This is a genomic window from Lysinibacillus sp. JNUCC-52, from assembly GCF_015999545.1.
Lineage (GTDB): Bacteria > Bacillota > Bacilli > Bacillales_A > Planococcaceae > Lysinibacillus.
Window position 1 is genome coordinate 401,389 of the sequence record NZ_CP065546.1, and the last position, 57,671, is coordinate 459,059.

Here is a 57,671-nt window from a genome sequence, read left to right on the forward strand (position 1 = left end):
GTCATATGCAGCTTATTGCACTTGGCGGATCCATTGGAGTCGGTTTATTTTATGGCTCAAGTTCAACAATTCAAATGGCAGGGCCATCTATTTTACTAGCTTATTTAATTGGTGGATTAGTTATTTTCACAATTATGCGGGCATTAGGTGAAATGGCAGTAGAAGAACCTGTATCAGGTTCGTTCAGTACGTATGCGAATAAATATTTAGGACACTTTGCTGGGTTCTTATCTGGTTGGACGTATTGGTTCATGTGGATTGTCGTGGGCATGGCAGAATTAACAGTAGTCGGTGTATACATTAACTATTGGTTCCCTGATATTCCACAATGGTTAACTGCCCTTGTAATACTTATCATTATGACACTTGTAAACTTAGCAAATGTAAAAGCTTATGGCGAATTCGAATTCTGGTTTGCGATGATTAAAGTTGTTGCGATTATCGGTATGATCGTGCTAGGATTAGCCATTATTTTCTTCGGTGTTGGCAACCAAGGGGAAGCAATTGGTTTCGATAACTTATGGGCACACGGTGGCTTCATGCCAAACGGTTTCCATGGTATTTTAATGTCACTCGTATTAGTTATGTTCTCATTCGGTGGGGTTGAATTAGTAGGTATTTCTGCAGGAGAAGCAAAAAATCCTAGCAAGTCAATTCCTTCAGCTATTAACAACATCATTTGGCGTATTTTAATTTTCTACATAGGGGCATTAGGCGTTATGATGGTGATTTACCCTTGGAACGAAGTTGGTTCAGAAGGTAGCCCGTTCGTTCAAATTTTCGATTATGTCGGCATCCCAGCTGCGGCTCACATTATCAACTTTGTTGTAATTACAGCAGCAATGTCTGCATTTAATAGTGGTTTATACGGTTCAGGACGTATGCTTCACAATTTATCGGTCCAAAAAAATGGTCCGAAATATTTTAAAACAGTAAGCAAAAACGGTAGTCCGCATAGAGGGATTTTATTTTCTTCAGCGATGTTATTAATCGCGGTTGTCTTAAACTATGTTGTACCTGAAAAAGTGTTCATCTATATTTCTGCTGTTGCGACAGTTGCAGTCATAACAAGCTGGATGATTATTTTATTAGCACAATTAAAATTTAGAAAGTCAAAAACGAAAGAAGAAGTAGCTGAACTGAAATTCAAAATTCCGCTTTATCCACTTTCAACGTATATTGCCATAGCATTCTTATTAATGGTTATTGTGTTAATGGCGTTTATTCCAGATATGCGTGTTGCGCTATATGTCGCACCAGTTTGGTTTTTAATCTTATTTATTGGTTACAAAGCAAAAAATGTTAAAAAGTAATTCATACTTTGCAAAATAAGTGACCGATATTAGCTATGAGCGTTATCGAGATGGGCAACAGTAGGTTGTTTTCAATCTCGATAGCGCTCATAGCATTATAATCAATAATATAATCATCCCATTTTCCAAAAGGATAGTTATCATTCATACGAAAATTATTAGGAACTGAAGCAAGAATCACTATAGGTAATCGACGTCCAAGCCCTCCTCCTCGCCGAATAATTTTAGTTTACATAATATAAATATCTTGGACACAGCTTTCCTCATAATTTATCGTTTAAAAGGGGATTATTCGTTTAAATAATGCTAATTATTGTTTAATGAAGATTTATCCATTATTTTTATAAATTATTCAAACGAGTGACAAACTTAGCTGGTTGTTACAGAATCACAACTATTCTAGTTTCTTTCATTTAATGACAAAATTTAAACACTTTTCAGGTGGATTGTTTTTTTATTCAAGCGATCCACACCTTAGGCTCTTTAATCTTGGCATTTGCTGTATATCAATTTAATAAGTACTGATATTTGTTAAATTTAGAATCGAATTTGGTGTATTTGAAGACTAAATCTTTATACATTTTGAAACATCTCTATAAAGTTTTGAGCAGCCTTGGACAAGCTATGATCTTTTAGCCATATTAATCCGACTGATCCAGTCAACTCTGTTGTGCTTGTTATCCGATAAGCATTTATTGGATATCCTTGAAAGCAATGAAGTAAGGTTTCTGGAATAATAGATGCAGCAAAATCTGCTGTAACTAAATCCATCAAAAGACTGATATCAGAACATTCTCCAACAATATTAGGATGGAGTTTAAATCGAGAAAAAGCTTCTAGTATTAAGTAATGCACACCTAGACCCTCTGTACTGGGAATTAGGAGTGGGTAATGTTGAATTTCATCCAGTGTTACTTCCTGATCAAATGATGTCTGCTTTCTAGATGTGATGAAATAAAAAGGTTCGTTACAGAGATGGAGTACAGAAAAATCATCCAAATTTAATGGCATGCGGATAATTGCTAATTCCACAATTCGATCTCTGATTAATTGACAAAGAATAGAAGATTCATTTTGTTGAATTTTATAAGTAATCTTTGGAAATTGTTTTTGATATTGCTCAAGAATATGCGACATTCCATTAACAGAAAAGGTATTTACCCCAATTGTTAATCTTCCATTTATGCCTTTCCCGACTTCCATTACCTCAGTTTTGGTTTCCTCCATCAATTGAGTTATTTCTAAAGCATTTTTGTATAGAGCATTTCCCGCCTCTGTCACTACTAAATATTTCCCACTTCGCTCAACTAATTTTGAACCGAGTTCCGTCTCCATTGCTTTCAATTGCTGGCTTAATGGTGGTTGGGATATATGAAGTCTTTTAGCAGCAGCAGAAATCTTCTTTTCTTCTACAATTGCAATAAAATAGCGTAGTTGCCTAATATCCATCATTAACATCCTTTCCATTAGGTATATGAAAAACATTAGTAAAACAAATATTATTAATATTTTTCATATATGTAACCTCATGATAACATGTTTATTAAGGGGAATCTGGCTATATAAATCTGAAAGGGATTTTTTAAAGTTACCTTGTTGTTATGATTACCACAAGTAACTTGACTCTAAAATACGGGGAAAGTTCACCTGTACAATCAAATAAAAGGAGGAAACTAATTTGGAACTTCGGTTATTTTCCGCGTCTGCAGAAGGAGACATAGAAACCATTATTGATTTATAGGGAAGCTGGAGCAATTACAACATTAACTAATCGTCCGATAGTTGGATGAAGATTGCATTATGGTGTATCAGCGCTGGGGTGAGTTAAATTCTTAGGATATGCTTAATGATTGATAGAAGGGATTGGATGATATGAGTTCTACTTATTGGTTAACAAATACACGTTTGGAGACAAGCTTCCAAATCGAAGATGGCGTGGTAACTGCTACACATACGGATTGTTTCCATTTGCTAATTAAAGACGGAAAGATAGAAAAAATATTATCTTCTATTGAGGAGATAAACGATGATTTGCCAAGGGAAAATGCGCAACATCTACTGGCACTTCCTTCTTTTATTGAAAAACACTGCCACTTGGATAAAACATTGCTTGGTGATCGATGGCGTTCTGTAACACCCGTGCGTAATATCTTTGAACGTCTTGAAATTGAAAAAGAGGTTCTTCCTACGCTGAAAACGACCACACAGGAACGTGCGGAAAGGTTACTTGGAATATATGTGAAATCTGGTATTACGCATGTACGTACACATGTAGATATATATCCAGAAGTCGGATTAAAAAATTTAGAAGAAGTTCAAAAAGCATTGCACTCTTATAAGGGGAAATTAACGCATGAAATTGTTGCCTTTCCTCAACATGGCTTATTACGTACAGATTCAAGAGAGTTAGTAAGAAAAGCATTACAAAATGGAGCGACACATGTAGGCGGTGTTGATCCAGCTACTGTGGATGGAGATATTAATGCCTCATTAAAAGCAATGGTTGAATTAGCTGTAGAAGGAAAAGCAGGAATCGACTTGCATTTGCATGATCCGAATCATTTAGGGATTTTTACAATAAAGAAACTAGCTCAGTTAACAATAGAAGCTGGTTTGCAAGGAAAAGTATCGATTAGTCATGCTTTTGGGCTTGGAGATATCCCTTTATCTCAAGCTGAAGAGATGGCTATATTACTTGCTGATGCGGGAATTACTATTATTTCTAGTGTGCCAATTAATCGAAAATTTCCTCCGATGGGCCTATTACGACAAAATGGCGTGTCTGTTGCAGTTGGATGCGATAATATTTTTGATGTTTGGTCACCGTTTGGTAATGGAGATATTTTAGAAAATGTTGGACGTTTAGCTGAAATTTCTGGTTGGGTGGATGAACGTTCATTGGCACAAGCACTAAGCTATATTACTGACGGTAAGACGCCTCTTAATTATGAAGGTGAGCAAGTTTGGCCAAAAGTTGGCGATGAGGCAAATATTGTGTTGGTCGACGCTTCTTGTTCTGCTGAAGCAGTTGCACGGAGAGCCAAGCGAGTAGCTACAATGTTCAGAGGGCAATTAGTTTCAAGTTCTCTCTAATAAACTCTATAAATAATAACTTGAATCATTCTGTCAGTTTGTAAGACATTCTAAATTTAAATATCGATGGACTAGAATGCTCACAGAATAGTTGCTAGGATTTTAGATTTTGCAATCATTATTCTATGAGCTTATTTATCGGAATTTTACAAACATTAAATAAATCTAATATGGTGAAGTAGTAACTAGGTATTGTTTTTAAACAATTAAGAGTTGAAGAAGGCATATAATGTCTGACATTCAAAGAAGTCCATTGGGAAATGTACCACTAATAATCTCCTTAGTCATTTGTGGATTTATGGGCATGTTTAGTGAAACATCCCTTAATATTGCTTTACATCATTTAATGATAGAATTTCATATTTATCCAGCTACGGTGCAATGGCTTTTTTATCTCACGTTAATATTCCTCATGATGTTGCTGTTCAGGCAGGGGGCTTAATTCATTACATTCAAAATGCATATACCTTTGCTGTCGTCATAGCAATTATTAGTCTGATTTGTTCTCTATTTATTAAGCGAGTGCAAGTCACTTAAGTTTTAAAAGCTCTTAAGTTTATTCTATAAAACAAAGAAATATATAAGGAGAGATTGGTTTGGCATTATTATTAAAGAATGTGCGGTTGGAAACAGGGTATTTGTATGATCAATCGTTTGTCACAGCTACCGAAACGAAAATAGTTGATATTTTGATTGAAAATGGCAAGTTTGTTGAAATATCTACAACAATTGAAACAAATGATGCAGTAGTAGTCGATGCTAAAGAGCAACTACTCGTTCCATCGTTCAAAGAAATGCATACACATATTGATAAAACATACTTCGGTGGCGAGTGGAAAGCACCATCTCCAGCTACAGAAGGGATTTTTACTCGTTTTAAAGAAGAAGCGACTATATTGCCTAAACAACTGGATGTAGCTGCAGAGAGAGCTCATGCTATGGTAAAGCATTATATAAAAAATGGACATACACATATTCGTACACATGTAAATGTTGACCCGCATATTGAGACGAAGCATATGGAAATAGTAAAGCATGTGTTAGAAAGTTACCAAGATCAAGTAACATATGAAATCGTCGCATTCCCACAGCATGGTATATTACGGAATGGTCCAGAGTTTTTAAGAATCCTTGAAAAAGCATTACAAATGGGCGCTACTCATATCGGGGGGGTTGACCCCGCTTTAGTAGATCGTAATAGCATGGAAGTTTTAAAAACAACTTTTCAATTAGCCGAAAAATATGATGTTGCAATTGACATTCATTTACATGAACAAAACACATTAGGGGCATTAGAAATCCAACATATTCTAAATGAAATCCAACAAAGATCATTCAAAATGGAAGTAACCCTTAGTCACGCATATGCATTAGCGGACTTACCACAACAAACATTAGACAATTTGCTAGATCAAATGGCTGCAAATAATGTTAGCGTAACAACAACGGTTCCAATAGGTGTGGGTCCGATTACAATTCCTGTGAAATATATGTATGATCGGGGCGTAAAAGTTTCTTTTGGGCATGATAGCCTGATTGATCACTGGTCCCCATTTGGAAGTGGCGATACGATCCATAAATTAAATCAGTTTGTACAACGTTTTAGCTACATCGATGAGTGGCATATTGGCCAATCCTTGAAATATGCGACAGGAGGATTAACACCATTAAATGAAGATGGTGAACAACAGTGGCCAAAAGTTGGTGATGTAGCCAATGCGTTACTCGTTGATGCAGTTAGCTCTGCGCATCTAATTGCTAGACAGTGTCCGCTTTCGACAGTAATTTCAAAAGGGAACATAATTCATGAAGAAGAGATAGAGCTAAAGGGGGAATTTCGTTGAGTACTTGGCTACGAAACGTTCGATTAGAAGTTGGTGAAACAACGTATGGAGATGGTAGCATTCAAACAAAAACCGATTTGTTTCATATTCAAGTTGCTCAAGAAGGAGTAATTCAGACGATTATTCCCGCAACTGAAAATGTCTTGGACGCAGATGCAGTTGATATGGAAGGGAAATTAGCTCTTCCTGCATTCAAAGACATGCATAATCATTTGGATAAGACCTACCTTTCATTAGGATGGAAAGCTTGTCGTCCTATGAAAAGTTTATCCGAGAGATTGGCTCTTGAAGCAGCTGAATTAGAGGAACTTATTGAAACTGCGGAACAGAGGGCATCTGCCATGATTGAACTGCATTTGAGTAATGGTGTGAATCATATTCGAACACATGTCAATATTGATCCATACATTAAATTAAGAAATTTAGAAGCCGTTAAAAAAGCACTTAAAGCTTATGATCAATATGTAACATATGAAATTGTCGCGTTTCCACAACAAGGCTTACTTGAGCATGAAGAAATGCCTGCCTTATTAAGACAAGCATTGGAATCTGGTGCAACAATCTTAGGGGGACTTGACCCGTCAGGCATCGATAAAGACATCGAAAAATCACTGCAAGTCACAATGGATATAGCTAGAGAGTACAATGTGGATGTCGACATGCATCTGCATGATCAAGGACAAGTAGGTTTCTATACTATGGATAAATGGCTGGATATGGTGAAAGAACAAGATTATAAGGGAGCCACTGCTTTTAGCCATGCATTTGGTTTAAGTAAATTGGCACCTCCTATGCAAAAGCAATTTGCCAAAAAATTAAGCGAGTATAATGCGGGAATAATGTCAACTATTCCTATTTCTATAAACTCTCAACTCATTCCAATTGATATTATGATAGCGCAAGGCGTTAAAGTTGCCTTGGGCTGTGACGGTTTTTTTGATTCTTGGAGTCCATATGTGCCAGGTGATATTTTAGAAAAAGTGTATAATTTTTGCGAATACACAGGGAAATCAAGCGAACGCTCGTTACGTGAAAGTTTAAGTTTAATTACACAAGGCGTAACACCACTGAATGGTGAAGGTGAACAAGTGTGGCCTCTGGTTGGGGATGAGGCCAGTTTTGTATTTATAGATGCCAGCTGCAGTGCAGAGGCGGTTGCAAGGCTACCGAAAAAAAGACAGTTGATGCATAAAGGTAGGTTATACAAATCAAAACATTAGAAGGGTTCGACGAAAATCATCTAATGAAGAAGTGGAATAAAAATAACCTCTGACTCCATCGATAAGGTGGTTGTTTTTATGTCTGCTCACTTTACGAATTCTCACTAACAATTAACGCTCTATAAAAATATTTTTAGTTCGAAAGAATCTTATGATAAGGCAATAATTGCATCAGAGTGATTAACTTAATGTAAGATTAATTTTTTTATTAAATGTTTTATGAAAGAAAGGAAAGTACTAATGTCTAAAGAAACGAAAAAATGGAATTCAATTCTATTAATATTTTCTATTTTTTCAATCGCCATAAATATGCGTCCAGCAATTACATCTATTGGCCCAATGCTGGAAACTATTCGTGAGCAATTATTGTTATCAAATGCACAAGTGAGCCTGTTAACAGCAGTACCAGTCATTTGTATGGGAATTTTCGCCACATTGGCTCCGTTATTGAATCGGAAATTTGGGTTGCTAAGAACGATGGCTGTAATGATAACTCTAATCGGTGTAATGACCGCTTTACGTGGCTTTATTTCAGGATTTATAGTGCTTGTAGTTACAGCATTTATTATCGGAATCGCAATCGCAGTAGTGGGACCGCTTCTTTCAGCAATGATCAAACAGTATTTTCCTGACAAAGCTGCGTCAGTCATCGGAATTTATTCTTTCGGGATGGGAGTAGGATCGGCAGCGAGTGCGGGTTTGACAGCGGTATTCTTTGACACTACTGGGTCTTACTTTTTTGCTTTAAGCATCTGGTCCATACTTGCGCTAATTGGTCTTGTCGCATGGTTCTTAGCGATGAAAGGACAGATGGAAGGTCCGCAAATCAATTCTGTTAAAGCGAAAAGTCAGCGAAACAAGGTGAATTCTCCGTGGAAATCACGGAAGGCATGGTTGTTTTTGCTATTCTTCGGATTGCAATCCTCCGCATTCTTTTCAATCATTACATGGCTTGCACCGATTGCAACATCTTCAGGGTTGACTTTACTACAGGCTGGGACACTTCTGAGTATAATGACGACAGTTCAGATATTTTTTAACATCCTTCTACCGCTGCTAATGGAGCGTTTTCCTGCACGGAAGTTTTGGCTATTGCTGATCCTAATAGCTGGGATGTTAGCAGTCGTACTGTTCTGGACAGGGGTTCATTCACTTATGTGGGTTGGCGCATTCATCATGGGAATTCCCCTTGGTGGTTTATTCCCAATAGCACTGCTTTTACCTCTTGATGAGACAGAGACTGCAGAAGAGGCAAGTTCATGGACAGCGATGATGCAGACAGGTGGTTTCATCATTGGTGGTTTATTGCCACTTCTAATTGCACTTGTCTTTGACTGGACGGCGAATCATCAGTATACGCTTGCGATTATTATGTTGCTGTATGTTATGATGTTTGTCTTGACGTTTTTGATTGGCAATAAAAAATATCGTTAGAATTAACAGGTTTATTGAATGAAATCATTATGATTCATACTGTTTTAGTCAAAATACAAAATGAAAGTTCATAGTATTCAAATTAAAAAAGAGTAGCCGAAGCTACTCTTTTTTCTGTTCTATAATCACGCTCGATCTTAATAAGCATTACTATGTATTCGTATCTTATAAGTATATTAACTTATTAGTAGGTCTCGTTTAATACTAGAATGTGTTCTTTCTTAGAAAAAACCTTCAATAAGTTCAGTTTTAAATATAGGCATAGCACTCTTCAGCTATGCCTATTTCTGAGTAAGCCTTTTAAGGTTAAATAACTTTAATTACTTCAATATATCTATACATTCCCCTTAACATAACTTGGTCATCCTTTAAAATGTTAAGCCTGTGTTTATTCTTACTAAACAATACCTCAAAACTTCGACCAATGTCTGTTCCTAATATGCTTATAAAAGGCCTTAACAGTTTTTTTGTTAGTGTTAATTTTTGATTTTTAGCAGCAAATTTATCAAAGATCAGAATTCTTCCATCCTTCTTTAAAACTCTTATCATCTCTCCAAAGCATTTATTTTCATCAGGAACGACAGAGAGAATTAAACTCGCTACAATATAGTCAAATGATTCATCTTCAAAAGTCATATTTTGAGCATCCATTTCTAAAAATTCAATTGAAGAGTGCTCGAATTTACGTTTAGCTTTAGCTAGCATGTCAGGAGAATAATCAATAGCTGTAATATCAAAATCACCATAGTTAATTAATTCTAAATCAGCTCCAGTACCAATCCCTACATATAAGATTTTTTGGTTACTTTGAAAAGGGGCTTTTTGAAAAATTCTTTTCCTAGTCTTTAAAAAAATACCTGTATTAAAAAATTTATCATAGAAAGAAGAGCCCACTTTGTAAATAATCTTGTTCCACGTATTATTCAATATATCATCCACCTTTCTACAGTAATATCGAAGCATTTGAATTCCTTAAATCCTGTGAAGCCTCCGAAGCTAGGAGTGACCTTACTCCACCAACCTTTTAGCTCGAGACATCACTAACATACTAATAGTAATGAGCGCAAAGGCTGTTAACGCAAGAAAGGGGATTGATACAAACCCAAACCAATTTATATATTGAATATTACAAGGGACACCACTTACACACGGTTTAAATCCACCGAAGCCAGGAATCTTCTGTTCAAGATAGTGTATTAATGATATGCAGCCACCAATAAGTATGATGAGGTTGGGAATCGTCTTGCAAAAAGCGTGAAAAATGCAGGGAAAAATGAATCTATTACCTATAAGTATAATAAAGCGAATCAATATCGTTTGTAAACAATCTGGAATACTTGTACGATCAAGATGGAAACTTACATTTACCTGCTGGACAGTAGTTTACGCACATAGTTATAGACCGAAAAAATGAGGTGAACTTTTTGATATTTTTTAGTATAGGTTTATTAGTTGTGGGGATGATATTCGCAATAATACGTAGAAGTATCTATCCATTCATTGAAATACTTATCTATGCAAGTGTTGCATTACTATATGATCTTTTTCAATTCATCTTCAGCTTATTAGGGAATAATTGGATGTATCATCTAGCTATTCCCGTTATATTAACATGGATAGCATTCTATTTTGCAAATAAAATAATAAAAAAAATAGATTGGCAGTATTAATAAATTCATTTAATAAATCCTCTCTAGATACAATTTATAAGCTTTAAAAAATCATTAAATTACAAACTATTACAATTTTATAACCAAAACTAGAGTTAGATACACGCTTAATCACTTTTAGGCTACTTAATTCCCATTTCTCAATGGGTTAAGTAGCCTGATTTTTCTTGTTTCAGCACTTCATGATGAATATAAAATAAGATTTATTAAGATTGAGGAAGAATAGTTCAAGATTTATTAAGAACTATGCAATTGAAAAGCGAGTAGAGCAAATGGTTTTTTCAGCTTGTCAAAAATCTAACTATTTCACCGTAGAATCATTAAACCTTATTCCCGCAAATTTTTCATCTTGTTCAGGAGCTTTTACTAGAAGATGAATTACTTTACATTGAGAGAACGTTTGAACAGTGCTTTGGTAGACCTCAAATGAAAATAAAATATGTACAAACGACGAAAAGAATATGAAATTGAAGAGAATTTTAGAAACAGCATAAATTTTTATGCAGTTTTTTCTTTACTTTCAAATAATTATTTTGTAAGATAAAGCCAACTTTAAAAGTGGCCAGACCACTTTTGAATTCATTCATTAAGAGACGCCATCATCTGAAGATGGAGGATTTTGTTTCTTTTTAGTAGGTATCCAAACACCAACTGAATGAAGATAAAGCCTTTGGATGCATTGTTTATCTGCGCGAAAGGAAAGCGACAGTAATAATTATTCCAAGGCGAATAGATTGACTAAGAAGTTGATCTTATAGATAAAAAAATCGAACAAAGAAAGTATTTTTAGATATCGTCCAACAATTACGACAACTTATTAAAATAGAAAAAATATAGGCTGGTGAAAAGTCATCTTCCGAAAGAGTCCTTTCAGACATCTAGGTGTCGGGCGTTCCTCTGAGAGAGGCATTGCGAAGTTTAGAGTAATTAGGACTTATCGAAATGAGACGTGGAGCAACGTTTCTAGCTTCTACAAAAGCATCAGCTCGTAGAAATATTGTCGATGTTTATATTAGAAGATGAAAAATCAAAAAGGATGTCCAATTAACGCGACAAATTTATGAAAAGGAAGCCATTCGCGTTATAAGTTGTACAGAGACTCTGCGAACACTACCAGAGTGGGGCAGCTTTTTTGTAAAGCTAGAGATAGAAAGTACGATTAATTGTCGGGATGTTTTACGAGAAATAATCATCACGTCAAGAAATCTTCTTTCACTAAAAGTCTGGTTTCAGTTAGCAGTTATGACGGTGACCGTTTAAGTCGAAACTCAACAGAAGAAGAAAAATTAATCATTCAAACGAAATCGATGCAGCTTGGCTATGAAAAAGAAGCATTAAAAGCTTACCAACAGTGGATGAATGCTGTACAAGGCATTTAGAAATCAAAGGGGGAGTAAAACATGGTAATACGTAACGTATTTAGTAAAAAGAAAGAGGACGGACAGGAAAAGGGATTTCCAGAAGGACTTATGACAAAATGTCCAGAATGCCGTCACATTCAGTTAACAAAGGAATTAGAAAAAAATCATAAAGTGTGTACAAAATGCGACCATCATTTCAAAATGACTGCACAGGAGCGCGTAGCATATCTCTTAGATGAAGGTTCTTTTGTTTCAATGGATGATCATTTACAAACAAGTAATCCACTTAATTTCCCTGATTATGTAGAAAAAATTTCAGTGGCTAAACAACAATCGGGATTAAGCGAAGCTGTACTGACTGGGTTTGGTACTCTTGATGGAGAAGAAATTGTTGTAGCCATTATGGATTCTCATTTCCGTATGGGCTCAATGGGCTCCGTTGTAGGAGAAAAAATCACACGTGCCGTTGAAAAGGCTATTGCATTACGTGTACCGATTATTATTTTTACTGCTAGTGGTGGAGCGCGCATGCAAGAAGGTATTCTATCATTAATGCAAATGGTAAAAACGAGTGTGGCATTAAAACGTCATAGTGAAGAAGGACTATTATTTATTTCGATTATGACGCATCCTACATACGGGGGCGTTTCAGCAAGCTTTGCCTCTGTTGGAGATATTAATATTGCTGAACCACAAGCATTGATTGGCTTTGCTGGTCGCCGTGTCATTGAAGAAACATTAAGAGAAAAATTACCAAATGATTTCCAAAAGTCAGAGTTTTTACTAGAGCATGGTCAGCTTGATGCTGTTTTCCATCGGAAGGATTTACGAAATCAAGTAGTAATGCTTGTAAAAATGCATACAAAAGGCGGTGGGCAACATGTCTAAAAATTTAGCTTTTGAAGAACCAGTAATACAATTACGAGAAAAAATTGATGAATTAAAAATGATTGCTACAAAGACGTCTAACACAGCTGAGCTTTTTTGTATGAATATTGTTTATACAGCTTTTTATGCAAATATATAAACAAGGCTATTATAGTACTTTTAAATTTTATGTAGAGAGTATTATCTGAAAAAAACTTGTATATTTGACGCTTTAAAACAAACTGCATTTTTATCGTTCCCATACTTTAATTATAAAGCCTTTAATTAAAAAACGATATTCAACAAACGTGCGCGATTCTGAAATAAGGATCAGCGCTCTTTTTCATTAAAGGGCCATTTAATGGAGGAAGCGTGCTAATATTAATTGTAGGGGGTGTGGACTTGAAAAAGACTTTTATAATATTAATAGGACTACTTTTCATATGCGTTGGATTCACAGCATTTTTCAATGGTAATCAGAAGCAAGAAGACCCAAAAATACTTTCACAATTAGAGGACAAAGGAAATGCTAATGGCAAAAGAGAATTCCTTTTCAGTCTTACTAATGTTGGGGAAAACAAGGCAGAGTTGGAATTCCCCACTTGGTTAGAATACAATATGTCAATCGGTAATCTAGATAACAAAGAGATACCTTCTGGAGAAATAATAGTGGAACACATAGATTTAAATGAAAACGCCAATGAAGGTAGAATATTGGTATTAAAACCTAATGAGAAAATTGAATATAGATTATTGATAAGTAAAATCCCAAAAGGAAACTATGAAATCGCTATTGACTCGTCATCGGGGTATGGTAGCACTCATCGTCAAGAATTTACAATTGAAAAGTAGTTTTCACTAATTCAGCAATTGGGCGCGTTTCTGTAACAAGGATAAGTTTCTCACTAAAGGGCTAATTTATTTTGTAAACAACTTTTAAGCAATGGTACCAAACGAGGGTTTGGGAATATTAAATTTAACTACAAGATAATTTGTATTAAAATTTAGTAAAAGTACCAACTATTATTTCTAAATTTTAAAAATAATTCTGAGGAGATGAAAATATGTCTTTTAAAGAAACTAAAGACGAAGTCATCATCGAAATGAAATCAACAAAGCCTACAGTAGAAAAACTACTCTTTCTTATAAACCAAGCATTAAAAGATGATAACTGGATTTTAAAAAACCTTATACACCAGAGAGATTCTTCATTTCGTAATTGTTTGTGTGATAACTAACAATATTACATAAGAACCTCTCTTTTTATTGGAAGAAACTAGATAATCAACACGCGTGGCTTTTTATATGAGAAGTGTGGATAATCAGCACTTTATCCATTTGTTTTTCAAAATTTGCAAGAAGATAATATTATTCATATTCACACGATGATTGCCTTTTTCGTTGTTTATATAAATATTGTTTTCAGTAGTTGATAATAAGGTTCCTGTGATCATCAGTTGATCTGTTTTAACTTGAATAGTATCTTCTATATAATTTTGTAATTGCTGATAAAGTGGGGTGCCAAAAAATAAATTAATTAAATTAGGACGTTTTGACACAAATTCTCCGAAATTTAAAACGAGAGCTTTATTTTTTATCATTTCTAAATCATATCGCTCTTCTTCTTGAGAGTTGTTAATGTGGGATAGTGAAATGAGTCGCGTATATAAAATAAAGATAGGTCCATTCTTCGTGTTCACCTGGATAAAATCTCGTCCTGCAATACTTAATATACCTACTTTTTCTTCAATTGTCTCAATGACTCGATTTTTTATTGTATCCTCATCTTTTGTTGTTTCTATAAATTTGCAATTAATTTTTATTTTCACATTTACACCTTGAAGTTTAAGGAAATGTAATTGAAGCTGGCGAGTATTGTTTACGTCGCTTTCAGAACCTAGTGATTGTAGCAGTTGATTTGCCTCATCTATACAAAATTTCAACTCATTTAATTGAGCCTTTGGTAATGAGCTAGTAGGAGAAGAAAAAACAGGAGTTGGAATTTTTGGGTTAGATTTATTACAGGAACATGTTAGTTTTTTGCATTTTTTACAGCGCTTCATGTGGAATCACCTTCATTTTCGATGGATGCAAAATGATCTTTAAGTGGGGCTAACAATGAATTTCTACTTTTTAGGACTCTAAAAATACCCCATAAACCTAATTCAATATCCCATCTAATATTTCCTGAACGATACAAATAGTCTCCTGGCTGCTGAGATAGTCCACCTGCTCCATAGAATAAAAGGAAATCGTCATTACTTCCAACAGTAGCTTCGCCTTTAAAGGAAACTACTGAAGAAAACATATCTTTTTTACTTCTAAAGAAGTGATGTGCATGAATGGTAAATGTATGTGCTCTCGGTTTATCAGCTGGAAATGCAAAACGAAATGTTACGGGGTCACCTGGATAAGCCAAAAATAGTGGCGTGCTCGGATTTTTTACATTAGCAGCACTGAAAACTTTGAAAACATCATTTAGATTTTCTACAAAATGACTAAATCGTTCTGCTCGGTAATTGAAGCCTCTTGAGCCTTGATCTTCAAAATCTTCTACTTCTTCCTCTGCATTGATGAGGAGTGGTTCGGGATCAATAATGACATCCCCGTTTTTATCAACAAGCCTTACCCCATCATGCATAACAATAGAGAATTCTCTAAACTCAGGGAGTAAAGGATTTGAAATAATTGCTTGATGTCCCAGATTGCCCTCTCTTCTGGTCTTTGGATGGAGATACTTTGACCCTTGAGACTCAGCAATTAGTATGCCAAATGCCCCGTGGTGTCGGTGATTTCGAATATCGGCCATATCCCATAAGTTAACAGAACCAAAATCAGTATCGATATACCAGGTATACTTTATGCTCTCACCTGGAGCAATTGTCTGATCGGGGTTGAACCCTACTGTTGCTCCATCAGAATGTCGAACGTCATAAATAGCTAGTTGAGCGTGTAATGAAATTCGTTGTGACGGGGGAAATGGTGCGCTAACAGGTACCTCGGGATAGCCATGTAGGGCCCTGTGATGGAATGTATCGTTCAATTCATTTGTAAGTGTAATTTCTACATATTCCCCAACATTCGCACGTAATATTAAAGGCTCTGGATTCACTTTCTTTAAACGAATATTTTCTACATTTTCCTTTAATATGAAAATTATCCCGAAAGGATCGTGATCTCCTTCATTGTTATAGTTAATTCGAGCATTTATTGCAGCGACTTCATATTTTCGAACAAGCGCGTTTGGTGGAATTGCGTCTTTCGGTCTTGTTGCTTTTTCAGGGGGTTTTCCTGTAGGACTTGGTAAAGGATCGTGTCGTGATGGTGGGGCGTCTCGATCTGGTAAAGGAATTAAATGCGGTACTCTTTTTTCAAACGACCTAAAAATACCCCAGTTTCCTAACCAAATATCATCGATGGAGCCGTAATGATAAAGCATATCGAAATCTCCTTCACCTTCCATGTTAAATTCAAGCGTGAAGGATTCAGCAAGAGCTATATGTTGTTGCTGATCTAATTTTGAAGATAAGTTGGGACGTTCTTTATGCCAGCGCTGACGGTGAAGATTAAAACTGTGTGACTCTTCATGTGCGCCTTGAAGGAGACGAATTCGAACAGGATCTCCATTGTAAGTTTGAAGCAATGGTGTGATAGGATCGCCATGCACCCATGAGCTAAAAACATAAGCAGGATCACGATTAGGTTTTTTTAAACGAAATTGAATAGGTTCATTTTTATAGTTGATAGCCATAACTCCTGGATCTTCTGGTGAACCAGGAAACGGTGGAGGATTGAGTGGACATCCGTCTTTATCAAATAACATCGTAAAATCTTGAACAAATAAATTTAATTCACGGAAATCGGGAATTAATGGATTGACGATTGTTGCTTGTGTACCGGATTGTATTTCCTTACCAGTAACGGAGCTTAAAAATTTTGAGCCTCTTGCTTGGACGTTAATGCCAGCAAAAACACCGTGGTGCTGATGTTCGTTGGCAAATAAATGATCGTGCCAAAAAGTTGCTTTTAACTCTACATCTGCAAACCACTGATATTGAATTGTCTCACCTGAAAGGATGCCTGAATCGTAGTTCCATCCAACATTTGCACCATCTGAACACAAAACATCAAATTTAACGAAGTGAACGTGCATGCCAGCCTCATATGTGCGGTTGACTAGTTGGAATGCATTACCGCCAAGTGTTTCAGGTAACTTATTTGTAAATTTAAAACGGATTACTTCCCCAGCATTTGCCCGTATAACCAATGGCTCAGGTTCTTTTCGACCGGCTAATATATCTTCTTCATCCTTAGCTAAAACATATAAGCGCCCTTCAGGATCATGCCATCCTTGCTTATTATAAAAAATAGGCATTTGAATAAGAACGACATCAAAGGTCCTTACTGGATTTACACCTGCAATAGCTGGGTTGACAAAAACAGCCCCAGGAACAGCATTCGGTGCAAAAGAGTTTTTTTCAATTTGAGTAGCTGGTCTACCACCTATAATGCCGAGCGGTGGGCGCGGAGCTTTAAGTCCGACAATTCCTGGCACAAAGTTTGGAAATCCTGGTTTTTCAGGTGTCGGTTTTGGTGGTAATGGTCGGTCCGGCAGTGGCTTAAGTGCTTTAATGGGCATGCCGTTAGGATAACACTGACTACCATCTTGTAACGTATTAAAATTACGTTGAATTCCCCACATACCTTCTCCAAAATGGGGGTACAGATGACAATGGATAATAGCATCGCCCATTGCCCCTTGTAATGAACCAGCCCCATATACAGGTGTGACTAAATAGTTCGATTGGGGTGAAATGGCCTGCACATCAAGAAGATCTGAGTTTTGATTTGTTGGTTCAGAAAACCATTGATGGACATGGTAATGAAATGAATGTGTTTCTTGTACACCAGCATGAATGAGCCTGATTTTTAAGGGATCTCCTATATAGGCTCGTAAAATAGGCGTTGATGGATCACCGAATACCCAAGAATCATGATGAACCTCTTCACCCTCACAGTCTGGACAAACAACACCTTCATGAATTAATCGTAGTCTGTTCCGCATAGGCTCCGAACGGTAGTTAATGGAATGGGTTGCTTCTGGTTGAAGTGTATGAGGACTGATGGGCTTTTGCCCTGTTAAATCGTGTACTTCCTCCTCGTCATGGAAAAACCAACCATATTCTCGATAAGAGGGGAGCAATGGATTGTGAATATCTGCAAAAAGACCACTATTAATTGGTTTGCCTGAAATAGGATCAGTCCAAGTAGATCCACGTGGTTCTACAAAAAGTGCACCAAACAAACCATGTACATTACTCCCTAATTCACTTGATAATGTATTTCCTAAATCAGAGAAAAAATGAGTTCCTTCAAGATGAACTTGCCATTTGTATACAATACTTTTTCCTGGTGGAACTGTTGTGTTCGGGTTTCGCCCAACAAAAGCTCCATCAGAAGTAAAAACATTATATTCTACATCTTGAATATGCATCGATGCATTGAAGGGAAGTTGATTTTCAAATAAAACCTCAATTTCGTCACCTACATTTGCGCGAATAACTAATGGCTCAACCAAGTCTACTGGCGTAAATGGATTCTTAGCGACTTTTTGTTTGATGAGACTTTCATTTTCCTTTAATACATACATCATACCTTTTGGATCGTGATCACCGAATTGATTGACAACAATACGTATAGGAATGGCAACGATGTGAAATTGTCTATTCATGGATACTATTCCTGATATCAGGTATAGGTCTGTTTTCATTTTCAATATAAAATACTTCTATATCATCGATGTGAACGCGAAATTTTTCACCATCAAGCTCTGGTATATTCGTAATCTCTGCATCAATCACTAAGTAGTCACTAACTACTTCCACGATAGGTCCAATAATTAGAAATGGATATTGGGCGAGTAAAATTAAAGACCTTACACCTACATTGTCCTTAAAAGCTTGTGCCACTACAGTTTGTCGTATGGTATTAATATCTGGCGTGTGAATACCAAGTTGTGTAGCAAGTTTATTTAAGTCCATAGTAACCTCCTATTCTTATGAAATTTCGAAGTGAAAACCTATACAAGTACAAGTTGTCGTTTACAATCAAATGGTGTAAATACTGCAATATGCTCCATAGGGAAACTTAGTGGTGTAGGGAATTTAAAAAACGGGGCATTGTGCATTTTAATAGTTACTGGATCTAGTGTAATATAGCCATTTGTTACTTCCGCTACTTTTCCGCAAAAAATAGGTCTAAATGTTTGACCGAGTATACTTAATTGATTTCTCTCGGTTACAAGCAATATGTTTTTCCCCTTCATTTCCAAAAAAAGCTCGTTTTGAGGAAGGATTGGTCCGCCCATTTTGCTTCACCTCCTTTTTTTGAGTAGACATCAACTTATTATATTGAGTCGAAATGATTTTATTACAAAAATTGACATTTTTAAAATGATTTTTTAGAGGTTTTGTTATGTCCAAGCCAGTTTGAAAATAATCGTTGGAAAAAAGAAGTGACTCTCCCTTGCTTTATATACGTAATTTGAGCAGTCGAAATTTCAGGCACATCTTGATGCTTTAAATAAACCTTTCCGGGCGTAATATTAAGTATTTTTCCTTTAATTAAGGTTTTAGCATAGATAGTCAGCCTTGTTCCTTTACATGTTTTCAAATTTGTTTCTAATAATTCTTCAAAGAATTGTTGTCTTAATACTTGTTTATTTGAAACCGTATGACTGAAGTTTGTTAATAGTTTTTTTCGCAGCTCTTCATCAATCACGACATTTTGGTGTGTGTTATGAATTGCAGGAATGCCAAACGGTAATTTAGCTGAATGAATTGTAATGTATGGTATCCAAATCCGAGTAAAGAGTGTTTTTAACATAACGAAATTTCGTCCTATTGTATGAACTTTGCCAACAGTATGGATGTTTTGATTTCCATTTTTGGAATAGACCTCTACAAGCTGATTTTTTTTAAATTTAAAAAATTTCATAAGCATCATTTGCTTTTTAAAATGGGGGAGATGCTCCCCAAGATTTTGTATATTTACACCATGAATATATTCTTGTAATAATTTCAATTCATATAAAGGTAATGGGCTCGCGGGAGAAGTGTAACGCTCCTCTTTTTTCAGTTCCGGATTTTCATTATCATATGTGTTTGTAATGCCTACAACCTCTTTTGTTTTCTCCAAAAAATCTCCTCCTATATAACAAAAAAATATGCAATTTCCAAAGTTAAGCTACCTACTTCAAAACTTCGTAAAGTGGAAGGAGCATTAGTAAGAGTCTAAGTAACCAATTTATCTATTCAACAGGTATTTCTTTTCAACTGGAATTTCATAACAAGAAGATGACATATATTTAAAATAAAGGAGCTGAATATTTGAGTGTAATATTTTGGTTAGTATTAATGAGTTATTTTATTGTTTGTTTTGCCACGTATACTTTTTTATACAGGATAAAATTTTTAATTAGCTATCATCTTGGAATGAATATCGCCATGTTAAGTAGTGGAGTGATGGGATTGGCCGTTGGTGTAGTTCTTGGCAATGCATTTCCTAGCCATTATACGTTGGTAACGATTGTTGTTACGGTGATTGCTATAGTAATCGGTGCAATATTTGGCGCGTTAGTGGACTATCAAACTTTACTTTCGGGTGTTTCAGGTGGATTAATGGCGGGAATAATGGGGCCAATGATTGGTGTTATGGCTGATTTTGGTTTTATAACTTTTTGTACCATTCTTCTGTATGTAATATTTGGAATGCTCTGTTTATCCGTCCGTTCTTAGCATACGTATAATGACTTGAATTAGATGAAGTTAGAAATATGACGATTAATATATTAAACTAAACGCTAAATGCATTTAAGTTCAGTGTATTTTGTTTTTATCATTTTGATCGAATAATCCCATAAGTAATAATAACGGCAAAAATAGCAAGTAGTTTAAACCGTAAAAAAAATAGCCACTGGTTTACCAATACGGGCGTATTCGATAAATAAGCGATAGTTACTAATAAACAAGTAATGAATAATACAACAATACACCAAAGTGAAGTTTTGAAAAATAAAGGTATGAATGAGTGGGTGAATAATCGGTGTTTACGCCAAAAACTTAGAGTAAACAAAAGCCCTCCTGCCCAAATTGAAATTGCGAAGAGAAAGGCGCTGTTATTAAATACTATAAGACTATATGATTTCAATTCAAATAAAAAACCATTTAAAAGTAAAATTAAAGACATCCAGATCATATCGAACCATTTATTACGAAATAGACAGATAAATCCAATTAGCGATAATACAAGTGATACATACCACAACAAATCGAAATTGGAATTAATCAAACTATTACTAGAATAGTCGGAAATTGTAGTAATGTTTAATTGCGTTAAAATCATAAAAAAGAGTCCTATAAGGTGAAGTATTTGAATGACCATCCCATAAGCTGTATATTTTTTCTTCAATTCAGTTGAGTAACCTTGAACAATCCTCCACCAGAATACCCAACCAACGATTAAAGATAAGCCCCCATAATAAATCGCCTTTATGAAATAAATAATCCATGCTGCTTCCTTGAGCTCATTAAGTAGTGATGTTTCTTGCTGGTATGTAATGGGTAGGCATAATTTATTATTTCCTATTTGAGTAAATAATAATGTACTGTCTATTTGAAACAAATAGGAACCCTTTACAGATTGTTCATCATTCAATAAGACAACGTTATAGTTAACATAGTATTTGCCATCTGGTAAGGAAGGTAAGTCTAAGCGGATTTCTTGTTGATCATCACTTATTTGTGCTTTATCACCAGTCACTGCTAGCCCCTTATGATCGATGACCTCAAGGGAATCTTGTGCTAGTTTGATTTTCTCATTAAAGGTTATGATGATTTCTGAAGGTGGCATTTCCAGGCGACTATTTGGAGATGGGGATTCCATTTTAACAACGGAGGGTCCCATAATATATTGAGCGCATAATCCAAATAATAATAATAATACAAATAAAAATAAAACATATTGTGGTTTAAATTTCATTAGTTTAATCCCTCCTGAGCAATCCATTAGCATATTTTATTCATTACAATCGATTATGGATATTACTTAGTAAGAATAGTGGCATAAAGTATGTAAGCAAATTTTTTCGTAGCGAAAGTGAAACGTCACCTACAAAAGTTTTCGCACAGAACACATTTGCAAGGCTAAGTACAAAGTAATTCCGAAATTTTTTGCATTAAAAAAGCTATCTAAGAAGAAGTCTTTTACTTATTAGATAGCTTTTTATTTCGTTTTTCGTAAGTTTAGCAGGAACGGAATCAACATGATTTGCAATGATCTCCATCAGCATATAAATAAATTTTACAAATTTTATCTTTTAAGATTGTAACGAATATATCGTCTTTTTCTTTTATTTCTATAAAATCTATGCCGAAACTGCAAAGTACTCCGCTCTCCTTCGTACCAAAAACAGTTTCGATTTCAACATTATGTCCTTTATATTGTAATAATTGATAATTTAGGTTATTCGTCAACCCAGCAAGATTTAAAACGAAAAATTTATCACAGCAGCTGTTAGGGTATTTAGAACACTTTATATATTCATCTTTTGAACAATGAGTATGACTCTGGACATGTTTTATTGGATGTTTTTTCTGTATTTTCTTTTTAATTGTGTTTCTCTGTCTAGCGCACAAATCAATACCCCCTTATAAGTATGATTAAGACATTATATGTTCATTAAATATACTCTTTTAGGGGAATGTAAAGGCTCTCAAAAGGTTGAATATGTATACTACAGCTAAATCTGGGTACGTAGTTCTGTTTTTTAATAAGGCAAAAATCAATGTAATAGTTTATTAATACAAGCTATCATCGCTACTTTAAAAGGTTTTCCTTCGTCACGTTTTTTATCGTAAAATTCAGGTAATTTCTTGTTTCGAGGAATGATTTTATCGTCTGCTCTAGTTTTCCTGCAATCTCGTATTGCACAACAACAGCCTTGAACAAGGCATAACGAAGTCTACTTGAACCTCGTTTTGTAATTCGATTTTTGGTTGCTGAAAACTTACCTGATTCGAAAACACTGGGGTCAACTCCATCGAAAGCCACAAGTTTTTTAGGATTGTTAAATCGATCTATTTCACCAATCTCAGAAATAATCGTTGCAGCGATTTTTTCACCGATACCTGGAATAGATTTGATAATACTATATTCTTCAATTTCTTTAGCGAGGGCATTTATTTCTGACTCTAACTTTGATAGATGCTCTTTGTATTGAAGAAGGATCTTTATATACATATCAAGACTTAAAATATGACTCTAGTAAACTGTTTTTTCAAAAGGATTACGAACTGCAACGACTTTAAGCTGTAAAGCTTTTTCATTTGCCCATTTAATGGATCTACTCTGACATAGTTCATAAATTTTGTCTGTAATAGATTCCTCACTTGCTTTCAAAATATCTTCTGAAGAAGGGAACTCTGAAAGAGTTAATAGTGAAACATTAGAATATAAATCTCCGAAAACCCCTTTATATTCAGGAAATACCTGTTCAAGGACTGCCTAAAATTGCAACATAGTTTGAATCATTACGCCAGTTATATTTTCATGTTGTCTTGTAAGATTACGAAGATTTAATAACTGCACACCACGCTTTTTATTTGGCTCTAATTCCTCTTTAAAGAAAAATTCACAAAGAAGATAGGCAATGGCATCCGTTTTTACTTTTCTCAAACTCGAACTTCTTGCCTTATATGAAATTAACGGATTAATGATCTCCTCGTTTTTCTAAATGTTGTATGACAGGAGCACCATAATGTCCTGTAGCTTCTAAAATGATTGTAGGCATCATACCAGCCTCGTTTTTTACATCCTCTAAAAATATAACAAGGTCTTTAAGACCTTCCACGGAGCTGTTATGACCTTGATGATGGGATATTTCGATAGCTCCTATGACTTGAACTTTCTATATAGCACATCAAAACCCGATATTTATAGAATGGAATTTAATGAACACGAATTACTGAACATTCAAAGAAATGGGATGTAAGTATTAGCGTTAAACAATAAAAATTATTTCTTGTTAATTTAACAATCGGGCGCGATTGTGGAGCAACACAGGTAGAAAATACCCAAACTTTTTTATAAAACCTAACTTAAAACTGCTAAAGAAGAATCCCTTTTGATCAATCTTTTTTCAAAAGGGATTCTTCTTATTTAACTTAAAATAAGGAGTTTGCGAGGCATTTTTGCTCAAACTTTATTTCAAAGTAACATTAATAAAATATGATTATTCTCTTGGGACAGCTAACAGATCCTGATTATGATGTAGTGAGTCATGGGACATGTGCGCGTTACTCTAGGAAATACGACTGTTTTCATGTAAGGACCAGAAAGTTTTTTCCTGTATCTGTTATAATAAAATTAGTAAAATTTCCTTATTAATTTCATAGCAGAAAGAAGGGATTTTTTGGCAACATATAAAAACATAATTTCAACAATTGGTCGTGGGAATAAGTTAAGTCGCTGTACGGACGCTGATGGTAAACTCTTCAGTCGAGAAGAAATTGTTGATAGTTGGAAATTATCGTACCAGGAGAGAATATCTCGAGACAAAAGTGAGATTGGATTACGTTTGCCTCAATTTGGGGCTCTTTCTGCAATTCGTGCACATTGGGCGATCTCAAATTTTCCAGCAACAATTGTCTTACCAACTGGAACAGGAAAGTCTGAAACAATGTATGCTACGATTATTTCCGAAAGAATATCTTCCACACTAATCATTGTACCGTCTAATCTCTTGAGGGAACAGATATTTGAAGGTGCTAGGAATTTCGGTATACTTCCAAAATTAAAAATGATTTCTAATAATGTTATTTATCCAACTACTTTTCTTTATAAATCAAAAGTAGAAGATAAAGATGAAATTGCTGTGATTGCGGCACTTGAGGAGGCTAATATAGTTGTTTCAACACCAGGTATGATAAAAAAAATGCCTGCAAATGTTTTAGATAAACTATTTGAAAGGGTAGAAGTTGTAATTTTTGATGAAGCGCATCATCTTGCAGCTCCTGACTGGAGAACAGTAAAAGAAAGATTTTTAGGAAAGAAGATACTACAATTTACTGCAACTCCATTTAGAAATGATGGCAGAAAAGTTGATGGTAAAATAATTTTCAATTATGGTTTGGCGCTCGCACAAAAAGCTGGATATTTCAAGCCAATTGACTTTTATCCAATTCAAGAATTTGACGAAAGAAAATCTGATGAAGAAATCGCAAAAGTTGCAATTCAGCATTTAGTGGAAGATGTGGAACAAGGATACGAGCATGTACTTCTTGCGAGAGCAAAGACCCAAAAGCGTGCTGATGAGTTATATGAAAACATATATTCTCAATATAAAAAGTATAATCCAGTAGTAATTCACACGGGTATTCCAGCAGCGAAGAGAAACGAATACTTAAAGCAAGTTAAAAATGGTAATTCGAAAATTGTGGTTTGTGTAGATATGTTTGGGGAAGGCATTGATATTCCAACACTGAAAATTGCAGCAATTCACGATAAATATAAGTCACTTCCTATTACACTTCAATTCATTGGAAGATTCGCTCGAACAAGTAGCAATAATGTGGGTAATGCAAAGCTCATTACAAATGTGGCAATGGACGATTTGAAGGAATCAATTGAAGAATTATATCATCAAGATTCTGATTGGAATCAACTTCTTAACATTCATTCACATCAAGCTATTGATAAAGAAGTTGAACTCAGTGAATTCATAGGTAATTTTGAAAAAGGCCATGTGAAAGAAATAGATTTATCCCAATTAAAGATGAAAATAAGTACAAGAATGTTTCGATATCTTTCAAAAAGGACTTTTGTAGAAGGATGGAAACAAGTCTTGGATCAAGATAGAACTACTACATTAATAAATGAAATGGATTCTGTTTACATTTTCATTGAGGAAATTGAAACAAAAGTAGTCTGGTCTGATCAAAAGGATATAGTGCAATATGATTATGATTTTTTTGTATTGTTTTTTGATAAAGAGAATGGAATCATTCATATTAACGAAACCGATGCTGGAAAAGGAAATCGACTTGTGGAAAGTATGTTTCCAGAAGCGTTAGCAATCAAGGGAGATTCAATATATCGAAGCTTAGATGGAATTAATAGATTGATGCTAGGAACTTTGGGATTGAAGCAGCAGCCTAGTGGAAGAATTAGCTTTAGAATGTTTGCTGGGACTGATATTAAGTCTGGTATAAATGAAGCTATTGCATCTGGTTCAACTAAATCAAATCTGTTCGGATATGGCTATCAAGATGGTGGAAAAATTAGTATTGGTTGTTCGTATAAAGGGAAAATTTGGATGCGTTGGGTAGAACGAATAAACTTTTGGACAGATTGGTGTAAAAAAATAGGGGAAAAGGTAATGGATCACTCTATTGATACGAATAATATTTTAAATAATTCACTCGCTTTGGAAGTTATTAAGGAATTTCCAGAGGGTGTGCCTTATAAAATATTGTTACCTGAAATAATTGAAGTTTCCAATTCTTCTACAAAGCAGTTATATATTTCTAAAGAACAAAAAGAATTTCCGTTCTTTCAAACAGATTTAAAGAATCCCAGTTTAGTTAAAGATAAACTTCGCTTTGAATTTTGGATAAATGAAAGAAAATTTGTCTTTGAGCAGTTTATTAATGAGATATCATATGGTTTCAAACAAATCGAGGGTGAAGAGCTAATAGTGAAATCAGGACAAAAAACTGTTAAAATGACTGAATTTTTGTACGAAAATTCACCAGAAATTTCGTTCATACAAAGTGATGGAACTATTATTATAGTCCAAGAAAATTTAAAAACAGTTATCAAACCCAAAAGTGACATTGAATTGCCACCAGATTCTTTTTATGCTATCGACTGGAATGAATTAGGAGTCGATATTAAATCCGAATCACAAGGAAGGGAAAGAAAGACTAATTCAATTCAATATGCTACGATACATAATATTGTAGATCAGACATCAGATATTATTTTTGATGACGATGGATCTGGAGAAATTGCAGATGTCGTTTCGGTCAAAATTGATACAGAACGTCAAAAAATCGTATTTCATCTGTACCATTGTAAATATTCTCAAGGAGAGCGCGCTGGTGCTCGTGTTTCGGACCTATATGAAGTATGTGGTCAAGCAGAAAAGTCAATTATGTGGAATGATAATATCTTAGAAATTGTTCAAAGAATGATTGTACGAGAAAATACAAGACAGAAAAAATTTGATGAAACAAGGTTTGAGAAGGGAGACTTACAAACCTTATATAAGTTGAAAAAGATGGTTAAATCTGGTTTTGAAACTGAATTTGGAATTTCAATTGTTCAACCTGGCGTATCGATACTGGAGCTCTCAAATTCAATGAAACAAATTATCCTGGCAACTGATGCTTATTTAAAAGATACTTATGGCTTACGCTTAACATGTTATTTTAGCAATTAAGTGGATAGTCTACACTCTTTGTTCTAATCTATATTTATTTCTATTATTTCTCTTTAGCGAATTAAAAAAGGGACTCCAATTATTAATGGAAACTCCCGATAAAAGCAGCACTTAGCTATTTCACAGAGTTCCCTTTTGAGTAAATAGAAGATAATTTGTTTTTATATTTTAGAATAGCAGTTAGCCCACTACGACTAATTCGTAGATGAAGACCAACAAAAAGTTGGTCTTTTTTTGTAGAACCAGTCAATAAATATCTCTTTTGTCTATAAAAATGCTGGTTCGTAAGATATTTTCGATCAAACTAAATTCAAAGCTACATAAAAAAATATTCAAATTGGTTAAAAATCTGTTGCAATTCAAAACATTAAATCATAATATAAGAATATAGTTATATTCTTATTAATTAACCTTTTTTAAAGAGGTGATTTTATTTAATATAATATATAAGCAAATGTTTATATAGGGAGTGCAGATAAATGGAAAACACACAAATAGAAAAACAACTAAAAGCAGCAGCTGATTTGAATCGAATTAAATTACTTGCATGCATGAAAAATGGGGAGGTATGTGTATGTGATTTCGTGGACGTTCTAGGCATATCACAACCAGCAGTTAGTCAGCATTTACGAAAATTGAAGGAGGCAGGCATTATTACGGAACGAAAAGTAGGGACTTGGAAACATTACCGTTTAGTAGAGGATCAAACGCCATTGATGAAGGGCATCATCGAACAAATTCAGCCTTTAAACGGGTGTAACTGTGTCACAGATTGTTGCCATGTAGGGGGAACTGATAGTGAGTAAGGAGTCTTTAACCAAACAGCTATCTTTTCTAGATCGTTATCTAACCCTTTGGATATTTGTGGCGATGGGAATAGGTGTCGTATTAAGTATCGCCTTGCCCACTATTGGTGAAGCATTAGAGTCCATGTCTATTGGAACAACATCTATACCGATTGCTATAGGGTTAATTGTCATGATGTACCCTCCGTTAGCGAAAGTAAAGTATGAAGAAATGTGGCGAGTGTTTAAGGATTGGAAAGTGCTTTTATTATCCCTTTTTCAAAACTGGTTACTTGGACCGTTCTTAATGTTCTTTTTAGCCATCATCTTCCTACATGATTATCCTGAGTACATGGCTGGACTCATTATGATTGGTTTAGCTCGCTGTATTGCCATGGTCATTGTGTGGAATGATTTAGCACGAGGAGACCGTGAATACGTAGCTGGTTTAGTTGCTTTTAATTCAATCTTTCAAATCGTAACGTATTCAATGTTTGCTTACTTTTTCTTAAATGTATTACCTGGTTGGTTTGGTTTAGAAAATTTCCATGTATCCATTTCGATGTGGGAAATTACAAAGAGTGTACTTATATACTTAGGTATTCCATTTGCTGCAGGGTTCTTCACACGATGGATAGGGATTAAAGCAAAAGGAAAACAGTGGTATGAAGAAAAGTTCTTACCGAAAATTTCACCACTTACTTTAATTGCACTGCTGTTCACGATTGTGATGATGTTTGCTTTAAAGGGTGAGCAATTAGTAGAACTGCCACTTGATGTAGTGCGAATTGCTATTCCATTATTTATTTACTTTGTGATCATGTTTGCTGTGTCATTCTTCTCTTCCCGTAAAGTTGGGGCATCTTATCCTGTCACAGCAGCTCTTTCTTTTACAGCGGCAAGCAATAACTTCGAGTTAGCAATTGCTGTGGCAGTTGGTGTATTTGGCCTTCATAGTGGCGTAGCATTTGCGGCTGTTATTGGACCATTAGTAGAAGTACCAGTCCTCATAGGACTTGTATGGGTTGCCTTACGTTGGCAGAAAAAATACTTTAAAACCATTAAATTATAAGGAGCAATTACTATGACAAATACACTTTATTTCTTATGTACAGGAAACTCATGTCGAAGTCAGATGGCTGAAGGTTGGGCAAGAAAATTACTACCTACAAATTGGACAGTAAAAAGTGCTGGGATTGAAGCACATGGAGTAAATCCGAAGGCCATTAAAGCGATGGCGGAAATAGGAATTGATATATCAAACCATACTTCAGACTTAATTGATCTTGAGACATTAAATACTGCAACGTTGGTTGTTACGTTATGTGGGGATGCGGCTGATAAATGTCCGATGACACCACCTCACATTCGCCGTGAGCATTGGGGATTTGAAGATCCAGTAAAAGCGACAGGTACTGATGAAGAGAAGTGGACTGTATTCCAAAATGTTCGTGATGCAATTGGTAAACGCATTGAACAATTTGTAGCTGAGGAGCTGTAATACTGTCTGTTAGCAATTATTCAATCCGATGAATGGAGGATTAAAAATGACAGTAAATCGTGCTAGCGTATTAACTAAAGATTATTTTATCGCTTATTTAAAGTTAATAATGAATAGTAGAGAATACACATTAATAGAGGCTAAAGAGTTTGCTTTTGATTTCTTCTTTAAAGGAGATATGAAACGCTACGACACCTCCACATGGTTACAATTCGAAAAAGCTTTAAAAGAACTTGATAAAACGATATGTAAAATTGAAATGTAGTAAATACACTCACAAAGTTTAAATAAACGTCTAGCTAACTGCTAGACGTAAAAAATACTTTTTATATAAGGGAATGCTTATGTAAAGAATGAAAGAGGAGAAGTTAATTATGAAAACACTAAAAGTAATCAATCAAAATGGATCTTGTTGTACTCCTGCAAAGGATATTGAGGTACAAGAGACTGTAAATAATTCTAATAAGAATTTACCGATTGTAATCATTGGCGCAGGTCCAATTGGATTAGCTGCAGCTGCTCATTTAGTAGAACAAAAGCAAGCATTTATTTTACTAGAGGCAGGACGTGAAATAGCACATAATATACGTACTTGGGGGCATGTTACACTATTTTCACCATGGAGATATAACATCAATAAAGCAGCTAAAGCTTTATTAGATGCCTCCGATTGGGTAGAACCTAATTTAGATATGTTACCAACGGGAAATGAATTAATTGATCTCTATTTAAAACCTTTGTCTGAGTTAGTACAAATAAAGCCTAACATTCAATTGAACGCAAAAGTAGTTGGGATATCACGAAAATTTAATGATAAGATGAAGACAAAAAATCGAGTAGAGCAATCCTTTAATATTTATGTTGAACAAGAGAATGACATCAATATCATTGAGGCGAAAGCTGTTATTGATGCCACGGGTACCTGGGGAAATCCAAACCCAGCGAATACTACAGGTGTTTGGCTACAAAATGAAAAAGCTTTAGCAAATCACATTGAGTATGGTATTCCAGATATAAATTCGAATGCTAAGAGATATGCAAATAAGAAGATTGCTGTTATTGGTGGTGGCCATTCAGCTATTAATACCTTATTGGCACTTGCAGAATTACAAGAAGAGAATCCTGCAACAAAATTAGTATGGATTATGCGTAAAAGATCTGTTGAAGAAGCATATGGTGGCGAAGAAAAAGATGCATTAGCAGCACGAGGCGCACTCGGTGTACGTATTCACGAATTAGTAGATACAGGTAAGGTTGAAGTAATAACACCTTTCTATATCTCACAGCTGAAGAAAGATGAGAGCATCCAAATTGTTGGTACTATTAACGAGGAAACAAAGGTATTAACAGGATTTGAAGAGCTTATTGTCAATGCTGGAAATCGACCAGATCTTACGATTAACAGTGAACTACGGCTTTCCATTGATGCAGCAACAGAAAGTGTGCAAGCATTGGCACCTCTAATTGACCCTAATGAGCATAGTTGTGGCACAGTAAGAGCGCATGGAGAAGAAATTCTACGCCAACCAGAAAAGGACTTCTATATTGTCGGAGCTAAAAGTTATGGACGCGCACCAACATTTTTAATGGCAACAGGTTATGAACAAGTACGTTCAATAACAGCTTACTTATCAGGTGATAAAGAAGCTTCGAAACGTGTAGAATTGGAGTTACCTGAAACAGGGGTCTGCGGTATAAATCTTGCTAATCAATCAAATTCATGTTGTTAAAATATATGACTGTTAGCGAAAGCTGGCAGTCCTTTTTCTCGTCGTAAAATAATTTTAGTTTACATAATATAAATTATAGGAAGTTACGTTTCAATGGAAAGTATACTTATGATAGTGAGACAAAATTAAAATAAACTCAGATAATTATTACATCATCTGAGTTTATTCATCTTATTTAGATAAGGCTTTCATATCTGCTACGATTGTTTCTACAGGTACATTTGTAGCGCCGTCATAATCCTTCACGACAACTCCGTCAGCATTTACTAAATAAAAGCTCGACATATGTACGACTTGATCAGAATTCGGATCATTTTTTACTAATGAATTAAAAGATTTTCGCGCAAATTGCTCAATATACTTTTGATCATAACCAGTTAGTAGCTGCCATTTGCTATCCTTAACAACTGAATATGTTTGTAAATAATTTTTTAAAATATCTGGCGTATCTACTTCAGGATCTACACTAAATGCTACTATTTGATAATTCTTCACACCTTCATCCTCTAATGACTTTTGCACATCCGTCATATTATATGTCATTGGTGGACAAATCGAATTACAATTTGTAAATATGAACATTGCTAGCCAAGGCTGTCCTTTTAAGCTATCAAGGCTTACTTGCTTATTATTTTGATTCGTAAATGAAAAATCTTCTACATCAATACTCATTTTAGGTTCGAATTTATAACTGCCGCAAGCTGCCAAAATTGTGGTTAATACTAGTAACCCAACTAGTATGATCCTTTTCTTCCCCATTAAAATGTACACTTCCCTCCAGTTTATCATCGTATTTTATTGTATAAATAATAGAATACAAATACAAGATAATGAACTTGAATCATTTCCTCCTTTATGTCATCCACTCTTAATCTGTATATTTTTGGTATACATTGACCATTTCTATTTTTTATATACAGAAAATTTTCAAAAAAAATTCACAACATTTATTTACTAATTTTCTTATTTCCCAAGACGCTTAACACTTGTTATATAACAACGTTTTTTAGCTATTCCTTTATAACTGACATTTTATACAATATTAAGGAAAGCATTAAATTTCTCTTTCAAGTTCGAATTTTCTCCTACATTCAAAATTATTATCAATAAGCTATTATTAATATACTATTTTAATAACGAATTTCATTCTCTTTCTAACGGGAAATTTCTATTAAAACCTTATTATTTCTACATTATTTCGACTATCTAAATTTAACTAAAAATTTGAAAAACTAAAAATTTAGTATTGCATTATAAGAATCTACCTCATAAAATAAGTGAATATAACGGCGAGTAACAAAGAAATATGTCGTTTAAAACAGAAATATATAACTTTAGGGGGAATAATGATGGCTAACATTACTGAGAACAAAAACGTACAATCAGTTGACTATAATGCAATTGAAGCTATGGAATCGTTCAACATTTTCGTGAAAAAGAAAAACACCTTCCTTTTCTCGATTACAGCAGGGTTTTTATTTCTTTATATTTTACTGCCAATCCTTGCTTTTCAGCCTGTACTACAACAAAAAATTATTGGTAGTATAACTGGTGTTTGGATTTATTCAGCAGGACTTTTCATCATGACAATTGTTCTTTGTACAGTATATGTAAAAAAAGCGGCTTCATTCGATAAAGCAGCTGCTGCAGTTCTTGCAGAGTACCAAGCGAAAGGTGGAAAATAAATGAATTTAGTATCAGTTGGTTTCTTCTTAGGAATCGTAGGTTTAACATTAATCGTTACGTATATAGCAGCGAAACGGACTTCTTCTGCAAGCGATTTTTATACAGCAGGTGGTGGTCTGAAAGGCTGGCAAAATGGTTTTGCCATTGCAGGTGATTACCTATCAGCTGCTGCTTTTTTAGGGGTTTCAGGAGCTATTGCTTTAACTGGATTTGACGGTTTCTTCTTCTCAGTAGGATATGTCGTTGCAAATTTAGTTCTATTATATGTTATTGCGGAGCCAATGCGTAATTTAGGACGCTATACGTTGGCAGATATGTTAACAGCTCGCTTTAATGAAAAACGTATTCGTGGTGTTGCTGCAACTGGAACAATTATTATCGTTATTCTCTATATGATTGCGCAATTAGTCGGTGCTGGTGCACTTATTAAATTATTATTCGGAATTGAGTACTGGATTGCGGTGTTAATTGTAGGAGTAATGATGACAACATATGTATTGTTTGGTGGGATGACAGCTACTTCTTGGGTTCAAATTATTAAGGCTGGACTTTTATTATTTGGGACAGGTCTATTAGCAACACTTGTACTAATGAAATTTGATTTCTCTTTAGTGAAAATGTTTGATACGATTTCTGCCGATCATGGCGACAAATTTTTAGTCCCTGGTATGAAGTACTCAAGCTCAATTGACTCTGTATCAATGATGATGGCACTTGTATTAGGTACGTCTGGTTTACCTCATATTTTAATGCGCTTCTTTACTGTTAAAGATGCGAAAACTGCTCGTGCTTCTATATCTTGGACAACTTGGATTACGGCCATTTTCTTCTCGTTAACAATTTTCTTAGGCTTTGGTGCAATGCACTTTGTAGGTCTGGATAAAATCATTGCAGAAAGTAAGGCTGGTAATACTGCTGCCCCACTATTAGCTGAATTCCTTGGTGGAGATGTATTAATGTCATTCATTTGCGCTGTCGCTTTTGCAACAATTTTAGCCGTAGTCTCTGGTTTAGTATTAACAGGTGCATCGGCAATTTCTCATGACATATATGGTGAGATTATGAAAGATGGTAAATTAACAGAGAAACAACAAGTTGTAGCTGCTCGCACTGGCTCTATTTCGATTGCCATCGTTTCTATTATTCTGGCATTGTTTGCTCAAAGTTTAAATGTGTCCTTCTTAGTATCATTTGCTTTCTGTATTGGCGCCTCTGCTAACCTACCAGTTATTCTATACACAATATACTGGAAAAAGTTCAACTCAACTGGTGCAGTTACAGCAATGGTAACTGGTTTAGTTTCCTGCTTAATATTAGGCGCAATGGGTCCAAATGTTTGGAGTCCAATAGAAGGTGCTGCAATTTTTGTTGGAGAGCCATTAGTGCCACTAGCAGTCCCAGCAATTATTACCATTCCATTAGGCTTTATTGCTGGTTACTTAGGTTCCGTTCTTTCTGCTAGCAAAGTGTCTCAAGCAGAAGCAGATCGGATTTACAAAGAAATTCGTGTGAAAGCGAATACAGGTGTATCTGTTTCAGATATTTCTCATTAATAAATTTATATCGGAATGAAGCATCAATTATTAATAAAAAGACTCGACTTTGGTCGAGTCTTTTTAATTTTTACTATAAAAATTCAAACATTTTACTTATCGAACAATACTATTTATTTTCCAAATTCAAGAAAATATCCAATTTTCACTAGATAAATAGTGTTTATTTTTTCTGGAAAAAACGCATTTTTTCTCGTTTATTACAATCGTTTTTTTGTCAAGAAGCTAGTAATATCCATACGTTATTAATTTATCTGAATATTCCAAAACCCTTTAATTTCTAGGCTTTGTCTCATATTTTCTGTTTCAAGACTATTTTTACGGAAATTTTTTTTCCATAATTTTTCTGAAATGTATTGCAATTTTGTGAACTGTCTCATAAAATTAAGATGTGAATTCACTAAAGTAGCAAAATTCAGTATTTAAGCAGTAAAAATAAACACAAAATGGGGAATGTTTATGGCGAACAATCAAGCAAGCAAAAGCATTGTAATAGACTATGATGCTATTGCTAAACAAGAATCGTTTAAATCTCTTGTAAAAAGGAAGAATGCATTTCTTTGGTCAATCACTGTATTCTTCTTAGCAGCTTACCTGTTGCTTCCGATTCTTACATCTTACACAACAATCCTACACCAAAAAGCTTTTGGGGAAGTTACTTGGGTATGGATTTATGCAGCAGGATTATTCATTATGACATGGTGCTTATGTCACTTATATGTTGCGAAAGCAAATAGCTTTGACAAAGAAGCGAAAGCAATTATCGCTGAATATGAAAACGGGGGTGGCCGCCTATGAGCCCAATAGCAATATTTTTCTTCGTAGCAATCGTTGGTCTTACATTAATTATTACATGGTGGGCATCTAAACGTACTTCTTCTGCGACCGACTTTTACACTGCAGGCGGCGGTTTAACTGGCTGGCAAAATGGACTAGCTATCGCTGGTGACTACTTATCAGCAGCTTCTTTCTTAGGTATTGCTGGTGCCGTTGCATTATTTGGATTTGATGGATTCTTCTTCTCTATCGGTTATTTAGTAGCTTACTTAGTGGTTCTTTATATCGTAGCTGAGCCATTACGTAACCTTGGTAAATTCACACTAGCTGACATGATTACAGCACGTTTTAACAATTCTAAAGTTCGTGGTACAGCAGCTTTAAGTACAATTACAATTGTATTATTCTACATGATTGCACAACTTGTTGGTGCAGGCGCACTTATTCAATTACTTCTAGGAATCGACTATTGGGTTGCGGTATTAATCGTAGGTGTTATGATGACGACTTACGTTTTATTCGGCGGTATGACTGCAACTTCTTGGGTACAAATTATTAAAGCTTGTCTATTAATGTTAGGTACAGTTATTATTTCGTTCCTAGTATTAAAAGAGTTTGGTTTCAGTATTTCAACAATGTTCTCAGAAATGACGACTGCTACTGAAAGCGGTGCAGCATACTTAAATCCAGGACTTAAATATACAAATGGTCTTGATACAATCTCGATGTTAATCGCACTTGTATTAGGTACTGCGGGTCTTCCACATATTTTAATGCGTTTCTTCACAGTAAAAGACGCAAAAACAGCTCGTTCTTCAGTAATATGGGCAACTTGGATTGTAGGTATTTTCTACGTTTTAACAATCTTCTTAGGATTCGGTGCAGCTGCATTCGTTGGTAAAGAAGATATTATTGCTGCTAACGCGGCTGGTAACATGGCTGCTCCACTACTTGCAGAAGCACTTGGTGGCGATATTCTGTTCTCATTCGTTTGTGCGGTAGCATTCGCAACAATCTTAGCGGTAGTAGCAGGTCTTGTACTTTCTGGTGCATCTGCCCTATCACATGATATTTATGGTCAAATCATTAAAAAAGGTAAAATTACAGAAAAAGAGCAAGTATTTGCGGCTCGTATTGGTTCTATCACGATCTCTATCGTGTCAATCCTTCTTGCTCTTGGTGCTCAAACATTAAACGTTGCGTTCCTAGTATCGCTTGCATTCTGTATTGCAGGTTCTGCAAACTTACCAGTAATTATTTACACAATTTATTGGAAACGCTTTAATACTGCTGGTGCAGTGACAGCGATGTTAACAGGTTTAATTTCCGCTTTAGTACTTGTAGCAGTTTCTCCAAACATTTGGAATCCAGTTGAAGGCAAAGCTATTTTTGTTGGTGAACCGTTAATTATGTTAACAAACCCAGCACTTATCTCTGTGCCACTCGGTTTCCTTGGTGGATTCATCGGAACTTTATTATCTAAAGAAACTGATGACGCGAAATACCGTGAAGTTGATGTAAAAGCAAACACTGGTATTTCAGTACAAGACGTATCTCACTAATATTATGACTAAAAAATCCTCGTAGGCCATTAGCTTACGGGGTTTTACTTTTGTCCCCTTTTTCGGTAATATATTGGTAATGTGAAATGGAGGGATTATCATGGCATTATCTAGAGCTAAAAAGAAACGTATGCATTTAAAACGTACACAAGGTAAGGATGTGGAGAAAAAACGTCAAACTTCCCCTTTTAGTACGCATGAGCGCGTGACAAAGACGAAGCGTGCAACATTAGAACATATTAGAACGAAACATAGGAAACAGCCACATGGAGACGATGACTCTCTCTAAATGTGGCTGTTTTGTATTATCACTATAAACTATAAAATTTCTTTGTATTTTCTGTTACAATTTTTGCCGCTTCCTGCGTTGTTAAGCCTTTAATCATTGCAATGACTTCAATTGTATTAGACATCATATAGGGCGATGTAAGCTTTTTATCAAAATGCCCTTCAAAAGGCCACGGTCCATCCGTTTCCACCATCATCAGTTCTAATGGATATCTTTTAATCAATGCTTGGATTTCTGCTTCATAAACACAATCAGGTGTAATCGAAATAAAATAGCCATTATGTATCATACGCACAATCGCCTCTTCACTTCCCTTAAACCAATGAAAATGTGCTTTTGTCACACCATATCGTTCAAGTAAATCACACGCGATTAAAGCATCCTCATAGACAGCATGTAACACAATCGGTTTGTGAAACTCTTTTGCGAACTTAACAAACTGCTCTAATAAATCAATATAAGGTCTCTCATCGATCTCTTTTTCTTGTCTACGATAATAAGGTAACCCGACCTCTCCAACAGCAATCATGTCACTAGCATGAAGCTGTAACCAATCAAATAAAGCTTTTCTATCTCTGTCACTCGGCAAAGATTGTTCAGGATGAAAACCATATGCTGGCTTTACCTTTGCATAGGTTTTCGATAATTTCAGCGTTTTCTCACACGATTGCAAGTCCGTGCTCACTGCAATGACATATTGTGCTTCATCAAGCAGTAGAGGCACTTCTTCTTCCTTATACTGATCTAAATGGATATGTGCATCAATCAACATACGCATCGTCCTTTTCTTCTTTTAAGTAATGGAAAAGTTGTTGTTTTAATTGAGTAAATTGTACACAATGGCGAATTTCTTCAGAGCGTGGTCGTGCAAACGGAACAATGATTTCCTCCTTGATCGTAGCTGGACGTTTTGTTAATACGATTATCCGATCAGCTAAAAATAACGCTTCTTCAATACTATGTGTAACGAACAAAATAGATTTTTTATGTTCCTCCCAAATCGATAACAACCATGCTTGCATTTCTAGTCTTGTAAACTCGTCTAGAGCTGAGAACGGCTCATCTAGGCATAGTATCGGTTTCTCACTGACGATTGCTCGCAGAAAGGATACACGCTGCTGCATGCCTCCTGATAAAGCATGGGGATAAGCATTTTCAAAAGAAGCTAGGCCAACCTTTTCTAACCACTTTCTTGCAATCTCTATATTAGGTCGATGATGTAATTCTTCGACAATCGTGACATTTTCCAAAATTGTCCGCCAAGGTAATAAGCTAGGTTGCTGTGGCATGTAGCCGATGGCGCCTGGTTTTTGCTGAATGTTTTCTCCATTTAACAAAATAGCTCCTTGATTTAAGGGTGATATACCGCCTATTAATTGAAAAAGCGTACTTTTCCCACTACCTGAAGGACCAATGATCGCTACAAATTCGCCCTCCCTTACCGTAAAGGATAGGTTTTTCACTACTTCAAGCGCGCCAAAGGATTTAGAAATGTCTTGAATGTCCAGCATGTAATCCTCTCCCCTTTACAGTAATCTTTTCGACGAAACGTATAACACTAAATAACAATAAACTTAACAAAACTATCGCAAATATCGCTACAAATACACGATCCGTTCGAAACGATGATTGAGCAAGTGTCATATAAACACCAATCCCCTTTTTCGCACCAAGCCATTCCGCGATGACAGCCCCCATCACACTATATGTCGCTGCAATTTTAATACCTGAAAATATAGATGGATAGGCAAATGGCCATTCTAATTTCCAAAACGTTTGACGTTTTGTAGCACCAATCATCGCAAAATAATGCTTAAGCTCTGGTGACGTTTGACGAAAGCCATCCATTGCCGCAATAACGATTGGAAAAAAGCAAACGAGACAAATAATAATTAGCTTTGGTAACAGCCCAAAGCCAAACCAAATAATTAATAATGGCGCTAAAACGAGCACTGGCACATTTTGCGAAACTATTAAAATCGGATATAAGAATGCCCGCATTGTATTTGAGCGATGTAATAACACCGCAACACTCAAGCCACAAAGCACACCAATAGCAAGACCTATCACAGCAAGCTGTATAGTAGCGAAAACATGGGGAAGAAACGTTTGGTAAGAGTGCATACCCTCCATAACAATGGCACTCGGCGCTGGCAATAGCCAATGTGGGATTTCAGCAAAACGAATAATGACTTCCCAGATGACTAATAAGAAGGCGATAAAAATAATCGACCTTCCTTTCGTTACTACTTGTTTCATCCTCGATATTTCTCCGTCAACGTCCCCATTGTAATGCCAGTTGGCTGATATAAAATTTTTACTTGTGTAATTACATTAATAGCACCTAAGTCAATCATTTTTTGATTCATCAGTTCAATAATTTGGAGTAAGGTAGACAGTTCGCCCTCCATAGTCGTTTCTAGTGGCTGCACCTCATAGCGCACACCTGCAGCATCGATAATTGCAATTGCCGCATCCACGAAAGGGATGACATCCTCATATTTTTCTGTTTTCGGTATAATTTGTACACTGATTAATGAATTAGCCATTAGTTTGCTCCTTTCGTTGGTAAGAAATCATTTGTAAATGCTTGCTCTGCATTAAATTTTCCTTCTAAGACGTTGTTTTTCGTCATCCATTCCGCATAGTTTTCCCAAACTGCTAATTTTTGTTCGCCCCATTGCGCTGCATCATCTTGATATTTATTTGCTAGCCATTCTTGACTTTTATGCACAAGTGCTTTATCTAAATCAGGTACCGCTTCAAGTAAAATATCAGCCGCTTCACTAGGATGCTCAATGGCATACTCATAGCCTTTTGTCGTTGCAGCTACAAATGCCTTTACCACATCAGGATTATCCTTAATCATCTTTTCATTCGTAGCTAAAACAGGTGTATAATAATCAAGTTGCTCACTATAGTCTGTTAAATACTGCATGTTTAATGTTTCCCCACGTAGCTCCGCCTCAATCCCTGTCCACGCATAATAGATCCAGGCAAAATCAATATCCTTTTGCATCATGGTGAAAAAGTCTAAATCTCCTGCATTAACAATATCTAATTTTTTGATATCCGCCTGTTCTTTTTGCATAAGTGATTGTAAAACAGCTTGTTCTATTGGGCTTCCCCAGCCACCATACGTTTTTCCTTCATAGTCCTTAGGAGATGTAATGCCCTTTGAAGCAATCGAAGCAAAGCCAGATGTATTATGCTGAATAATTGCGGCAATTGATACAAGTGGTACACCCTGTACACGTGCTTGCGTAATACCTTCCTGATAGCTTACGCCAAACTGTGCTTTGCCTGATGCAACTAGCTGATCAGCACCAGCATCACCAGGTAAAATAATGTCCACGTCTAAGCCTTGCTCCTCAAAGTAGCCCAGCTTTTTCGCCACATACAGTCCTGTATGATTTGTATTAGGTGTCCAGTCTAGTACAACGGATACCTTTTTTAATGAGTTTGTTTCTTCTTTGTCCTCTTTTTCGCTACAACCAACTAATGTTACTAATGCAGCAATAAGAACGAAAAACCACTTTTTCATGCTGTGTCCTCCAAGTCTAGTAGTTTGAAAGTGTTCATGATTGAATGTTTACACCAGAAAAAAAGGTATTCTAAGGCCATTTGCAGTGCTTATGATTGATTACTCCTAGTTGTAGGTGGAATAATGAATCCTAAACAAAAAACGCCTGGGAGTTATCCCAGACGTTTGCAAACGGTATCAAAAAATAGTAAATGATTATTTTTGAATAGATGTTCCCTACGCTGGTACGAGCCAAATCAGGTTCAAAGGGTCAGCATCTAAACGGACGCAATCTCAGCTGGCAACTTCCAGCCCCCCTACATTCTTAACTTATGAACTTTTCGTTGATTATTATACCCATATGTATCGTAAAATGACAAGCTAGTAATTTTCGTAATTGAAAAAAATGAGCTTTTACTGGACTATACTAGTAATCTGCGACATGACTTTTGCAAATAGAAAAGGTTTTATGCATGGAGTTTGAAGTAGCAGGCTATGCAGTATAGTATTTTGGGACAAATATCACTTCCGAAAAAACAATCGAAAAATGTGTAAACAAAAGCACCCGAATCCATGTACTCTCCCCCAATTTTTATATGATTTATGCATTTACCACGTTAAACATAAAGTTGATCTCAAATACAATTTTAGGAAGCTTTCAATTTTCTGGAGTTGCCATTACAAAAAGTTTGAATGTTGCGCATAACTTATGGTAACTTGAGTACCTTTTTCGTTAGATTGGATTGTACTCTGTAGTTCAAGCATTCGGCAAATATCTTCGATGATTCGTAGGCCAGTGCCCTTTTCCTCCACATTAAACCCAACCCCATTATCTTTAAATATAATTAAGTTTTTTTGCAAAGTGATTTCCAATGTATCGCATGCTGCATGACGCAAAATATTTTGGAAGATATTATCAAATAATCTGTGCAACCAAATTTCATTACTCTTCCAAAGGAATTTCGTTGAGGAATCGTTTAACACAATCGAGATTTGATTGACTTTATATAAAAAATTCCACTTTAAAATGATGGTATTGATAAGTTTTGGAACGTCTACTTTTTCCATGATGATATAGGAATTATCAACACGAGATAAGCGCTCAAAGTCATATTCATTGGATAATTTTGAAATATAGTTTATTTGTTCGTTTAGAGAATTGAAAATATCCTGATGTTGTGAAAAATCATTTTCGATTGTGTAAAGTTGTAAGCGCATAGCTGTCAAAGGCGTATTAATATCATGGCGCAACTGCGTTAAAAGTTCTAGTTTCATTTGCTCTTGTTGCATTATTTCAATTTCCTTCGATATCGTCCTGTCAATGAGAAGGTTTACTGCATTGGTTAAATCCCCTAATTCATCATTTCTAGAGTAAGAGATCTTTTGAAGTCTCTTCTTGTCATTACTCGCCAACTCCATAATGGTTTGCTTTAATTCATTTATTCGTTTAATTAATGAATTAATGGATTTGGAAAATAATATTGCCAAAGTAAAAAAGCTGACGATAAATAAACCTAGCATTATTGGATAGGCTTTTGACTCAAAAAACTGGGTTTCTGTATCATTTGAAAAATAATTATAAATGACGGTTACGATTACATTAATCACTACAATAGAAAGAGGAACACTGAATATAACCGATAATAGCAATAGTTGATATTTCTTTTTTAGTTTCATTGTTTGACACGGGTATTCATACGATACCCTTCTCCATATACATTTTGAATAATCACACCATCTGTATCGGCAATCTTGTTGCGGAGCTTTTTAATATACACATTAATTAAATTGGGATTACGATCTTCTAGCTGCCAAAGGTAATCAATGAATTGTTCTTTAGATAAAATAAAATCTGCGTTTTCATAGAGGTAAAAGAATAATTTCTTTTCAATGGCTGTAAATTCGACTTCTTTATTATTTTGATTATTAACAACACGCTTATGAGTAACATCTATGGATAAATGCTGTATTTGTTTGTGAATTCCGTAAGAAGCAGCTAATCTATTTTTTATTCGTATTAATAATTCCCTCGGATCAAATGGCTTCACCATGTAATCTTCTCCAATTTCAAGCCCTCTTAATTTACTATCAATATCACTTCTAGCCGTTAAAAATAGGATAGGAATATTATGCCCTAACTGATTAATTCGCATGGAAATCTGATACCCGTCCTCGCCTGGTAGCATAATATCCATAATAACAATGTCTACTTGCTTAATAACGGTATATAAAGAAGCACCATTTTTTAACCAGATTACTTTATAACCTTCTTTTTGAAGTATATTCTCCAATAAACTTCCAATCATTTCATCATCTTCTACAAGTAAAATTGAAAACAACATTTTCGTATATTCCTCACTTTTTTTCAACCTTCTCTTGCAAGAACTTTTGCGTTTCTTCATAGATTTCAGTTGGATAGTACAAGTAAATACTATGCTTGCTTTTTATTTGAATAACATTTGAAACGTCTAACTTCTTTGCAAAATCCTGATAGTCTTTTAGTGATGCTTTCGCCGCTTCAGAATTTTTATCAAGGTAAGCATCAATAAATAAAATAGGTGTTGTTTTTGGAATAGGTAATGCGATCGACTTTTTGCTATTAGTTACGGAATGTAGCATTTCTTGTTCCATATCATTGTTGATTCCCTGTTTATTTGAAATCGCCTTAAATATACTTTTTTCTTTTGAAGTCAGAAAATCTTTCTCTAAGACGGCTTCGTTATAGGCTAAAGACGGAAACAATCTTTGGAATCCTAATGCACTTAATATAGTTCCTGCCTTCATAAAAGCCTTTTCTACGAAACCTACAGGATGTTTTATATATTGAGAAGGTAAACCGATATCTAACGCTACAATCACTTTCACTTCTTTCGGATATTTCTGCGCCCAATAGATAGCTTCGATTCCTGAAATAGAGTGTGGTACTAATATATAAGGGGGCTTATTGCCGCTTTTAATTAGTGCTTCCCTCGTTTGTTCAACTATTACATCGATATCTCGATCGTCGTTAAATACATCACTATACCCATATCCTGCTCTTTCCACAACGGCAATTTTATTTTCTTTAGAGAAATGACGATACAAGCTTTTTAATTCATACATAGGTGCTGCTACTGCTGAGCCAGCCATAAATACAAATGTCTCTCCGTCTTGACCTTCAGAATAAATATTTATCTTCTTCCCGTTAAAATCGATTAGTTTACCTGTATTATTCTCTAATAACGATGTCTCTTTATTCTCTTTGAACTTATGGAAGCTAAATACAGAGCCGATAAGCACAATCAATATTGTGAAGAAGCTTATCAAAAACCACTTTATCATTTTTTTCATTTTCTACTTACCCCTTTCAATTATTAATACAAGGTTAAAGTAGAAAAATATAATTCTTATAAACTTTTGATAATTTTTTAGAAGTTAACAGCTACTGTACTAAAGTTTGTACACACATTAAAAAGTCACGAATGCTTTTAAATTAATGATTCGTGACTTTCCTAGGAGCACTCTATAACTGTTCGTTTAAATATATTTCTTCCCTTCCTCTACTTAACTTTAACATAAGTATCCAATTTTAGATTTATGTTTTTATTCAATTAATTTGACCGATTGTATAAAAAAGCTAGCAAATTAATTGTGCCTTATTTAACTGCAACACTTATTGAAAATACAGCCCTTATCAAATAAAACCCACGTTCTTTGAATGAACGTGGGCAAAGTAATTTGTTATTCCTCTTTTTTCTTTTTAACAACATGTGAAATGGCACCATCAGTCGCGATATCGACTTTAAAGGAACCATTTGAATGACGGTCAGCGCGCGTTAACCCTTTGACATCAATGATTTCTTGCACGCCCTTATCCGTTTCAACAACAACTTCCTCCTCATCACTAGCCTTGACAACCGCAACAATTCGATGTGGATTTGCTTTTAATTCTGTTAACACTTTTAAACCACGTTTTGCGCGACTCGCGATATCGACTTCGGCGACATTCATCTTCTTCACCGCGCCACGCTGTGTAACAATGACAACATACTCTGTGTCAGATGGTTTTAATATAGTAACACCAACTAATGCTTCCCCATCTTTCAATGTAATTCCCTTCACACCACCAGTTTTAACACCAGTAACAGGGAGCTCCTCAATTGGGAAGCGGATAGCATATGCAGTATCTGTAATTAATAACAATTCGGCATCGTCTGAAACAATATCCGCCAGTATCATTTCATCACCCGATTTCACATTCATCGTTTTAATCGGCTTCGAATAACGTGTAACTGCATAATCAGCTAATAGTGAACGTTTAATCTGTCCTTCTTTTGTAGCCGTTAATATATATGTGTTTGGCTGCTCAAACGTGTCAAAACCATAAACGGCAATAATGGTTTCGTCTTCGCCAGTTGGCACAATACTTGAAATATGCTGCCCAAGATCCTTCCAACGAATATCGGGCAATTCATGCACAGGCTGATAAATATAATTTCCACGATTTGTGAACAGCAATACATGATGCTGTGTATTTAACGTTGCCTCATACAATAAATAATCCGAATCCTTCATGGCAAAATCTTGCCCATTGGATGCTGCGTGAGAACGTGTAGATGTTCGCTTAATATAGCCATCTTTTGTCACTGTGACAACCACTTCTTCACTTGGAACTAGCACATCTAACGTAATTTTAATTTCTTCAATTTCTTGCTCAATTTTCGAACGACGTGGCTCAGAAAAACGTTTTTTAATATCGAGCAATTCTTGTTTAATGACACGAACAAGCTTCGCCTCACTGTGTAAAATACCTTCTAGCTTTGCAATTAATGCATTTAATTCATCTTGTTCATGACGAAGCTCTGTAATATCGGTATTTGTTAAACGGTATAATTGTAAGCTTACGATCGCTTCAGATTGAACTTCGGTAAAGTCATACTTCACCTGTAAATTTGTTTTCGCATCACGCTTATCATTCGATGATCGGATCGTCGCAATCACTTCATCTAAAATAGAAAGTGCTTTTATCAAACCATCAACAATATGTGAACGGTCTTTCGCCTTTTGCAAATCATAAATCGAGCGGTTTGTCACCACTTCCTTTTGATGGGCTATGTACGCATCAAGTAGCAGTGGTAAAGTCATCATCGTAGGACGACGATTATGGATAGCAATCATATTAAAATTGTAGGCTACTTGCAAGTCAGTAGTTTTAAATAAGTAATTTAAAATTCCTTGTCCTGGCACATCTTTTTTTAGCTCAACTACCACGCGTAATCCTGTACGATCAGATTCATCACGGATTTCAGCAATGCCTTCCAATCGTTTATCTACACGTTGTTCATCAATTTTCTTAACAAGATTTGCCTTATTAACATCATACGGTAATTCCGTAATAACGATTTGTTCTTTCCCGCCTTTTAACGGTTCAATAGTTGCTTGTGCACGGACAATAATTTTGCCACGCCCTGTTTCATAAGCTTTTTTAATGCCATCTACCCCTTGGATAATACCTCCTGTTGGGAAGTCAGGACCTTTAATAACCGTCATAAGCTCATCTACAGTTGAATTTGGTTGCTCTAAACGCATTAATACCGCATCTAACACCTCATTAAGCGCGTGAGGGGGAATATCCGTTGCATACCCAGCAGAAATCCCTGTCGAGCCATTTACAAGCAAATTTGGGAAACGAGACGGTAATACAGTTGGCTCCATATCCTGATCATCAAAGTTTGGTACAAACTCTACCGTTTTTTTGCCAATATCACGTAACATCTCAGCAGCAATTGCTGACAATCTTGCTTCTGTATAACGCATCGCAGCAGGTGGGTCACCATCAACAGAGCCGTTGTTACCATGCATTTCAATTAACATATGGCGAGCCTTCCAATCCTGACTCATGCGCACCATTGCTTCATATACCGAACTATCACCATGTGGATGATAGTTACCGATAACATTCCCGACCGTTTTTGCTGACTTACGGAAAGGTTTATCATTGGTATTCCCTTCCGTATACATTGCAAATAAAATACGGCGCTGTACAGGTTTAAGACCGTCACGTGCATCTGGCAACGCTCGGTCTTGAATTATATATTTACTATAGCGACCAAAACGGTCACCCATTACTTCTTCTAAAGGTAAATCTTGAAACTTTTCCGTACTACTCATGCTTGGTCCTCCTCTTGTTGGATGAATTCATTATCTAAAATATTTGAATCATCCTCCATACCGAAGTTTACATTTGCTTCGATCCATTTACGGCGTGGTTCTACCTTATCGCCCATTAACGTCGTTACACGGCGCTCTGCACGTGCTCCATCTTCAATTGTTACACGGATTAACGTACGTGTGTCAGGGTTCATCGTTGTATCCCACAGCTGGTCAGCATTCATCTCACCAAGACCTTTATAGCGTTGCAGCATATAGCCTTTTCCGACCTTTTTAATGGCACTTTGCAAATCATTTTCGGTCCAAGCATACTCAATAACTTCTTTTTTACCAGTACCTCTGGATACTTTATAAAGCGGTGGTAATGCGATAAATACTTTACCTGCCTCAATTAATGGGCGCATATAACGGTAGAAGAACGTTAATAGTAGCACTTGAATATGTGCACCATCTGTATCCGCATCGGTCATAATGACAACTTTATCGTAAGCCGAATCTTCGACTGAGAAATCGGCTCCTACACCCGCACCAATAGCATGTATAATCGTTGAAATCTCCTCGTTTTTCATAATATCTTGGAGCTTCGCTTTTTCTGTATTGATGACTTTACCTCGTAACGGTAAAATCGCTTGGAATGTACGATCTCGCCCTTGTTTAGCTGAACCACCCGCAGAGTCACCTTCGACCAGATATAATTCATTTTTTGCAGCATTACGAGATTGCGCAGGTGTTAGCTTTCCTGAAAGAATTGTACTACCTTTTTTGTTTTTCTTGCCGTTACGAGCATCCTCTCGCGCTTTACGCGCCGCTTCACGAACTTGTTGTGCACGAATCGCTTTTCGAACAAGGGAAGCTGATAGCTCAGCGTTCTCTTCTAATACATATAAAATCTGCTCAGAAACAACGCTATCGACCGCAGAACGAGCCTCACTCGTACCAAGCTTACCTTTCGTTTGACCTTCAAATTGTAATAAATGCTCAGGAATTCGAACAGAAATAATTGCCGCTAAACCTTCACGTATATCTGTCCCTTCCAGGTTTTTATCTTTATCTTTCAAAAGACCAATCTTACGTGCATATTCGTTGAACACTCGCGTTAAGGCAGATTTTGCTCCTGTTTCATGTGTGCCACCATCACGTGTACGGACGTTGTTAACAAACGATAAAATCGTCTCTGAATAGCCATCGTTAAATTGGAAGGCAAATTCAACCTCGATATCATCTTGTTCACCTTCTACATATTTCACAGGGTGAAGAACATCTTTTTCCTCATTCAAATACGCAACGAAAGCTTCAATGCCGTTTTCATAAAAGAAAACATCACCTTTGCCTTCCTCGCGTTGATCGATTAACTCAATTTTTAATCCTTTTAATAAAAATGCAGATTCACGTAAACGTTCTGCAAGCGTATCATAATTGAATTTCGTAACTGAAAAAATCGTGTCATCTGGTAGGAAATGCACAAGTGTTCCTGTTTGTTTTGTCTGACCAATTTCTTCAAGCGTTGTTGCAGGGTGTCCGCCATTTTCAAAACGTTGTTTATACTTTTTACCATCACGATGAATTGTTACTTCTAAAAACGTCGATAAAGCATTAACAACTGAAGAACCGACACCGTGTAAGCCACCACTTGTTTTATAGCCGCCTTGTCCAAATTTACCTCCTGCATGTAATACAGTGAAAATAATTTCAGGGGTAGGCTTACCCATTTTATGCATACCTGTTGGCATACCTCGTCCAAAATCTCGAACGCTTAAGCTCTGATCTTTATGAATCGTGACAATGATATGAGAACCAAAGCCAGCTAGTGCTTCATCCACCGCATTATCTACGATTTCATATACAAGGTGATGAAGTCCTCTGCCGTCTGTGGAACCGATATACATGCCGGGTCGCTTTCGAACCGCTTCTAATCCTTCTAATACTTGAATGGCGTCATCATTATAGACGCTTGGTGACTGTTTATTCGCCAAAAGATTCCCCTCCAAAAAACAAACGCATGTTCTGATTACGTTCTCATCCTAATAATAATAGCATTTCCTGTCAATAGCTAGTGACAGTTATATATATTTTTTTGTTTACGCTATGGCGTCTTGCCTTCTATGAATTTTGTTAAACGATCAGTGTTAGTCCGTTTTCGGATATAAATAACTACCACTACCTAAAGTTTACGGCACTAACCACTCTACAAAATCCACAACAGCGTCATAGGTGCTATCTTCATTCAGTCAGCAATAAACGCCAACTTAATGTCTTACACTCAGCTTTCCAAAAAAAAGGATTGCTAGGCGTTATCTGTTGAATGATGATTTTTTATAGCTTCACATAGAAATTAAAGATAGACTTCTATTCTACCAAAGGAATGTGTGATTGACAAAATTGCCATTTTACCTATATTTTAAGAAAGAGCTTAGGTATTGTAACGATAATAGTGTCGAACAACCTAACATAAGCTATTATAAGCTTGTGACTTTTGAAATCATGGTAATTAGTTTCCTTTTGTATTGAATTCAAGGCTCATGATGAAATCTCCTTCATAACATTGTAGATTAAAAAGAAAAAGTGTAAAATACTTGTTACAAACTATTAGTACCAAGTGTTATTATTTGGATGAAAGGAGTCCATCTATGTTAAACGGACTTATTATTTTATGTGCCTATCTCATCGGCTCTATACCTTCAGGGTTATGGATTGGCAAAATATTTTACAAAACAGATATTCGCGAGCATGGTAGTGGCAATTTGGGAGCTACCAATACTTTCCGTATATTAGGAAAAAAAGCAGGTTTAGTTGTAACAATCATGGATATTTTAAAGGGAACTGCTGCTGTGTTATTAGTGACACTACCAATCTTCTCTGATGTCACAATCCATGGATTGATTTTAGGTCTTGTTGCAGTTATTGGTCATATGTTCCCTATTTTTGCAAGTTTCCGTGGCGGAAAAGCTGTTGCCACATCAGCTGGCGTCCTACTAGGCTATTCTTGGCCACTATTCATTTTACTATTCATTGCATTTATCGTAACGTTAAAGCTTACGAAAATTGTTAGCCTAACATCGATGATTGCAGCACTTGTAGCTTTAATTTATTCGATTATTTATTATTTTGTGACAGGCGATTTTGCATTGGTGATATTAGTAGCATTTTTATTTATCTTTATTGTTTATCGTCACCGAGCTAATATTACGCGCATTAAAAATGGTACTGAACCAAAAGTAAAATGGCTTTAACTTGAAAGGAGTTCGCACATGAATATCGCACTGACAGATGAAGCTCTTCAATGGTTTAAAAATGAAATGGAAGTCGTAACAGGCGATACCATTCGCTTTTATGCAAGATATGGTGGTTCAAGCCCATTCCATGAAGGATTTTCTCTTGGGATGACTCGCGAAGAACCTCTTGAAATAGGTGTTCAAACAGTAATTGATGGTGTAACCTACTATATCGATGAGAAAGATTTATGGTTTTTTAACGATTATAACTTACACATTGACGTTGACAAACAACTTTACGAATTAAAATACGACTATTTAAAATAGAACAGTGATTCCTTTCATTTAACGGAAAGGAATTACTGTTTTTCATTTTGTGTAGAATCTTTAGTTTGTACGAATTGGTTTAGCTCTTCGTAAAATTGACCATCCTCTAACTAGTCAATCTATGAGGAGGAATCATAATGCCCGTTTCAGAAAACAACAATACCTCCCAACAGCAAAATCCTTCAACGAATTTACTGCACACTTCTCTTTCAGAAAATATTTTTACGATTAAAGAAGCTCTTGGTAATAGCAACGATGTAATTATTCGTGAAATTACACTAGACAAATTAAATAATCAATCAATCGCGTTAATTAACATTGATGGCATATCCGATAAAAATGTGATTACAGACTTTATATTAGAAGATTTGATGCTTGAAATTGACAATGGATTTAAGAATAAAGTAACCAACATAAACGACTATATAAAAAAGCAATGCTTAGCGGTAGGCGGTGCAAAGGATATTTTAGATTTCACCGCATTTTTTGCCTCCATCCTAAATGGTGAAACAGTCATTCTATTAGAGGGCCAATCGGTTGCGATTGCGACAGACACCAAAAGCGCAAAAGATAGAGCTGTCACTGAGCCACAAACAGAGTCCGTAATTAGAGGGCCAAGAGAGTCTTTTACTGAAACCTTGCGTACAAATACAGCACTCATCCGTCGAAAGATTAAAAGTCCTGACCTTTGGATAAAATCTCGAATTATTGGAGAGGTAACGCAAACAGACGTAGCTGTTATGTATATAAATGGCATTGCCAATGACAAAATTGTCCAAGAGGTGTTAGATCGTTTAGATAATATTGTCATTGATGGCGTATTAGAAACCGGCTATTTAGAGGATTTTATTCAAGACTCTAAATTCTCTTTATTTCCAATGATTTATAATACTGAGCGCCCAGATGTCGTTGCAGCAGAGTTGTTAGAAGGTAAAATAGCAATATTAGTGGATGGAACCCCCCTTGTACTAACCGTTCCAGTAATATTCACATCTTTTTTACAGGCTGCAGAAGATTATTACCAAAATTGGATTATTAGTTCATTAATTCGACTTTTACGTTTTTTTGGTATTTGTCTTGCATTAGTAATGCCTTCCCTATATGTAGCTATTACTACCTTTCATCAAGAAATGCTTCCAACGGCAATGCTTATTAGTATCGCTTCACAGCGAGAAGGTGTGCCCTTTCCCGCTGTAGTAGAAGCACTAATTATGGAGATTGCATTTGAAATTTTGCGTGAAGCAGGTCTTCGAATGCCTAGAACGATTGGTCCAGCAGTTTCCATTGTAGGGACATTAGTAATTGGTCAAGCAGCCGTGGAAGCGGGCATAGTATCAGCTGTAATGGTCATTATTGTTGCATTAACAGCCATTTGTAGCTTTCTTTTTCCTTCCTATGGCTTATCAAATACGATTCGTGTTCTACGTTTCCCATTGATGATTTTAGCCGCGATGTTTGGTTTATTTGGCGTTATGTTTGGCATTATGATGATTATTCTTCACTTATGTAGTTTACGTTCATTTGGCGTTCCGTATATGAGTCCTTTTGGGCCACTAATTATGAAAGATCAAAAAGATGCAATGATCTTGTTCCCACGTAGAGATTTACTCACAAGACCGAGGCTGTTCAGTCAAAAAAATAAAGTTAGAGAACAACGATATCACGAAGGAAAAAAAAGAAATTAACAATAATGTGTAAATGAGGAATACGTCATGTCAAAAATTAAGATGATTTTGTTATTGTTCATCCTCACTTTATTATTAAGTGGTTGCTGGAGTAAGCGAGAGTTAAACGAATTAGCAATTGTCGTTGCACTTGGTGTAGATAAAATAGATGATGAATATGAAATTTCTATCCAAGTTGTTGATACTAGTGAAATTTCTTCAAAGCAACCTTCTAGCGGACGATCACCTGTAGTCACTTATAATTCGAAGGGAAAAAGTGTATTTGAAGCAATTCGAAGAATGACGACTTTAACACCACGGAGACCTTATTTTGCTCATTTACAAATGGTAGTTATCGGAGAAAAATTAGCTGAGGAAGGAATAAACGAACCACTAGACTTTATCGCAAGAGATCATGAATTTCGAAATGATTTTGATGTTATCATAACGCATGATTCAACAGCAAAAGAAGTGCTCAACGTCTTAACCCCGATTGAAAAAATGCCTGCCAATAAATTGTTAAATTCAATTAAGGTATCCGAAAAATCTTGGGGTTCCACATTATCTGTTAATACAGACGAACTACTAAATACCCTTAGTAGCAAAGAAAAAAGTGCTGTTTTATCGGTTGTTGAAATAGAAGGAGATACAAAATTAGGAATAGATCAAACAAATGTAGAAAGAATTACAACGCCCGTTATTTTAAAATATATTGGTATAGCTGTTTTTAAAGAAGATAAATTGATAGGGATTTTATCCGAAGAGGAAAGTATTTACTATAATTTTTTAAATAACAAAATTGAAAGTACGGTAGAAGTTCTTTCTTGCCCTGATGGTGGAGAGTTGTCGACCGAAATTACAAAATCGACATCTAATATTAAGGGAACTTTTAAAAATGGCATTCCAAAAATAACAATAAAAATTGATATTACACAAAATATTGGCGAAGTAAATTGTCCCATTAATTTAACTAAAGACAAAAGCATTCATTATATTAATAAAAAGACCGAAGAACGTATAAAAGAACAAACGAAAAAAACACTAGATACGATTCAAAAAAATTATAAACTCGATATATTAGGCTTTGGGGAAGCACTCCATCGGAAAGATCCTAAAAAATGGGAGAAAACAAAAAAAGAATGGTCTACAATATATCCCGAGGTAGCTGTCAATATCGAAGTCAATGTGGCTACACAAGGATTAGGAACAATCCAAAATTCATTATTGCACAATTCAAAGGAGTAGCTAGCGATGTTTATAACGATTGTTTTCGTAGTATTTTCTTTGGCCATTGCTTACAGTGTCATTCCTAATTTAAAGAAAAAAGGCGAAAAAAAAACAATTATCGTCTTTTCTATTATATTAAGCATAGGAGCGGCATTAAATATTGCCATTGGATTAAAAAAGAACATTCCCAGCCCTTTAGATTTCATTACATTTATTTTAACGCCCCTTAGAAAATTGTTACTTACACTTTTTCAATAAAAAATGAAAAGAAAGGGTAGTGTACGATGGATAAACAACTCATTAGCGCAAGACAATTTACAGTCATTACCCTTCTCTATTCAATTGGAACAGCTATATTAATTGTGCCAGCAAGTATTACAGAAAAACTCAGCCAGGATGCGTGGATTGGAGCGGCTATTGGTGTACTATTAAGCATTTTATTAATAAAGCTCTTTGTATCATTAGGAAATCAAACTCCAAACCTTACGTTTATTGAAGCAAATGGAAAAATTTTTGGCAAATTCATCGGTACTTTGACATCGCTTTGTTTTATGTCTTTAACCTTTTTTTCAGCAGGCGAATTATTATATTTCATCGGAATTTTTATGCAAACGGAAGTGATGCCCGAAACACCTACTCTGACCTTTGCAGTTTTATTTACGATTATTATCGTTTTCGCGTCGTATTTAGGGATTGAAGTTTTTGCACGTTCTGTGGAAATACTATTTCCAATATTTATGTTAATTTTTATTATTTTTATTATTTGTATTTCCCCTCAAATCAATATAGAAAATATTATGCCAGTCTATGAAACAGACACAAAACCATTAATCGTCGGTACGCTAAACTTTACGAGTGTTTTTTCTTTCCCACTTGCTGTGTTGCTTATGTTTTTCCCTTCTGGAGTCAATGTACATAAAGCAGCTCAAAAAGGATATTATATCGGCACACTACTAGGCGGAATTGTCTTAATTCTTATTATTACCCTTTCAACACTCGTTCTTGGCTCAACTAATACATCAATTAAGACATTTCCAAGCTATGCGCTAGCTCAAAGGATTTCGATAGGTAATTTTTTCCAACGAGTGGAAATTATCATGGCTGTTATGTGGATTATATCCATTTACATTCGGACATTTATTTATTTTTACGCAACGGTACTTGGCATAGGACAAATATTTAAAATAAAAGATCCTCGCCCACTCATTTTACCACTTGGATTATGTATGGTTGCACTGGCTCAAATTGCTCACCCGAATATCGTCCATTCTAATAATTATAATGAGAATATTTGGCCGTTGTATTCAGGATTATTAACTGTTTTACTTCCATTGTTGTTACTAACAGTCGCAAAAGTTCGCAAAATAAAAAAGAAAGAAGACAGTCAAAGCTCTTCTAGTAATCAGCAAGAATCTCAAGAACAACAATCAAAAGACAAGCAAAATTCAAAAGAACAACAAGAATCAAAAGTGCAGCAAACTCCAAAAGAACAACAAGAATCGAAAGCGCAGCAAGATGCGACCAAACCAAACTCGTCCGAATCTCAATAAGTTAACAACAAAAACCACATTTCTCACTTTTAATGAGAAATGTGGTTTTTCTAACTGTAAAACGGTATGTTAATTGTCCCATATTAAATATGGTATTCAATCTCATCAACAAAATCCCATTCGTACGGTGTTTCCTGATAAACATAATAGTTAAGCCAATTTGAAAATAGTAAATGCGTATGTGCTCGCCATGTATTGATCGGCTCATTAGAAGGATTATTATTCGGGAAATAGTTAACAGGAATCGCAATATCAATTCCTTTTTCAACATCACGGTAATATTCATCAGCTAATGTTGTCGCGTCGTATTCTAAGTGACCTGTAATCATTATGTTCTTATTATCCTTTGACTGCACGATAAAGACGCCAGCATCTTCTGAATAGGACAGTAAGCGTAAATCTGGGTGCTTACGTACTTCATCAATGGAAACCGATGTATAGCGTGAATGTGGTGCTGTAAATAAGTCACTAAAGCCGCGCACTAAATCGACCGTTAAATCGGTAATTACATGTGAATAGACGCCAGAACATTTTTCTGGTAGCTCAAATTTACCGATACCGTAATGGTGATATAGTGCAGCTTGTGCCCCCCAACATATATGCATTACGGACGTAACATTTTTCACAGACCAATCCATTATTTCTGAAATTTCTTCCCAATAATTCACTTCTTCAAATGCCATTTTTTCAACAGGCGCACCCGTAATAATCATACCGTCAAAGCGGCGATGGCGAATTTCTTTAAATGTCGAGTAAAATAGCTGTAAATGTGATTTACTCACGTTTTTAGACTCATGTGTTGCTGTATTTAAAAATGTAATATTCACTTGTAATGGTGTATTACCGAGCAATCGCAGTAATTGTAGCTCTGTTTTTTCTTTTTCTGGCATTAAATTAAAAATTAAAATATTTAAAGGACGAATTTGTTGCGTTTTAGCGCGGTCTTCTTCCATAACGAATATTTTTTCCCCACGTAAATGTTCTCCAGCTGGTAAGTTTTTCGGAATATTAATAGGCATGCTGTATTCCCCTTTTCTTTAATTTTTTCTCTCTATCTATTTAAAAATTAAAAAATCCCCCTCATTCCATTAGAGCAAGAATGAGAAGGATAATTATCACGTTCACTCTTATCTCTCAAAGGAAACATCCTTTGGTGGAATTAGCACCTTTCTAACATTGTTAGAGGTTGCTGAAGCGTCATAGGGCCAAATCCCTCAGCTTCTCTTGATAAGATTATTTAATTAAAAAGAATTGTATCATGAACAATTAAGAATTTCAATAATACATAGAATATTTAGTATTTAAATGAATGGAAGTTTATTTTTTGATGAACACTATCATTAAAGTATCTATTTCTTTTGTGAGTTACGTATCTACTGGTTAAATATCATTTTTTTCATCAATTAGCCTTCGTAAATGACAAACCAATGACAATTGTAACCCGATAAACATTCATGCATTGTAAATTGATTTTTGTAGAAGAAAACGTAATGGTAATCATGGAGGTATTATGTTAACATATACCTTTAGTAACAGAGAGGAACGTGAAATATTTTGATTAAAATTGAACTCCCAAAACCAGACTTAGTAATTCGTCAACGTGAGCAAGTATTAAAACCAGGTGATGTAGAAATCACACCATTCCATGGTTTTATTGATTTCCATAAAATCACTCGCGAAAAAGGTGGCATATTCTTATTCTACAACGAAAAAAATGAGCTATTATTTGTAGGAAAAGCGCGCAAAATTCGTCAACGCATTAAAAAGCATTTTGAAGATAACGTATCACCAATGAAAAAATATCGTGATGAAATTTTCAAAATTGAAGTGTATGAAATTGATGATCCAATGGAACGTGAAATTTACGAAACATATGCTATTAACACTTTCCGTGCAAAATATAATCTTGAAAAAGTATTTTATTAAGATAAACGCCGTTAGCAACCACTTGCTAACGGTTTTCTTTTTTAGCGTTATTCATATAAAAAAACCCACGAGAGAGGTATCTCTCGTGGGTTTTTGGTATTTAGATAAATATTTTTTCATCTTTAAATTTGTCAGCTGTTAGTAAGCTTACAACAACAAAGATAATAAATGAAGCTACTATCGGGATTGTCACTGTATGCATACCAAAGATTGACGGATAAAAGCGATCAATCACAATGTATAACGTCATGCCCGTAATCATGGAAGCAATTGCGCCATATTTGTTGGCCTTTTTCCAATATAATCCTAGGACGACTGACCAAATAAAGACAGCTTCTAGGCCACCAAATGCAAATAAATTAAGCCAAACAAGTAAATCTGGTGGATTTAACGCAAATACAACGACCGCTAAACCAATTACGGTAGTGACAATAAAGCTTGCCCGCTTAATCTCCCCGTCGTTGGCAGTTGGCTTCACATAGTTTAAATAAATATCTTTCACAACGGTTGAACTAACTAACATCAGTAGTGCATTAACCGTAGACATCGTGGCTGCCATCGGTGCTGCTAAAACAATACCCGCTAAATATGGCGGTAAAACTTTTAACGTTAATAATGGCATCACTTTATCGCCAATCTCAATACCTGGCATTACTGGACGCGCTAGCACACCAATTAGATGCATGCCAAACATAATTGTCCCGATGGCGATCGTACCAATAATAATCGCTAAATGCATACTTTTTGAATCTTTATAGCTCATAGCACGTACTGCAATTTGAGGTAGACCCACTACGCCAATTCCTATTAAAATCCAAAATGTAGAAACATATAACGGCGTTAGTTCACCTTCTGCACCAAATGGAGACACTAACTTTGGATTTTCTGCCACAAGGGATGTCATAAT

General features: G+C 35.5%; 50 protein-coding genes, 3 pseudogenes and 2 riboswitches (2 of these 55 only partly in view). Of the genes and pseudogenes, 30 read left to right on the forward strand and 23 right to left on the reverse strand.

The features are described from left to right. Window positions 1-1,313: the 3' portion of an amino acid permease gene (locus JNUCC52_RS02195; RefSeq protein ID WP_337981224.1), read on the forward strand. Its footprint begins 52 nt before the window's first position; the window shows 1,313 of its 1,365 coding nt (coding positions 53-1,365); its start codon lies beyond the left edge, outside the window; its stop codon occupies window positions 1,311-1,313. Window positions 1,314-1,886: 573 nt separating this feature from the next. Here JNUCC52_RS02195 and JNUCC52_RS02200 read toward each other — a convergent pair. Further along, window positions 1,887-2,762 (reverse strand): LysR family transcriptional regulator, encoded by an 876-nt coding sequence (locus tag JNUCC52_RS02200; RefSeq protein WP_337982169.1) that lies wholly within the window; start codon window positions 2,760-2,762, stop codon window positions 1,887-1,889. A gap of 423 nt (window positions 2,763-3,185) precedes the next feature. Between JNUCC52_RS02200 and JNUCC52_RS02205 the strand changes: the two genes are divergently transcribed. From JNUCC52_RS02205 to JNUCC52_RS02220, 4 genes are all read left to right on the forward strand, one after another. Continuing rightward, on the forward strand, window positions 3,186-4,406 hold the full coding sequence (locus JNUCC52_RS02205; protein ID WP_337981225.1) for an amidohydrolase: 1,221 nt from the start codon (window positions 3,186-3,188) through the stop codon (window positions 4,404-4,406). A 596-nt stretch (window positions 4,407-5,002) separates the two neighbouring features. Beyond that, window positions 5,003-6,250 (forward strand): amidohydrolase, encoded by a 1,248-nt coding sequence (locus JNUCC52_RS02210; protein ID WP_337981226.1) that lies wholly within the window; start codon window positions 5,003-5,005, stop codon window positions 6,248-6,250. Next, entirely contained in the window at window positions 6,247-7,470 is a 1,224-nt protein-coding gene (locus JNUCC52_RS02215; RefSeq protein ID WP_337981227.1) for an amidohydrolase, read from the forward strand. The genes JNUCC52_RS02210 and JNUCC52_RS02215 overlap by 4 nt, the downstream gene beginning before the upstream one ends. 240 nt (window positions 7,471-7,710) lie before the next feature. Next, a complete protein-coding gene (locus JNUCC52_RS02220) occupies window positions 7,711-8,904 on the forward strand; it encodes an MFS transporter (protein WP_337981228.1) in 1,194 nt (397 codons plus the stop codon). A gap of 306 nt (window positions 8,905-9,210) precedes the next feature. Here JNUCC52_RS02220 and JNUCC52_RS02225 read toward each other — a convergent pair whose 3' ends face one another. Both JNUCC52_RS02225 and JNUCC52_RS02230 read right to left on the reverse strand, forming a co-directional pair. Then, window positions 9,211-9,831 carry a class I SAM-dependent methyltransferase gene (locus tag JNUCC52_RS02225; RefSeq protein ID WP_337981229.1) on the reverse strand — a complete coding sequence of 207 codons (621 nt, stop codon included), beginning with the start codon at window positions 9,829-9,831 and terminating at the stop codon, window positions 9,211-9,213. Between the two features lie 81 nt (window positions 9,832-9,912). Beyond that, window positions 9,913-10,125: pseudogene (locus JNUCC52_RS02230) on the reverse strand (disulfide oxidoreductase); the annotation flags it as partial. Between the two features lie 1,612 nt (window positions 10,126-11,737). On the opposite strand from JNUCC52_RS02230, the gene JNUCC52_RS02235 reads away from it, so the two are divergent. From JNUCC52_RS02235 to JNUCC52_RS02255, 5 genes are all read left to right on the forward strand, one after another. Further along, window positions 11,738-11,953: a hypothetical protein gene (locus JNUCC52_RS02235; RefSeq protein WP_337981230.1), complete on the forward strand. Its 216-nt coding sequence runs from the start codon at window positions 11,738-11,740 to the stop codon at window positions 11,951-11,953. A 21-nt stretch (window positions 11,954-11,974) separates the two neighbouring features. Next, on the forward strand, window positions 11,975-12,823 hold the full coding sequence (gene accD / locus JNUCC52_RS02240) for an acetyl-CoA carboxylase, carboxyltransferase subunit beta (protein WP_337981231.1): 849 nt from the start codon (window positions 11,975-11,977) through the stop codon (window positions 12,821-12,823). Continuing rightward, window positions 12,816-12,962 carry a hypothetical protein gene (locus JNUCC52_RS02245; protein ID WP_172770964.1) on the forward strand — a complete coding sequence of 49 codons (147 nt, stop codon included), beginning with the start codon at window positions 12,816-12,818 and terminating at the stop codon, window positions 12,960-12,962. The genes accD and JNUCC52_RS02245 overlap by 8 nt, the downstream gene beginning before the upstream one ends. A gap of 242 nt (window positions 12,963-13,204) precedes the next feature. Then, window positions 13,205-13,654, forward strand: a complete 450-nt coding sequence (locus tag JNUCC52_RS02250; RefSeq protein WP_337981232.1) for a hypothetical protein — start codon at window positions 13,205-13,207, stop codon at window positions 13,652-13,654. 212 nt (window positions 13,655-13,866) lie between these two features. After that, window positions 13,867-14,040, forward strand: coding sequence for a hypothetical protein (locus tag JNUCC52_RS02255; protein WP_337981233.1), 174 nt, complete (start codon window positions 13,867-13,869; stop codon window positions 14,038-14,040). A gap of 84 nt (window positions 14,041-14,124) precedes the next feature. Here the strand turns inward: JNUCC52_RS02255 and JNUCC52_RS02260 are convergent, their stop codons facing one another. From JNUCC52_RS02260 to JNUCC52_RS02280, 5 genes are all read right to left on the reverse strand, one after another. Then, complete coding sequence (locus tag JNUCC52_RS02260; protein ID WP_337981234.1) at window positions 14,125-14,865, reverse strand: hypothetical protein; 741 nt, start codon at window positions 14,863-14,865, stop codon at window positions 14,125-14,127. After that, window positions 14,862-18,533 (reverse strand): multicopper oxidase domain-containing protein, encoded by a 3,672-nt coding sequence (locus JNUCC52_RS02265; RefSeq protein WP_337981235.1) that lies wholly within the window; start codon window positions 18,531-18,533, stop codon window positions 14,862-14,864. Before JNUCC52_RS02265 ends, JNUCC52_RS02260 begins: the two co-directional genes overlap by 4 nt. Further along, window positions 18,526-18,843 carry a hypothetical protein gene (locus tag JNUCC52_RS02270; protein ID WP_337981236.1) on the reverse strand — a complete coding sequence of 106 codons (318 nt, stop codon included), beginning with the start codon at window positions 18,841-18,843 and terminating at the stop codon, window positions 18,526-18,528. The genes JNUCC52_RS02265 and JNUCC52_RS02270 overlap by 8 nt, the downstream gene beginning before the upstream one ends. 38 nt (window positions 18,844-18,881) lie before the next feature. Then, a complete protein-coding gene (locus tag JNUCC52_RS02275; protein ID WP_337981237.1) occupies window positions 18,882-19,169 on the reverse strand; it encodes a hypothetical protein in 288 nt (95 codons plus the stop codon). 80 nt (window positions 19,170-19,249) lie between these two features. Beyond that, window positions 19,250-19,999 (reverse strand): hypothetical protein, encoded by a 750-nt coding sequence (locus JNUCC52_RS02280; protein ID WP_337981238.1) that lies wholly within the window; start codon window positions 19,997-19,999, stop codon window positions 19,250-19,252. Between the two features lie 191 nt (window positions 20,000-20,190). On the opposite strand from JNUCC52_RS02280, the gene JNUCC52_RS02285 reads away from it, so the two are divergent. Next, window positions 20,191-20,598: a hypothetical protein gene (locus JNUCC52_RS02285; protein ID WP_337981239.1), complete on the forward strand. Its 408-nt coding sequence runs from the start codon at window positions 20,191-20,193 to the stop codon at window positions 20,596-20,598. A 100-nt stretch (window positions 20,599-20,698) separates the two neighbouring features. On the opposite strand, the gene JNUCC52_RS02290 is transcribed toward JNUCC52_RS02285, so the two are convergent. Next, window positions 20,699-21,841 (reverse strand): copper resistance CopC family protein, encoded by a 1,143-nt coding sequence (locus JNUCC52_RS02290; RefSeq protein WP_337981240.1) that lies wholly within the window; start codon window positions 21,839-21,841, stop codon window positions 20,699-20,701. Window positions 21,842-22,554: 713 nt separating this feature from the next. Beyond that, window positions 22,555-23,756, reverse strand: a pseudogene (locus tag JNUCC52_RS02295) (IS110 family RNA-guided transposase). Between JNUCC52_RS02295 and JNUCC52_RS02300 the strand changes: the two are divergent. The 7 genes and pseudogenes from JNUCC52_RS02300 to JNUCC52_RS02330 all read left to right on the forward strand — a co-directional run. Beyond that, window positions 23,691-23,872, forward strand: a pseudogene (locus JNUCC52_RS02300) (histidine phosphatase family protein); the annotation flags it as partial. The pseudogenes JNUCC52_RS02295 and JNUCC52_RS02300 sit on opposite strands and share 66 nt — an antisense overlap. Window positions 23,873-24,272: 400 nt before the next feature. After that, window positions 24,273-27,302, forward strand: a complete 3,030-nt coding sequence (locus tag JNUCC52_RS02305) for a DEAD/DEAH box helicase (RefSeq protein WP_337981241.1) — start codon at window positions 24,273-24,275, stop codon at window positions 27,300-27,302. 479 nt (window positions 27,303-27,781) lie between these two features. Beyond that, window positions 27,782-28,108, forward strand: coding sequence for an ArsR/SmtB family transcription factor (locus JNUCC52_RS02310; RefSeq protein WP_337981242.1), 327 nt, complete (start codon window positions 27,782-27,784; stop codon window positions 28,106-28,108). After that, window positions 28,101-29,159 (forward strand): ACR3 family arsenite efflux transporter, encoded by a 1,059-nt coding sequence (gene arsB, locus JNUCC52_RS02315; protein ID WP_337981243.1) that lies wholly within the window; start codon window positions 28,101-28,103, stop codon window positions 29,157-29,159. Before JNUCC52_RS02310 ends, arsB begins: the two co-directional genes overlap by 8 nt. 12 nt (window positions 29,160-29,171) lie before the next feature. Then, on the forward strand, window positions 29,172-29,588 hold the full coding sequence (gene arsC, locus JNUCC52_RS02320) for an arsenate reductase (thioredoxin) (RefSeq protein ID WP_337981244.1): 417 nt from the start codon (window positions 29,172-29,174) through the stop codon (window positions 29,586-29,588). A 46-nt stretch (window positions 29,589-29,634) separates the two neighbouring features. Then, window positions 29,635-29,853 carry a hypothetical protein gene (locus JNUCC52_RS02325; RefSeq protein ID WP_337981245.1) on the forward strand — a complete coding sequence of 73 codons (219 nt, stop codon included), beginning with the start codon at window positions 29,635-29,637 and terminating at the stop codon, window positions 29,851-29,853. 109 nt (window positions 29,854-29,962) lie between these two features. Beyond that, window positions 29,963-31,318, forward strand: a complete 1,356-nt coding sequence (locus JNUCC52_RS02330) for an NAD(P)-binding domain-containing protein (RefSeq protein ID WP_337981246.1) — start codon at window positions 29,963-29,965, stop codon at window positions 31,316-31,318. Between the two features lie 171 nt (window positions 31,319-31,489). Here JNUCC52_RS02330 and JNUCC52_RS02335 read toward each other — a convergent pair whose 3' ends face one another. Continuing rightward, window positions 31,490-32,077: an SCO family protein gene (locus tag JNUCC52_RS02335; RefSeq protein ID WP_172771448.1), complete on the reverse strand. Its 588-nt coding sequence runs from the start codon at window positions 32,075-32,077 to the stop codon at window positions 31,490-31,492. A gap of 590 nt (window positions 32,078-32,667) precedes the next feature. Between JNUCC52_RS02335 and JNUCC52_RS02340 the strand changes: the two genes are divergently transcribed. The 5 genes from JNUCC52_RS02340 to JNUCC52_RS02360 all read left to right on the forward strand — a co-directional run bounded on the left by JNUCC52_RS02340 (window position 32,668) and on the right by JNUCC52_RS02360 (window position 37,185). After that, on the forward strand, window positions 32,668-33,003 hold the full coding sequence (locus JNUCC52_RS02340; RefSeq protein WP_172771447.1) for a DUF485 domain-containing protein: 336 nt from the start codon (window positions 32,668-32,670) through the stop codon (window positions 33,001-33,003). Beyond that, the gene (locus JNUCC52_RS02345; protein WP_172771446.1) at window positions 33,004-34,557 is read left to right on the forward strand and encodes a solute symporter family protein; all 1,554 of its coding nucleotides are present in this window, start codon (window positions 33,004-33,006) and stop codon (window positions 34,555-34,557) included. 459 nt (window positions 34,558-35,016) lie between these two features. Further along, window positions 35,017-35,355 carry a DUF485 domain-containing protein gene (locus JNUCC52_RS02350; RefSeq protein ID WP_172771445.1) on the forward strand — a complete coding sequence of 113 codons (339 nt, stop codon included), beginning with the start codon at window positions 35,017-35,019 and terminating at the stop codon, window positions 35,353-35,355. After that, window positions 35,352-36,896, forward strand: a complete 1,545-nt coding sequence (locus JNUCC52_RS02355) for a solute symporter family protein (RefSeq protein WP_139860345.1) — start codon at window positions 35,352-35,354, stop codon at window positions 36,894-36,896. Before JNUCC52_RS02350 ends, JNUCC52_RS02355 begins: the two co-directional genes overlap by 4 nt. A gap of 100 nt (window positions 36,897-36,996) precedes the next feature. After that, on the forward strand, window positions 36,997-37,185 hold the full coding sequence (locus tag JNUCC52_RS02360; protein ID WP_139860343.1) for a ribosome rescue factor BrfA: 189 nt from the start codon (window positions 36,997-36,999) through the stop codon (window positions 37,183-37,185). Window positions 37,186-37,207: 22 nt separating this feature from the next. Here the strand turns inward: JNUCC52_RS02360 and JNUCC52_RS02365 are convergent, their stop codons facing one another. The 10 genes from JNUCC52_RS02365 to parE form a co-directional block, all read right to left on the reverse strand. Then, window positions 37,208-37,957 (reverse strand): TatD family hydrolase, encoded by a 750-nt coding sequence (locus JNUCC52_RS02365; RefSeq protein ID WP_337982170.1) that lies wholly within the window; start codon window positions 37,955-37,957, stop codon window positions 37,208-37,210. Continuing rightward, entirely contained in the window at window positions 37,947-38,696 is a 750-nt protein-coding gene (locus tag JNUCC52_RS02370; protein WP_337981247.1) for an ABC transporter ATP-binding protein, read from the reverse strand. Before JNUCC52_RS02370 ends, JNUCC52_RS02365 begins: the two co-directional genes overlap by 11 nt. Next, entirely contained in the window at window positions 38,671-39,444 is a 774-nt protein-coding gene (locus JNUCC52_RS02375) for an ABC transporter permease (RefSeq protein ID WP_172771443.1), read from the reverse strand. The genes JNUCC52_RS02370 and JNUCC52_RS02375 overlap by 26 nt, the downstream gene beginning before the upstream one ends. Continuing rightward, on the reverse strand, window positions 39,441-39,734 hold the full coding sequence (locus tag JNUCC52_RS02380) for a thiamine-binding protein (RefSeq protein ID WP_337981248.1): 294 nt from the start codon (window positions 39,732-39,734) through the stop codon (window positions 39,441-39,443). The genes JNUCC52_RS02375 and JNUCC52_RS02380 overlap by 4 nt, the downstream gene beginning before the upstream one ends. Continuing rightward, window positions 39,734-40,729: an ABC transporter substrate-binding protein gene (locus tag JNUCC52_RS02385; protein WP_337981249.1), complete on the reverse strand. Its 996-nt coding sequence runs from the start codon at window positions 40,727-40,729 to the stop codon at window positions 39,734-39,736. The genes JNUCC52_RS02380 and JNUCC52_RS02385 overlap by 1 nt, the downstream gene beginning before the upstream one ends. Before the next feature lie 196 nt (window positions 40,730-40,925). After that, a riboswitch (TPP riboswitch) is annotated at window positions 40,926-41,037 on the reverse strand. A 349-nt stretch (window positions 41,038-41,386) separates the two neighbouring features. After that, a complete protein-coding gene (locus JNUCC52_RS02390) occupies window positions 41,387-42,385 on the reverse strand; it encodes a sensor histidine kinase (protein ID WP_337981250.1) in 999 nt (332 codons plus the stop codon). Continuing rightward, a complete protein-coding gene (locus JNUCC52_RS02395; protein WP_172771941.1) occupies window positions 42,382-43,050 on the reverse strand; it encodes a response regulator transcription factor in 669 nt (222 codons plus the stop codon). Before JNUCC52_RS02395 ends, JNUCC52_RS02390 begins: the two co-directional genes overlap by 4 nt. A gap of 13 nt (window positions 43,051-43,063) precedes the next feature. After that, on the reverse strand, window positions 43,064-44,038 hold the full coding sequence (locus JNUCC52_RS02400; RefSeq protein ID WP_337981251.1) for an alpha/beta fold hydrolase: 975 nt from the start codon (window positions 44,036-44,038) through the stop codon (window positions 43,064-43,066). A gap of 390 nt (window positions 44,039-44,428) precedes the next feature. After that, window positions 44,429-46,858, reverse strand: coding sequence for a DNA topoisomerase IV subunit A (parC, locus tag JNUCC52_RS02405; protein ID WP_337981252.1), 2,430 nt, complete (start codon window positions 46,856-46,858; stop codon window positions 44,429-44,431). Next, window positions 46,855-48,831: a DNA topoisomerase IV subunit B gene (gene parE / locus JNUCC52_RS02410; RefSeq protein WP_337981253.1), complete on the reverse strand. Its 1,977-nt coding sequence runs from the start codon at window positions 48,829-48,831 to the stop codon at window positions 46,855-46,857. Before parE ends, parC begins: the two co-directional genes overlap by 4 nt. A gap of 654 nt (window positions 48,832-49,485) precedes the next feature. Here parE and plsY point away from each other — a divergent pair. The 6 genes from plsY (at window position 49,486) to JNUCC52_RS02440 (ending at window position 54,838) form a co-directional block, all read left to right on the forward strand. Continuing rightward, window positions 49,486-50,088, forward strand: coding sequence for a glycerol-3-phosphate 1-O-acyltransferase PlsY (gene plsY / locus JNUCC52_RS02415; RefSeq protein WP_172771436.1), 603 nt, complete (start codon window positions 49,486-49,488; stop codon window positions 50,086-50,088). An 18-nt stretch (window positions 50,089-50,106) separates the two neighbouring features. Continuing rightward, window positions 50,107-50,397: a HesB/YadR/YfhF family protein gene (locus JNUCC52_RS02420; RefSeq protein ID WP_337981254.1), complete on the forward strand. Its 291-nt coding sequence runs from the start codon at window positions 50,107-50,109 to the stop codon at window positions 50,395-50,397. A gap of 137 nt (window positions 50,398-50,534) precedes the next feature. Continuing rightward, entirely contained in the window at window positions 50,535-52,082 is a 1,548-nt protein-coding gene (locus JNUCC52_RS02425) for a spore germination protein (RefSeq protein WP_337981255.1), read from the forward strand. A 27-nt stretch (window positions 52,083-52,109) separates the two neighbouring features. Continuing rightward, entirely contained in the window at window positions 52,110-53,306 is a 1,197-nt protein-coding gene (locus tag JNUCC52_RS02430) for a Ger(x)C family spore germination protein (protein WP_337981256.1), read from the forward strand. Between the two features lie 6 nt (window positions 53,307-53,312). Then, window positions 53,313-53,546 (forward strand): hypothetical protein, encoded by a 234-nt coding sequence (locus JNUCC52_RS02435; protein ID WP_337981257.1) that lies wholly within the window; start codon window positions 53,313-53,315, stop codon window positions 53,544-53,546. Window positions 53,547-53,572: 26 nt separating this feature from the next. Further along, window positions 53,573-54,838 (forward strand): GerAB/ArcD/ProY family transporter, encoded by a 1,266-nt coding sequence (locus tag JNUCC52_RS02440; protein WP_337981258.1) that lies wholly within the window; start codon window positions 53,573-53,575, stop codon window positions 54,836-54,838. Window positions 54,839-54,921: 83 nt separating this feature from the next. On the opposite strand, the gene metA is transcribed toward JNUCC52_RS02440, so the two are convergent. Beyond that, on the reverse strand, window positions 54,922-55,857 hold the full coding sequence (gene metA, locus JNUCC52_RS02445) for a homoserine O-acetyltransferase MetA (protein WP_172771430.1): 936 nt from the start codon (window positions 55,855-55,857) through the stop codon (window positions 54,922-54,924). Between the two features lie 105 nt (window positions 55,858-55,962). Then, a riboswitch (SAM riboswitch) is annotated at window positions 55,963-56,072 on the reverse strand. Between the two features lie 320 nt (window positions 56,073-56,392). On the opposite strand from metA, the gene JNUCC52_RS02450 reads away from it, so the two are divergent. After that, a complete protein-coding gene (locus JNUCC52_RS02450) occupies window positions 56,393-56,764 on the forward strand; it encodes a nucleotide excision repair endonuclease (RefSeq protein ID WP_172771429.1) in 372 nt (123 codons plus the stop codon). A 100-nt stretch (window positions 56,765-56,864) separates the two neighbouring features. Here JNUCC52_RS02450 and panF read toward each other — a convergent pair whose 3' ends face one another. After that, window positions 56,865-57,671, reverse strand: partial view of a sodium/pantothenate symporter gene (gene panF, locus JNUCC52_RS02455; RefSeq protein ID WP_337981259.1) — the 3' portion only. Its footprint extends 639 nt past the window's final position; only the last 807 of its 1,446 coding nucleotides appear in the window; its start codon lies beyond the right edge, outside the window — the gene reads right to left on this strand; it ends in the stop codon at window positions 56,865-56,867.

Bases quoted from the DNA above. Each gene is read 5' to 3' on its own strand.
- JNUCC52_RS02200 (WP_337982169.1), bottom strand. From the start codon at position 2,762: ATGGATATTAGGCAACTACGCTATTTTATTGCAATTGTAGAAGAAAAG.
- JNUCC52_RS02205 (WP_337981225.1), top strand. From the start codon at position 3,186: ATGAGTTCTACTTATTGGTTAACAAATACACGTTTGGAGACAAGCTTC.
- JNUCC52_RS02220 (WP_337981228.1), top strand. From the start codon at position 7,711: ATGTCTAAAGAAACGAAAAAATGGAATTCAATTCTATTAATATTTTCT.
- accD (WP_337981231.1), top strand. From the start codon at position 11,975: ATGGTAATACGTAACGTATTTAGTAAAAAGAAAGAGGACGGACAGGAA.
- JNUCC52_RS02245 (WP_172770964.1), top strand. From the start codon at position 12,816: ATGTCTAAAAATTTAGCTTTTGAAGAACCAGTAATACAATTACGAGAA.
- JNUCC52_RS02255 (WP_337981233.1), top strand. From the start codon at position 13,867: ATGTCTTTTAAAGAAACTAAAGACGAAGTCATCATCGAAATGAAATCA.
- JNUCC52_RS02260 (WP_337981234.1), bottom strand. From the start codon at position 14,865: ATGAAGCGCTGTAAAAAATGCAAAAAACTAACATGTTCCTGTAATAAA.
- JNUCC52_RS02265 (WP_337981235.1), bottom strand. From the start codon at position 18,533: ATGAATAGACAATTTCACATCGTTGCCATTCCTATACGTATTGTTGTC.
- JNUCC52_RS02270 (WP_337981236.1), bottom strand. From the start codon at position 18,843: ATGGACTTAAATAAACTTGCTACACAACTTGGTATTCACACGCCAGAT.
- JNUCC52_RS02275 (WP_337981237.1), bottom strand. From the start codon at position 19,169: ATGGGCGGACCAATCCTTCCTCAAAACGAGCTTTTTTTGGAAATGAAG.
- JNUCC52_RS02290 (WP_337981240.1), bottom strand. From the start codon at position 21,841: ATGAAATTTAAACCACAATATGTTTTATTTTTATTTGTATTATTATTA.
- JNUCC52_RS02310 (WP_337981242.1), top strand. From the start codon at position 27,782: ATGGAAAACACACAAATAGAAAAACAACTAAAAGCAGCAGCTGATTTG.
- arsC (WP_337981244.1), top strand. From the start codon at position 29,172: ATGACAAATACACTTTATTTCTTATGTACAGGAAACTCATGTCGAAGT.
- JNUCC52_RS02325 (WP_337981245.1), top strand. From the start codon at position 29,635: ATGACAGTAAATCGTGCTAGCGTATTAACTAAAGATTATTTTATCGCT.
- JNUCC52_RS02330 (WP_337981246.1), top strand. From the start codon at position 29,963: ATGAAAACACTAAAAGTAATCAATCAAAATGGATCTTGTTGTACTCCT.
- JNUCC52_RS02335 (WP_172771448.1), bottom strand. From the start codon at position 32,077: ATGGGGAAGAAAAGGATCATACTAGTTGGGTTACTAGTATTAACCACA.
- JNUCC52_RS02340 (WP_172771447.1), top strand. From the start codon at position 32,668: ATGGCTAACATTACTGAGAACAAAAACGTACAATCAGTTGACTATAAT.
- JNUCC52_RS02345 (WP_172771446.1), top strand. From the start codon at position 33,004: ATGAATTTAGTATCAGTTGGTTTCTTCTTAGGAATCGTAGGTTTAACA.
- JNUCC52_RS02350 (WP_172771445.1), top strand. From the start codon at position 35,017: ATGGCGAACAATCAAGCAAGCAAAAGCATTGTAATAGACTATGATGCT.
- JNUCC52_RS02355 (WP_139860345.1), top strand. From the start codon at position 35,352: ATGAGCCCAATAGCAATATTTTTCTTCGTAGCAATCGTTGGTCTTACA.
- JNUCC52_RS02360 (WP_139860343.1), top strand. From the start codon at position 36,997: ATGGCATTATCTAGAGCTAAAAAGAAACGTATGCATTTAAAACGTACA.
- JNUCC52_RS02365 (WP_337982170.1), bottom strand. From the start codon at position 37,957: ATGTTGATTGATGCACATATCCATTTAGATCAGTATAAGGAAGAAGAA.
- JNUCC52_RS02370 (WP_337981247.1), bottom strand. From the start codon at position 38,696: ATGCTGGACATTCAAGACATTTCTAAATCCTTTGGCGCGCTTGAAGTA.
- JNUCC52_RS02375 (WP_172771443.1), bottom strand. From the start codon at position 39,444: ATGAAACAAGTAGTAACGAAAGGAAGGTCGATTATTTTTATCGCCTTC.
- JNUCC52_RS02380 (WP_337981248.1), bottom strand. From the start codon at position 39,734: ATGGCTAATTCATTAATCAGTGTACAAATTATACCGAAAACAGAAAAA.
- JNUCC52_RS02385 (WP_337981249.1), bottom strand. From the start codon at position 40,729: ATGAAAAAGTGGTTTTTCGTTCTTATTGCTGCATTAGTAACATTAGTT.
- JNUCC52_RS02390 (WP_337981250.1), bottom strand. From the start codon at position 42,385: ATGAAACTAAAAAAGAAATATCAACTATTGCTATTATCGGTTATATTC.
- JNUCC52_RS02395 (WP_172771941.1), bottom strand. From the start codon at position 43,050: ATGTTGTTTTCAATTTTACTTGTAGAAGATGATGAAATGATTGGAAGT.
- JNUCC52_RS02400 (WP_337981251.1), bottom strand. From the start codon at position 44,038: ATGAAAAAAATGATAAAGTGGTTTTTGATAAGCTTCTTCACAATATTG.
- parC (WP_337981252.1), bottom strand. From the start codon at position 46,858: ATGAGTAGTACGGAAAAGTTTCAAGATTTACCTTTAGAAGAAGTAATG.
- plsY (WP_172771436.1), top strand. From the start codon at position 49,486: ATGTTAAACGGACTTATTATTTTATGTGCCTATCTCATCGGCTCTATA.
- JNUCC52_RS02420 (WP_337981254.1), top strand. From the start codon at position 50,107: ATGAATATCGCACTGACAGATGAAGCTCTTCAATGGTTTAAAAATGAA.
- JNUCC52_RS02425 (WP_337981255.1), top strand. From the start codon at position 50,535: ATGCCCGTTTCAGAAAACAACAATACCTCCCAACAGCAAAATCCTTCA.
- JNUCC52_RS02430 (WP_337981256.1), top strand. From the start codon at position 52,110: ATGTCAAAAATTAAGATGATTTTGTTATTGTTCATCCTCACTTTATTA.
- JNUCC52_RS02435 (WP_337981257.1), top strand. From the start codon at position 53,313: ATGTTTATAACGATTGTTTTCGTAGTATTTTCTTTGGCCATTGCTTAC.
- JNUCC52_RS02440 (WP_337981258.1), top strand. From the start codon at position 53,573: ATGGATAAACAACTCATTAGCGCAAGACAATTTACAGTCATTACCCTT.
- metA (WP_172771430.1), bottom strand. From the start codon at position 55,857: ATGCCTATTAATATTCCGAAAAACTTACCAGCTGGAGAACATTTACGT.